The organism is Terrabacter sp. 2RAF25, from assembly GCF_052115265.1.
Taxonomy (GTDB): Bacteria; Actinomycetota; Actinomycetes; order Actinomycetales; family Dermatophilaceae; genus Terrabacter.
Window position 1 is genome coordinate 285993 of sequence record NZ_JBFRGJ010000004.1, and the last position, 57671, is coordinate 343663.

The window sequence follows — 57671 nt, forward strand, 5'->3', positions numbered from 1 at the left end:
GCGAGTGCAGGCTCTCGTCCACCCGCTGCACCGACACGGTCGATCGACCCATCATCCCTCCTGTTCCTGCCCCGAGGTCACCCGGCAGACACTACGACCAACGAGGCCACGGCGGAAGGGTTATGCACGGTCTCGACAGCGAAGGCGGGGCGCCACGACCGATTCATGACGCCCCGCCTTCGGATTCAGTAGGCCACGCTGGCCGGGTGACCTAGACGTCGCCGCCGAGGTATGCCGCCTTGACCGCGGGATCGGCCGCCAGCTCCTTGCCCGTGCCCTCGCGGACGATCTCGCCCGTCTCGAGGATGTAGGCGCGGTGCGAGCGCTTGAGCGCCTGAGCGGCGTTCTGCTCGACGAGCAGCACCGTCGTGCCCTGGCTGTTGATCTCGGTGACGATGTCGAAGATCTGCTGGATCAGCTTCGGCGCGAGGCCCATCGACGGCTCGTCGAGCAGCAACAGCTTCGGCTTGGCCATGAGGGCACGCCCCATGGCCAGCATCTGCTGCTCGCCACCCGACATCGAGCCGGCTGCCTGGTTGCTGCGCTCCTTGAGCCGTGGGAAGAGCTCGAAGACCCGCTCGAGGTCGTCCTTGACGGCCTTCGTCTTGCGGTCGGGTCGGGCGTAGGTGCCCATCTCGAGGTTCTCCATCACGGTCATGCCGACGAAGCAGCCGCGGCCCTCGGGCGACTGAGAGATGCCGAGCACCGGTCGCTCGTGCGACGGCATGTGCGTGATGTCCTTGCCGTTGAACATGACCGAGCCGGCGCGCACCGGTCGCAGGCCCGACACGGTCTTCATCGTCGTCGTCTTGCCCGCCCCGTTGGCGCCGATGAGGGTGACGATCTCACCCTCGTCGACCGTGAAGCTGATGTCGCGGATGGCCTCGATGCGTCCGTAGTTGACGCACAGGCCGTTGACCTCAAGAAGCATCTTCCTCATCAACTCCCAGGTAGGCGGCGATGACCGCCGGGTTGTCGCGGATCTCCGCGGGAGTGCCCTCGGCGATCTTGCGGCCGAACTCGAGCACGACGATCCGGTCGGTGACGCCCATGACGAGCTTCATGTCGTGCTCGATGAGCAGCACGGTGTAGCCCTGGTCGCGAATGGTCCGGATCAGCTCCATGAGCTTGATCTTCTCGGCCGGGTTGAAGCCGGCCGCCGGCTCGTCGAGACAGAGCAGCTGCGGGCTCGTGGCCAGCGCCCGGGCGATCTCGAGCCGGCGCTGGTCGCCGTACGGGAGGTTGCGCGCGAGCTCGTCGGCCTTGCCCTCGAGCCCCATGAACGTGAGCAGCTCCATCGCCCGTGCGTGGCCCTGCGCCTCCTCACGACGGTGCTTCGGCAGCCGGAACATCGCCGAGACGACCCCGGTGCTGTGGTGCGCGTCGACGCCGACGAGAACGTTCTCGAGGGCCGTCATGTTGGCGAAGAGGCGGATGTTCTGGAACGTGCGGGCGATGCCCAGCTTGGTGATCTGGAACTTGTGCCGCTTGCCCAGTGGGTTGCCGAGATAGCGGATGGCACCCGACGTCGGCTGGTAGACGCCGGTCATGACGTTGAAGCACGTCGTCTTGCCGGCGCCGTTCGGGCCGATGAGGCCGAGGATCTCGCCCTTGTTGATGTGGAAGCTCACCTCGTTGAGGGCGACGACACCGCCGAACCGCAGCGTCACGTCGTCGACTTCGAGGAGCTTCTCGCCCTCGGCGACCTCGGGCACGCCGATGTCGTCGGGCGTGATGTCGACGTCTGGGTTGATCTCGGTCACCTCGTCGGCCGGGTCGGCGAGGGGCGCCGTGGAGTCGGGCTCCGGCGTGACGGTCGGTCGGGCCGTGCTGTCGTCGCCCGTGACACCGGGCTCCGCGGAGACGTCGGTTCGGTTGGGCTCAGTCGGCTCAGGCACTGGCTTCTCCTTCCTCGAGGACGGCCTGTCTGGCATCGGCGCGCTTTGCCCTGACGCTGCGGCGTGGTGGCAGCAGCCCCTGCGGGCGGAAGATCGCCAGCAGCATCAGCGCGAGGCCGAAGACGAGCACGCGGAAGTCGGCGAAGTCGCGGAAGCGCTCGGGGAAGTAGGCGACGACGATGGCACCGAGGATGACGCCGACCCGGTTGCCGGCGCCTCCGACCACGACGGCCGCGATGAACAGGATCGACAGCAGCAGCTCGAAGCTCTGCGGGTTGATGAACCCCGACTTCGTCGCGAACAACGCACCGGACAGGCCGCCGATGGCGGCGCCGAGGGCGAACGCCAGCAGCTTGAACCGGAACGTGGGCACGCCCATGAGCTCGGCGGCGTCCTCGTCCTCACGGGTGGCCTCCCACGCGCGGCCCACGCGGCTGCCCTTGACGAGGACGTCGAAGAGGAGCACGAGGCCGATGATGGCGAGGGCCAGCCAGTAGAACGGGACGAAGTCGGTGATGCCGAACTTGAGGAACGTCGAGGTCGTGGAGAGGTCGATGACCGGTGCCCCGCTGCTCCAGTCGAGGCTGGGCACCTCGAAGAGCTCGACGCCGGGTGGCTTCGGGATGTCGGAGATGCCCTGGGCACCGTTGAGCCACTGCGAGTTGACGAGCGTCAGGCGCACGATCTCACCGAAACCGAGCGTCACGATGGCCAGGTAGTCACCACGGACGCGAAGCGTCGGCGCACCCAGGATGACGCCCGACAGCATCGCGACGGCGATCGCGATGGGCACCACGACGACCCACGACAGCTTCGCGTGCTGGGAGGTCAGGACGCCGACCGTGTAGGCGCCGATGGCGTAGAAGCCGACGTAGCCGAGGTCGAGCAGGCCGGCGTAGCCGACGACGATGTTGAGGCCCAACGCGACGAGGACGTAGGTCGCGACGGTGAACAGCACGCCACCGAAGTCCGAGCCCTCCGTCGTGATCAGTGGGATGTTCAGCAGCGGCAGCATGAAGAGGAAGACGGCGAAGAGCACCCAAAGGACGATCTTGACGCCCTTCGGCAGGCCGTTGACCCGCTCCTTGAAGCCGGGCCTGGACGAGGTGCGTGCGCCGGCAGATGTCTTCGGGGTACTCATGCGCGGGCCTTTCCGAGGGACTCACCGAGCAGGCCGGTGGGTCGGAAGAGCAGGATGAGGACGAGCAGGACGAAGGCGACGACGTCCTTCCACTGCGTGCCGACGACGGCGGAGCCGTAGTTCTCGGCGAGGCCGAGGATGAAGCCGCCGAGCAGGGCGCCGCGCAGGTTGCCGATGCCGCCGAGGACCGCCGCGGTGAAGGCCTTGACGCCGAGGATGAAGCCGGCGTCGTAGCGGGTGATGCCGATCTTCAGCATGTAGAGCACCGCGGCCGCACCCGCCATGATGCCGCCGACGAGGAACGTGACCTGGATGACCCGGTCGCGGTTGACGCCCATGAGGGCGGCCGACTCGGGATCCATGGCGACGGCCCGGATGCCTCGCCCGAGTCGCGAACGCTTCACGAACTGGTCGAGCACGACCATGATCGCGATGGCTCCGACGACGACGATGATGTCGACGTTCGTCACGTGGTAGTCACCGATCGCGAACACGCGCACGGGCTGGATGATCGCCGGCATACCCGTGTTGTTGCGAGAGTTGCGCACGTAGTCGCGGAGGTTGTCGTCGAGGCCGACCCACGCGGCGACGCGGCTGCGAAGGCCCATGAGCTCGGACAGCACGAACGAGGCGCCAATGGCCGAGATGAGGGCGATGAGCGGCGGAGCGTTGCGCTTGCGCAGGGGCCGGTAGGCGACACGTTCGAGGAGAACGGCGATGAGACCGGAGAAGGCCATGGCCGCGACGAACATCATCGCGACCCAGAAGATCACCTGGCCGACGCTGCCGCCGGCCTTGCCGCCGAGGAGCATGACCACCCACAAGGCCGCGAAGGTGCCGTACATGAACACCTCGGAGTGGGCGAAGTTGATGAGGCGCAGCACGCCGTAGACGAGCGTGTAGCCGAGGGCGACCAGCGCATAGACCGCCCCGATGGTGAGTCCGGTGATCGTGAAGGAGAAGAAGTTGTCCAACAGGTACTGCATCCAAGACCTCCTGGGCCGGGTGCGGTGAGCGGGGTCAAGGTGGCGAACGTCAACCGAACGAGGGGCGGTCGGAGCCTACTGCCCCGACCGCCCCCCTTCGATGACGTGCGCGTTACTTGATCTCGCCCGCGGAGACGATCTTGCCGCCTTCGACCTTGTAGGCGTAGACCTTGATGTCGGCCGACTCGCCCTTGGCGTCGAACTTCAGCTGCTTCGTGACGCCCTTCTTGTCGTAGGCCTTGACGAAGTCGACCATGCTCTTGCGGTCCTTGCCGGCGGCGATGCCGTCGAGCAGGATCGTGGCGGAGTCGTAGCCCTCACCGGAGTAGGTGTTGGGGTCCTCGTTGAACTTGGCCTTGTACGCGTTGAGGAACGTCGGGTCGACGTCAGCAGGCACGCACGGGCAGGTGATGATCGTGCCCTCGGCGGCAGCGCCGGCGTTCTGCGGGTAGTCGGCGCTCTTGACGCCGTCGGCCACGACGAACGTGCCCTTCCAGCCGGCGTCGCGAAGCTGCTTGATCATCGGCGCGGCCTCGGGCGAGTAGCCGCCGAAGAAGAGCGCGTCGGCGCCGGAGCTCGTCACCTTGGTCACGGAGGCGCTGAAGTCGGTCTGCTTCACCTGGATGGTGTCGTTGCCGACGACCTGCGAGCCGAGCGTGGACCGCACGATGTCGGCGAGGCCCTTGCCGTACTCGGACGCGTCGTCGATGACGAAGGTCTTCGTCGACTTGACGGTGTCCTTGATGTACTTCGCGGCCGCGGGGCCCTGGGTGTTGTCGTTGCCGAGGGCGCGGAAGAAGGTCTTCCAGCCGTTGTCGGCGAGCTTCGGGTTGGTCGCCGACGGCGTGATGGTCACGAGGCCGGCCTCGTTGAACGCCGGGTCGGCAGCCTTGGACTCACCCGAGAACGCGGGGCCGACGATACCGACGACCTTCTTGTCGTCGATGGCCTTCTTCGCGAGGGCCGGAGCCTGCGTGGGGTCACCCTGCGAGTCGTAGTTCTCGAGCGAGACCTTGCAGTCGGCGTGCTTCTTGTTGTAGTCGTCGAGGGCGAGGTTGACGCCGTTCTGGATGTAGATGCCAAGGTTGGCGTTCGGACCGGTGAGGGCACCGAACATGCCGATCTTGAAGTCCTGGCAGGCCGCCGCGCCGCCGCTGCCGGTGCCGCCGGCGGCGGGGGTGTCGCCGCCCTTGGTGCCACATGCACCGAGGGCAAGAGCTGCGACCGCGAGCGGCACAGCGAACTTGAGGGTGGAACGCACGGGTGTCCTCCTGATGTCACACTTCCCTCGGTCGAGGGCTGAGTCGGAGACTAGGCCCAACCGACTGTTGAAATCATCAGGAACTCGCGATCGGTGACCGTGTCGTGACCTAGGCGGCCGTCAGGACGGGACGATTTGCGGCGACTCGACCATCAGGAGGCCGGGAAGCCGTTGATGACGGCCTCGGCGACCTCTTTCATCCCGAGCCGGCGGTCCATGGCCGTCTTCTGAATCCAACGGAACGCGTCGGCCTCGGTGAGCTTCAGCTGACTCATCAGAACCCCCTTGGCGCGGTCGACCAGCTTGCGGGTCTCGAGGCGCTCACCGAGGTCGGCGATCTCGGCCTCGAGGGCCTTGAGCTCGTGCCACCGGGAGGTCGCGATGTCGATCGCGGGACGCAGGTCGTCGGCCGTGAACGGCTTGACGATGTAGGCCATGACGCCGGCGTCACGGGCCCGCTCGACCAGCTCGGTCTGCGAGAAGGCGGTGAGCATGATGACGGGGCAGAGCTTCTCCTCGTGGAGCTGCTCGGCGGCGGAGAGGCCGTCGAGCACCGGCATCTTGACGTCCATGATGACGAGGTCGGGCTTGACCTCCTTGGCCAGCTCGACGGCCTGCTCGCCGTTGCTCGCCTGGCCGACGACGTCATAGCCCTGCTCGCCGAGCATCTCGACGAGGTCCAGCCGGATGAGCGCCTCGTCCTCGGCGACGAGGATGCGGGTGGCACCGCTCGTCGGCGCCGCCGGAGCCGCCGGAGCCGCCGCGGTGGCGTCGTCGGAGGCGGCCTCAGGAGCGGCGGGGGTCGGGGCGGGCTTCGGCGTCGTGCTCTCGTCTGTGCTCACGGGCAAAGCCTAGCCGGGGCCAGGTTTCGGGCGCGTTTCGGGACCGTCAACGCCGACAGGCGCCGACCACACCGTCGGCGCACGGTCGTCAGGTGGTGCCGAGGGCGGGACTCGAACCCGCACGGCCTTGCGGCCAGAGCATTTTGAGTGCCCCGTGTCTGCCATTCCACCACCCCGGCGGTAGTGCCGCGCAAGCATACCCAGTCGAGGGCTCACTCCCTCCACGTCAGGACATGAGCCCTCGACCCGACAACCGCGTCGAGGGCTCACGTTCTCCACGTCGGAAACGAGCACTCGACACGGCGCAGCAACCTGTGTCGGTCAGCCGGTGACTTCCTCGGGCCGGTAGGCCGGTGCGGCACGGTTGACGGCGTCGCCGATGCGGTGCACGCGCAGCGCGTTGGTGGAGCCGGGGATGCCGGGAGGCGAGCCGGCCACGATGAGGACGCGGTCGCCCTCGGTGACGCGGCCCTCGGGGATGAGCTTGAGGTCGACCTGCATCGCGAACTGGTCGGTGTGGTGCATGCGCGGCACGAGGTAGGTCTCGACACCCCACGTGAGCGAGAGCTGCGAGCGGACCCGCGGGTCGGAGGTGAAGGCCAGCATCGGCAGCCGGGGGCGCAGCCGCGCCATGCGGGTGGCCGACCCACCGGTCTCGGTGAACGTGATGAGGAACTTCGCGCCCACGACGTCGCCGATCTCGACCGCGGCCTTGCTCACCGCTCCCCCGACGGTCTTGGGGCTGGTCGTCATCCGGACGATCTTGTCGAAGCCGTGCTCCTCGGTGGACTCGATGATGCGCGCCATGGTGCGCACCGCGTCGATCGGCCAGGCACCGACGGACGTCTCGCCCGAGAGCATGAGGGCGTCGGCGCCGTCGAGGACGGCGTTGGCGGCATCGGAGGCCTCGGCGCGGGTCGGCCGGGGGTTCTCGATCATCGACTCGAGCACCTGGGTCGCCACGATGACGGGCTTGGCCTCGCGGCGAGCGAGCTCGATCGCGCGCTTCTGCACGAGCGGGACGTCCTCGAGCGGCATCTCGACGCCGAGGTCACCGCGGGCCACCATGATGCCGTCGAACGCCGCGACGATGCCCTCGAGGTTGTCGACGGCCTGCGGCTTCTCGATCTTGGCGATGACGGGCACGCGCGTGCCGAACTCGTCCATGATCGCGTGCACGTCGGTGATGTCGTCGGCCGAGCGCACGAACGACAGGGCGATCATGTCGACGCCGAGGCGCATCGCGAAGCGGAGGTCCTCACGGTCCTTGTCGGACAGCGCAGGCACGCTGACGGCGACGCCGGGCAGGTTGATGCCCTTGTTGTTGCTCACCTCGCCGCCGACGACCGTCTCGGTGATCACGTCGGAGTCGTCGACGGCGATCGCGCGGAGCATGACCTTGCCGTCGTCGATGAGCAGGACGTCACCCGGGCTGACGTCACCGGGCAGGCCGGCATACGTCGTGCCGACGATCGTGTCGTCGCCGTCGACCTCGCGGGTCGTGATGGTGAAGCGCTGCCCCTGGCTCAGCGTGACCGGGCCGTCGGCGAAACGGCCGGTGCGGATCTTGGGGCCCTGCAGGTCGACCAGGATGCCGACGGCGCGACCGGAGCTGTCGCTGGCCGCGCGGACGTCGCGGTAGACCTGCTCGTGGACCGAGTGGTCACCGTGCGAGAGGTTGAGTCGGGCCACGTCCATGCCCGCGTCGACGAGGGCACGCAGCTGGGTGGGCGAAGAGGTCTTGGGTCCGATCGTGCAGACGATCTTGGCGCGACGCATGGTTCAACCTTATGGGTGCTGTGACGTGGGTCACCACGGGGGTTCGACCTGTGGGACGAGCCGGCGCGGATTCCGTTGTGGCGGTGGGAGATCGTGAGACGAGCGTGCCCGTATGCCGTGACGTCGGGGTGACGAGACGGCATACGGGCGGGTGCTGCTGACCGATCAGACGGTGAGCGGCCGGTCGGTGGGCGCCACCGGCCGGGGCAGGGCGCTCGAGCCCGTGAGCCAGGCGTCGACGCCGGCGGCGGCGGCCCGGCCCTCGGCGATGGCCCACACGATGAGCGACTGGCCGCGGCCCGCATCGCCGGCGACGAAGACGCCCGGGACGGAGCTCATGAAGTTCTTGTCGCGGCGGACGTTGCTGCGCTCGTCGAGGTCGACGCCGAGCTGTTCGACGACACCCGGCCCCTGTGGGCCGAGGAAGCCCATCGCGAACAGCACCAGCTGCGCGGGGATCTCGCGCTCGGTGCCCGGCTTGGGCGTGAGCTTGCCGTCGATGAACTCGACCTCGGTGAGGCGCAGCGCCGCGACGTTCCCGTCGTCGTCGCCGACGAACTCGGTGGTGCTGACGGCGTAGACGCGCTCGCCGCCCTCCTCGTGGGCGCTCGCGACGCGGTAGAGCATGGGGTAGGTCGGCCACGGCTGCCCCGACGGGCGGTCGTCGCCGGGCTGCGGCATGATCTCGAGGCTCGTCACCGACGCCGCGCCCTGACGGTGCGCCGTGCCGATGCAGTCGGCGCCGGTGTCGCCACCGCCGATGACGACGACGTGCTTGTCGGTGGCCAGGACCTGGCCCTCGACCTGCTCCCCGAGGGCCGCTCGGTTGCCCTGAGGCAGGTAGTCCATCGCCTGGTGGATGCCGCCGAGCTCACGGCCCGGCACGTCGAGGTCGCGCGGCACGGTGGCTCCGAGTGCCAGGACGACTGCGTCGTAGCGGTCGCGCAGCTGGCGGCCGGTGATGTCGACGCCGATGTCCATGCTGTTGCGGAAGCGCGTGCCCTCGGCCTCCATCTGCGCGAGGCGGCGGTCGAGGACCGACTTCTCCATCTTGAACTCGGGGATCCCGTAGCGCAGCAGGCCACCGGGTTTGTCGGCGCGCTCGAACACGGCGACCGTGTGCCCCGCGCGCGTCAGCTGCTGGGCGGCGGCGAGACCGGCAGGGCCGGAGCCGACGACCGCGACCGTCTTGCCGGAGAGCCGCTCGGGCGGCAGCGGCTTGACCAGGCCCTCGTCGAAGGCGCGCTCGATCGTCGTGACCTCGACCTGCTTGATCGTCACGGCGGGCTGGTTGATGCCCAGCACGCAGGCCGTCTCGCACGGCGCCGGGCAGAGCCGGCCGGTGAACTCCGGGAAGTTGTTCGTCGCGTGGAGGCGCTCGATGGCGTCGGACCAGTCACCGCGCCACGCGAAGTTGTTCCACTCCGGGATGAGGTTGCCGAGCGGGCAGCCCGAGTGGCAGAACGGGATGCCGCAGTCCATGCAGCGTCCGGCCTGGCGCTGCAGCTGCCCGAGCTGCTGCTCCTCGTAGACCTCCTTCCAGTCCCGGATGCGGACCGAGACGGGGCGACGGGTCGGGAGCTCACGCTCGCGGGTGGTGAGAAAGCCCTGGGGATCAGCCACGGGAAGCCTCCATGATCCGGTTCCACACGTCGGGTCCGTCGAGGTCGAGGCCCTGGGCCTCGGCCTCGGCACGGACGTCGAGGACACGTTGGTAGTCGCGCGGCAGCACGAGCGTGATGCGCTCGCGCGCCGTCGCCCAGTCGTCGAGCAGGCCGCGGGCGACCGGCGAGTCGGTCCACCGCGCGTGGCCCTCGAGCAGCTCCCTGAGCGGCGCGTCGTCCTCGTCGCGCAGGGGCATCAGGTCGACCATCTCGGGGTTGACGAGCGCGGGGTCGAGGTCGAGGACGTACGCGACGCCCCCCGACATGCCGGCCGCGAAGTTGCGCCCGGTCGGGCCCAGGACGACGGCAGCGCCGCCGGTCATGTACTCGCAGCCGTGGTCGCCGACGCCCTCGACGACGGCGTGCGCGCCGGAGTTGCGCACGCAGAAGCGCTCGCCGACGATGCCGCGCAGGAAGAGCTGGCCGGTCGTGGCACCGTAGGCGATGACGTTGCCGCCGATGACGTTCTGCTCGGCGACCAGCGCCGCGTCGCGGTGGGGGCGCACGACGACACGACCACCGGACAGGCCCTTGCCGACGTAGTCGTTGGCGTCGCCGAAGAGCTGCATCGTCACGCCTGCCGGCAGGAACGCACCGAAGGACTGGCCGCCGGAGCCCGTCATCGTCAGCTCGATGGTGTTGTCGGCCAGACCGTGCGGGTGTGCCTTGGTCACGTGGTGTCCGAGCATCGTGCCGACGGTGCGGTTGACGTTGCGGACCGCGATCTCGGTGCGCACCTGCTCGCCGCTCTCGATGGCGGGCAGGGCCCGGCTCAGCAGCTCGTTGTCGAGCGCCTTGTCGAGGGCGTGGTCCTGGGTGGCGGACTGGTGGAGCGTGCCGCCGCTCGGGTTGTCGGCCACGGCGAGGATCGGGCTGAGGTCGAGGCCGGATGCCTTCCAGTGGGCGATGGCCTTGTCGAGGTCGAGACTGCCGACCTGGCCGACGGCCTCCTCGATGGAGCGGAAGCCGAGGGACGCCAGGTGCTCGCGGACCTCCTCGGCGATGTACTCGAAGAACGTCTCGACGAACTCCGGCTTGCCGGAGAAGCGCTGGCGCAGCTCGGGGTTCTGGGTCGCGATGCCGACGGGACAGGTGTCGAGGTGGCAGACGCGCATCATGATGCAGCCCGACACGACGAGTGGTGCGGTGGCGAAACCGAACTCCTCGGCGCCGAGCAGCGCGGCGATGACGACGTCGCGGCCGGTCTTGAGCTGGCCGTCGACCTGCACGACGATGCGGTCGCGCAGCCCGTTGAGCACCAGCGTCTGCTGGGCCTCGGCGAGACCGAGCTCCCACGGCGCTCCGGCGTGCTTGAGCGAGGTGAGCGGGCTCGCGCCGGTGCCGCCGTCGTGGCCGGAGATCAGCACGACGTCGGCGTGTGCCTTCGACACCCCGGCGGCCACCGTGCCGACGCCGATCTCGGCGACGAGCTTGACGTGGATGCGCGCAGACGGGTTGGCGTTCTTGAGGTCGTGGATCAGCTGCGCCAGGTCCTCGATCGAGTAGATGTCGTGGTGCGGGGGCGGCGAGATGAGGCCGACGCCGGGCGTCGAGTGCCGCGTCTTGGCCACCCACGGGTAGACCTTGTGGCCGGGCAGCTGGCCGCCCTCACCGGGCTTGGCGCCCTGCGCCATCTTGATCTGGATGTCGTCGGAGTGCGTGAGGTAGAGGCTCGTGACGCCGAACCGGCCCGAGGCGACCTGCTTGACGGCCGAGCGGCGCTCGGGGTCGAGCAGGCGGTCGATGTCCTCGCCGCCCTCGCCGGTGTTGGAGCGGCCACCGAGTCGGTTCATGGCGACCGCGAGCGTCTCGTGCGCCTCCTTGGAGATCGAGCCGTAGCTCATCGCCCCGGTGTTGAAGCGCTTGACGATCTCGCTGACCGGCTCGACCTCGTCGATCGGCACGGGCAGCCGGCCCGTGACGCCGGTGGGGCGGAAGCCCATCAGGCCGCGCAGTGTCATCAGACGCGAGGTCTGGTCGTCGATGCGCCCGGTGTACTGCTTGAAGATGTCGTAGCGACGCTGCCGTGTCGAGTGCTGGAGCCGGAAGACCGTCTCGGGGTCGAAGAGGTGCGGCTCGCCCTCCCGGCGCCACTGGTACTCGCCGCCGACCTCGAGCACGCGGTGCGGCTGCTGGACGCCGTCGGTCGGGTACGCGCGAGCGTGGCGCTCGGCCGCCTCACGAGCGATGACGTCGAGCCCGACGCCACCGAGCTGGCTCACCGTGCCGGTGAAGTAGCGGTCGACGAGCGCCTGCGACAGACCGATGGCCTCGAACACCTGGGCGCCGCGGTAGGAGGCGACGGTCGAGATGCCCATCTTCGACATGACCTTGAGCACGCCCTTGCCGAGCGCCTTGATGAGATTCCTGACGGCCTTCTCGGCCGTCACGCCCTCGATCTCGCCGGCGCGGACGAGGTCCTCGACCGTCTCCATCGCGAGGTAGGGGTTGACCGCGGCGGCGCCGTAGCCGATGAGCAGCGCGACGTGGTGCACCTCGCGCACGTCGCCGGCCTCGACGAGCAGGCCCACCTGGGTGCGCGTCTTCTCCCGGATGAGGTGGTGGTGCACGGCCGCCGTGAGCAGGAGCGACGGGATCGGTGCGAGGTCGCGGCCGGAGTCGCGGTCGGAGAGCACGACGAAGCGCGCCCCGCGACGGATCGCCTGCGAGACCTCCGCGAAGATCTCGTCGAGCCGCTCGCGCATGGCGGCCGCACCGCCGGTGACGTCGTAGAGGCCGCGCACGACGTGCGTGGCGTAGCCGGGCAGGTCGCCGTCGGCGTTGATGTGCACGATCTTCGCGAGCTCGTCGTTGTCGATGACCGGGAAGTCGAGCACGAGCTGGCGGGCGTGCGACGGCGAGGCCGACAGGGCGTTGCCCTCGGGCCCCATGTAGGTGCCGAGCGAGGTGACGAGCTCCTCGCGGATCGCGTCGAGCGGCGGGTTGGTGACCTGGGCGAACAGCTGGGTGAAGTAGTCGAAGAGCAGGCGGGGCCGCGACGACAGCACTGCGATGGGCGTGTCGGTGCCCATCGAGCCGAGCGCCTCTCCCCCGGACCTGGCCATCGGGGTCAGCAGGATGCGCAGCTCCTCGGCCGTGTAGCCGAAGGTCTGCTGTCGACGCGCGACGGAGGCGGCCGTGTGGACGATGTGCTCGCGCTCGGGGAGGTCCTCGAGCCGGATGAGTCCGGCGTGCAGCCACTCGGCGTAGGGCTTGGCGGCGGCGAGCTGGCTCTTGATCTCCTCGTCGCTGACGATGCGGCCGTGCTCGGTGTCGACGAGGAACATCTTGCCGGGCTGCAGCCGACCGCGCTGGACGATCGTCTCGGGCGCGAGCTCGAGCACCCCGGACTCGGAGGCCAGGACGACGAGCCCGTCGTTCGTGACCGTGTAGCGCCCGGGCCGCAGGCCGTTGCGGTCGAGCACGGCGCCGACGAGGGTGCCGTCGCTGAAGCAGACGTTGGCCGGGCCGTCCCACGGCTCCACGAAGGTCGAGTGGAACTCGTAGAAGGCCTTGCGGGCGGGGTCCATCGTGGCGTGGTTCTCCCACGCCTCGGGGATCATCATGAGCACGGCGTGCGGCAGCGACCGGCCGCCGAGGTGGAGCAGCTCGAGCGCCTCGTCGAAGCTCGCCGAGTCGGAGGCGTCGGGGGTGCAGATCGGGAAGAGCCGCTCGAGGTCGCCCGGGATGATGTCGGACGTCAGCAGGCTCTCGCGGGCGTGCATCCAGTTGCGGTTGCCCTTGACGGTGTTGATCTCGCCGTTGTGCGCGATCAGGCGGTACGGGTGCGCCAGCGGCCACGACGGGAAGGTGTTGGTCGAGAAGCGCGAGTGCACGAGCGCCAGCTCGGTGGCGAACGTCGGGTCGGACAGGTCGGGGAAGAACGGCTCGAGCTGGCCGGTGGTGAGCATGCCCTTGTAGATGATGGTGCGCGAGCTCAGCGACGCGAAGTAGACGTCGACCTCGTGCTCGGCCCGCTTGCGCAGGCAGAAGGCGAGCCGGTCGAGCCCGAGGGCGACCTGGCGGCCGATGGCGCTGCTGACGAAGAGCTGCTCGAAGGCCGGCATGCAGTCACGGGCGACGGCGCCCACGAGCTCGGCCTCGACCGGCACCTCGCGCCAGCCGAGCACCTTGAGGTTCTCGGCGACCGCGAGCTCCTCGATGCGGGCCTTGACGGCCGCCCGCTCGGCGGCGTCGCGCGGGAGGAACGCGAGCCCGGCGGCATACGCCCCGTTGTTCGGAAGCGTGAAGGGCACGTTGGCCCGGAAGAAGGCGTCGGGGATCTGAGTCAGGATGCCGGCGCCGTCACCCACGGACGGGTCGGCGCCCGTGGCGCCGCGGTGGTCGAGGTTGCGCAGCGCCGTCAGGGCGTGGTCGACGATGTCGTGGCCCGCCGTCCCCCGCATGGTCGCGATGAGGGCGACGCCGCAGGCGTCGTGCTCGAGCTCGCGTCGGTAGAGGCCGGAGCTCTCCGGGTGCGCACTGAAGAGGGCGCGGGTGCGGGTGTGCGGCGACATTTCACCGTCCTTCTGCTGGGACCTGGCCGCGACCGCGACCGGCCACACGACATGACTCAGGGCATGTGGACGGCGCTGGCCACAGGCTTGCTGCACGACGATATCGGAGAGGCCGCGCGTCCTACCTGTTGATACGGCGGATTCCGAATCGTGAGACGCCGTGCTCACCGCCGAGCGTACGTCCGGCGTCTGTCGCCTCAGGACTGGGCCGGACGGTCCGCCTCTGACGCCGCAGGAGCGGTGTCGTTTGACGCGTCGGCGTCGTCGCCGACCGAAGGATCTTCGGCCACCGCGGCAGGGCTCTCCCGGTCAGGCGTGTCGACGGGTGCGATGCCGGCCTCGTCGGCGTGGCCGTCGTCACTCGCGGGGGCCGGCGCAGGCGGCTGCTCCATGCGACCGAAGTGTCGCCACAGGTAGACGCCGAGCACGAAGACGAGGATCGAGACCCAGGTGTTGACCCGCTGGCCGAGGATGAGGTTGGCCGAGTCGGAGCGCATGTTCTCGATGACGATCCGGCCCACGGGGTAGCCCATGACGTAGGCCGCGAAGACCTGGCCGGACCGGGGCGCGTGACGGCGTCCGAGCCAGATCAGGAACGCCGCGAGCAGGAGGCACCAGAGGGACTCGTACAGGAAGGTCGGGTGGAAGAAGCCCTTGACGACGGGGTTGCCCTGCGCGTCGACGACCGCGCGGCCGGCGGAGGTGTCCCACTCGTAGATGCGCAGCTTCCAGGGCAGGTCGGTGGGCGCGCCGTAGATCTCGTTGTTGAACCAGTTGCCGAACCGGCCCATCGCCTGGGCGATCGCGAGCCCCGGGGCGGCAGCGTCGACGAAGTCGCGGAAGGCGACGCCGTTCTTGCGGCAGCCGATCATGGCACCGACGGCCCCGAGCGCGACCGCGCCCCAGATGCCGAGGCCACCCTCGTAGATGGCGAAGGCCTTCCACGGGTCGCCCCCCTCACCGAAGTACGGCTGGGGGGTGGTGATGAGGTGGTAGAGCCGACCGCCGAGGATGCCGAACGGGACGGCCCAGGCCGAGATGTCGATGGCGATGCTCTTGCGGTGCCCGCGAGCCTCGAGGCGGCGCTGCGTCAGCCACACCGCGACGACGATGCCCGCGAGGATGCACATGGCGTAGCCGCGGATCGGCAGCGGCCCGAGGTGCCAGACACCGACGCTGGGTGAGGGGATCTCGGCGGGGAACGCGACTCCCAGTGCCGGCACCGCGCCGAGCAGGCTCACGATCGACCCCTGCGTACGCCGTCGGCGAGCTCGCGGGCCAGGGCACCGAGCGCGTCGAGACCCTTCTCGTCGGAGTCGGCCTCGGTGAGGCAGCGCACGAGGGCCGAGCCGACGATGACGCCGTCGGCGAACCGTCCGACCTGCGCGGCCTGCTCGCCGGTCGAGACCCCGAGGCCCACGCAGACCGGCAGGTCGGTGTGCTCACGGGTGCGCGACACGAGCGCGTCGGCGGCCTCGCCCACGCTGGCCCGGGCGCCAGTGACGCCCATCACGGCCGTGGCGTAGACGAAGCCACGGCTCGCGGCCGTGACGCCGGCGAGACGCTCGGGGGTGGAGCTGGGCGCGACGAGGAACACCTTGTCGAGGTCGTTCGCGTCAGCGGCCGAGATCCACGGACCCGCCTCGTCGGGGATGAGGTCGGGGGTGATCAGGCCCGCGCCGCCGGCAGCCTTGAGGTCACTGGCGAACCGGTCGACCCCGTAGCGCAGCACCGGGTTCCAGTAGGTCATCACGAGTGCACCGGCGCCGGCGTCGGAGACCGCGCGGGCGGCGGTGAAGATGTCGGAGAGGCGCACTCCACCGGCGAGCGCGCGCACCGCGGCGTCCTGGATGACCGGGCCGTCCATGACCGGGTCGCTGTAGGGCACGCCGATCTCGACGATGTCGACACCGGACTCGACGAGGACCCGCATCGCCGCGATGGAGCCCTCCACCGTCGGGAAGCCGACGGGCAGGTAGCCGATGAGGGCCGCGCGCCCCTCCTCGCGGCAGCGTTCGAGGATCGGGCCGACACTCACAGCTGCTCCCCCACGCCCTTGGCGCCCGGATCGTCGGGCAGCCGGGTGCCGCCGTCGTCGTCGATGAGGCCGAACCACTGCGCGGCCGTGTGGACGTCCTTGTCGCCGCGACCGGAGAGGTTGACCAGGATGACCGCCTCGGGGCCGAGTTCGCGGCCGAGCTTCATGGCCCCGGCCAGGGCGTGGGAGCTCTCGATCGCCGGCAGGATGCCCTCGGTGCGCGAGAGGAGCGAGAACGCCTCCATGGCCTCGACGTCGGTGATGGGGCGGTACTCGGCCCGACCCGTCTCGAGCAGGTGCGCGTGCTCGGGCCCGACGCTGGGGTAGTCGAGGCCGGCCGAGACGCTGTGCGACTCGATGGTCTGGCCGTCGTCGTCCTGCAGCACGTAGGTGTAGGCGCCGTGCAGCACCCCGGGGACGCCCGATGCGAACCGCGCCGCGTGCTTGCCCGACTCGATGCCCTCTCCCCCGGCCTCGAAGCCGACGAGGCGCACGGACGCGTCGTCGATGAACCGGTGGAAGATGCCCATCGCGTTGGAGCCGCCGCCGACGCAGGCACAGACCACGTCGGGCAGTCGGCCGACGAGGTCGAGCACCTGCTGCCGGGCCTCGACCCCGATGACGCGGTGGAAGTCGCGGACCATCTCGGGGAAGGGGTGGGGTCCGGTCACCGTGCCGAGGACGTAGTGGGTCGTCGAGACGTTGGCCACCCAGTCGCGGAAGGCCTCGTTGACGGCGTCCTTGAGCGTCTTGCTGCCGTTGTCGACCGGCACGACGGTGGCGCCGAGCAGCCGCATGCGGGCGACGTTGAGCGCCTGGCGCTCGGTGTCCTTGCGGCCCATGTAGACGACGCACTCGAGGCCCAGCAGCGCCGCCGCGGTGGCGGTGGCGACCCCGTGCTGGCCGGCGCCGGTCTCGGCGATGACCCGGGTCTTGCCCATGCGCTTGGTGAGCAGCGCCTGGCCGAGGACGTTGTTGATCTTGTGCGAGCCGGTGTGGTTGAGGTCCTCGCGCTTGAGGATGACCCGGGCGCCACCGCAGTGCTCGGCGAAGCGCGGCACCTCGGTGAGGATGCTGGGACGGCCCGTGTAGGTGCGCTGGAGCCGCTCGAGCTCGCCGACGAACTCGGGGTCGACGACTGCCTTGCGCCATACCTCCTCGAGCTGCTCGAGCGCGGGGATGAGGGCCTCGGGGACGTAGCGCCCACCGAACCCACCGAACCGGCCCTGAGCCGGTGCCTTGGACGTCGTCATGCTCACTCCTGGTCGGCACCGGCGCGCGCGGCGGCCGCTGCCTCGATGAACGCACGCACGGCGTGCTCCGGCGCGCCGTCACGCACGAGTGCCTCGCCGACGAGCACGGCGCCGGCTCCGGCGCGGACGTAGGTCGCGACGTCGTCGGGGCCGGTCACGCCGCTCTCGGCCACGCCGACGACGCCGTCGGGCACGCGAGGCAGCAGGTCGGTGACGGTGCGCGGGTCGACCGCGAGGGTCTTGAGGTTGCGGGCGTTGACCCCGACGAGCGCCGGGTCGAGCGCGAGTGCGCGGTCGAGCTCGGCCGCGTCGTGCACCTCGACGAGCGCGGTCATGCCGAGCTCACGGGCCTGCTGGTGCAGGTCGTGCATGAGCGCGTCGTCGAGCCCGGCCACGATCAGCAGCACGAGGTCGGCGCCGTGCACCCGGGCCTCGGTCACCTGGTAGGGGTCGACCATGAAGTCCTTGCGCAGCAAGGGAGTTCGCACGGCCGCACGCACCTCGTCGAGGTCGGCGAGGCTGCCTGAGAACCGGCGCTGCTCGGTGAGCACGCTGATGGCGCTCGCTCCCCCGGCGGCATACGCCCTCGCGAGACGTCCCGGTTCGGGGATGTCGGCAAGGGCGCCCTTGCTGGGGCTCGAACGCTTGACCTCGGCGATGACCGCGACGCCCTCGGCGGAACGGATGCCGGGCATCGGGTCGAGCGCCGGGGCTACAGTGCCGAGGCGCGCCTCGAGCTCGTGGAGCGGCAGGGTGGCGCGACGACGCCCGAGATCCTCGCGGACGCCGCTGATGATCTCGTCGAGAACGGTCGGCACTGCTCTCAGCTCTTGCCGAGGGTCCCGGCGCCGGCCTCGTCAGGGGCGTCGACGACCGAACCGGCCTGCGCGTGGTGCTTGTCGGCGCCGTAGCCGGCCATCGACAGCACCTTGCCGGCGACGATGCCGCCCACGATGACGACTGCGCCGATGATGCCGAGGACGAGGCTGGGGATGACGACGGCGACCGAGGCGATCGCCGTGCCGAGCAGGATGACCCCGACCCCCGTCCAGGCGGCGGTGCTGTGACCGTGGTCCTCGTGCTGCTCTTCCATGGCGTCCTCTCGGTTGCGGTCGGCTCCACGCCCGTGCGGGCCGACGTTCCTCATTCTGTCAGGTCTCGTCTGGGGCGTCGCGCAGGGTCGGGTCGTGACCCTCACTGAGCTCGTCCCACGTGGTGCGGACCTCCCCGCGGGGCCCGCTGGCCGGCTTGGCACCACGCTCGTAGCGCCCCGAGAGGCCGGCCCAGGAGCGGCTGGAGGCGGCCGTCAGGACGGCGCCGACGGCCAGCAGCAGGGCCGCCACCACCGCGAGCCAGGCCCACACCGTGCTGGTTCCCGTGGCCGCGGGCGCCGTGGTGCGGGCCAGCTCGCGCGCCACCGCGTCGGCGACCGTGGTGACCGGGCGCAGCGCGACGAACAGCGTCATGAGCGCGGCCCCGATCGCGGCCAGCACCATGACGCCGGCCGAGACCGCGCGGATGACGCGACCGCCCGTCATCAGCCCGAGCAGCGCGACGACGCAGACGGCGCAGAGCCCGACGACGCCCGGGGCAGCCGCGCCACCGCTCACCTCGGTGACCGCGCGACTGAGCACGTCACGGGACTCGCCGCTCGCCCACGTGCGCGTCGTCAGGCCGAGCAGCAGCAGGGCAGGGACGAGGACCACGAGCGTGGCCCGCTTCTTGTCGAGAACGAATGCCCTCATGCGCGGTGGCTTCCCAGCGGTCGCAGGCCGCCGGCAGCGGCGACGGCCCGCAGCGCGGCGGCAGCCTTGTTGACCGTCTCCTCGTACTCGAGGTGCGGCACCGAGTCGGCGACGATGCCTGCCCCGGCCTGCACGTGCGCCTGGCCGTCCTTGATGAGCGCCGTGCGGATGGCGATGGCCATGTCGAGGTCGCCGGCGAAGTCGAGGTAGCCGACGACGCCGCCGTAGAGCCCGCGGCGCAGGCCCTCGTAGTCGTCGATGAGCGCCATCGCGCGCGGTTTCGGGGCCCCGCTCAGCGTTCCCGCCGGGAACGTGGCGACGAGGGCGTCGTAGGCGCTCTCGTCGTCGCGCAGGTCACCGACGACGGTCGACTCGATGTGCATGATGTGGGAGTAGCGGCGGATCGACATGAAGTCGACGGTGTCGACGGTGCCGGCCCGGCAGATGCGCTGGAGGTCGTTGCGCGCCAGGTCGACGAGCATGAGGTGCTCGGCGCGCTCTTTGGCGTCGCCGAGCAGCTCCTCGGCGAGGTGCGCGTCGTGGTCGGGGCTCTTGCCGCGCGGACGCGAGCCGGCGATGGGGTGGGTGATCGCCTGTCGGCCGGTGACCTTGATGAGGGCCTCGGGGCTCGAGCCGACGATGTCGTACGACGAGCCGTCGGGGTGGGGCAGGCGCAACAGGTACATGTAGGGGCTGGGGTTGCTGACCCGCAGGGCACGGTAGACGTCGAGCGAGTCCGCGTCGCACGGCACGGTGAAGCGCTGCGACACGACGATCTGGAACGCCTCGCCGGCGCGGATCGCCTCCTTGGCCTCCTCGACCATCTCCTCGAAGCCGGCCTGCGTGTGGCTGCTCGTCGGCTCGCTCATCAGGGGCTCGATGGTCGCCACCGTGCTGGCCGCCGGCGCCGCCAGCTCGTCGGTCATCCGGTCCAGCCTGGCGACCGCGTCAGCCCAGGCGTCCTCGATGCGGTCGTCGGTGGCGTCGTGGTTCACCGCATTGGCGATGAGCAGCAGGGAGCCGTCGCTGTGGTCGAAGACGGCGAGATCGGTCGCGAGCATCATGGCGACCTCGGGCAGACCCAGGTCGTCCCGGCCGTGGTCGGGGACCTTCTCCCAGTGGCGCACGGCGTCGTAGGTGATGGCGCCGACGAGCCCACCCGTCAGTGGAGGAAGCCCGGGCGTACGCGGGGTGGCGAGCGCGGCGACCGTGTCGCGGATCGCTGCCGTGGGGTCTCCGTCGACGGGCAGCCCGACCGGCGGCTCGCCGATCCAGTGGGCGTGGCCCTCGCGCTCGGTCAGCGTGGCGGCACTGCGCGCCCCGACGATCGAGTAGCGGGACCACACGCCGCCGTGCTCGGCCGACTCGAGCAGGAACGTGCCGGGCGCGTCCTTGGCGAGCTTGCGGTAGACGCCCACGGGCGTCTCGGCGTCGGCGAGCACCCGGCGTACGACCGGGATGACGCGACGGTGCTCGAGCGCGAGCTCGGTGAAGACCTCGAGGCTCGGCCACGTGCGACCCCAGGCGAGGTCGGCGTGCGGCGCGGGAGCGGGCGGGGTCGTCGTGTCGGGCACGGGCCCATTCTGGCCCACCCGGGCGCACCCGCCTGCGCCGGTTCCGTCAGCCGGGCGGCGACGACGACCCCGCTGCGGGGCGGTGGGTAACCCACGGTAGCCTCGCGCCGACATCAGTGCAGCGCGAGTCGGGCCCCGTAGGTCTTTGCGGCACAGGCGATTCCATGGCTGTCGCCCGTAGTCTGCCCTCCACGGCGCAGACCGGACCACGAAGGAGACGGCAGTGTCCCCGCAGAGCCGGCGTCACTGGCCCCCCTCGCTCCCCCGGCACCCCTCGCTCCCCCGGCGCGCGACGTGATCGGCCGCACGCACGCGACGTCCGGCGCCGTGGCCGTCCTCGCCGTCGTGCCGCTGCTGCGTCAGCACGGTGTCCCGGTGGACGGCTGGTCGGTGCCCGTCGCGGCCGTCGTCGGCGCCGGCTCGGCCATGCTGCCCGACCTCGACCACCCCTCGGGCACCATCGCCCGCTCGGTGGGACCCCTGACCACGGGACTCGCCCGGGCCGTCGGGTTCTGCCTGGGCGGGCACCGCAACGGGACGCACTCGCTGCTCGGGCTCGCGCTCTTCACCGGCCTCGGGGTGCTCGCGGCCGACACCGGCGGGATCACCCTCGGCCTCTACCTCGCGTTCCTCTTCGCCATCGCGTCGGCCGCCATGCACGTGTCGCTGGTCACGGTGCCGGTGCTGCACACCGTGGCGTGCCTCGTCGTCGGTGCGGCACTGACCCGTGGCGCCCTCTTCGAGTCGTTCTCACCGGCCGTCGTGCCGTGGGCGGTCGGCATCGGCACGACGGCCCACCTCGTCGGCGACATGGCCACCGTGCAGGGCTGTCCGCTGTTCTGGCCGTTCTGGAAGCACCGGTTCAACTACGCGTCGCTGAGCACGAACCACTTCACCGAGCGCTTCGTCGTGGGGCCGGCCCTGACGTTCGTGGCCATCTACCTCGTGGTGGATGAGGTGGGTGGGGTCGACATGCTCGGGCCTGCGTGGAAGGCGGCGGTGGAGGTGGTGCGCTCGGTCGTGCCGGCCTGAGGCTCAGGCCTCGCCGACGACGGCGGGAAGAACGCGGGCGTCGAAGCAGGTGCGGTCACCGGTGTGGCAGGCGGCGCCGACCTGGTCGACGGCGACGAGCAGCGCGTCACCGTCGCAGTCCAGACGAACCCCCTTGACCCACTGCACGTGGCCGCTCGTGTCGCCCTTGCGCCAGTACTCCTGCCGGCTGCGCGACCAGAAGGTGACCCGGCCCTCGGAGAGCGTGCGGCGAAGGGCCTCGTCGTCCATCCAGCCGACCATGAGAACGTCGCCGCTGTCGTGCTGCTGCACGACTGCAGCGACCAGGCCGTACGCGTCACGCTTGAGCAGCGCCGCGATGGTCGGGTCGAGCCGGGTGGGGTCGAGCGCAGAGTCGGTCGTGGTGGGGCCGGTCGTGGTCGGGTCGGTCACCCCGACATTGTGCCGCCGCCCCCACCGAACGCTGCGTTCGGTCTCGAAAGCGCCGGCAGAACGCAGCGTTCGAGACCGAACGCTGCGTTCGGTCTCGAAAGCACCGGCAGAACGCAGCGTTCGAGACCGAACGCTGCGTTCGGTGGGGGAAGCGGGGTGGGTCAGACGGCCTGCTGCTGGGCGACCCACGAGGCGTGCAGCCGGGAGTAGACGCCCCCGAGGCGGACGAGCTCGGTGTGGTGCCCCCGCTCGACGATGCGACCGGCGTCGACGACGATCACCTCGTCGGCGGCCTGGGCCGTAGAGAGCCGGTGGGCGATCGCGATCGACGTGCGCCCGCGAGTCAGCGAGTCGAGGGCCCGCTGGAGGCGGACCTCGGTGCTGGGGTCGACGGCCGAGGTCGCCTCGTCGAGGACGAGGAGGTCGGGGTCTGCGAGGTAGGCGCGGGCGAGCGCGACGAGCTGGCGCTCCCCCGCCGACAAGGACTCGCCGCGCTGGCCGACGTCGGTGGACAGGCCCAACGGCAGGGTCGAGGCCCACGCGTCGAGCCCCAGCTCGGTGAGGGTGAGCCTGACGTCGTCGGCGCTCGCCTGCGGCCGCCCGAACCGGATGTTGTCGAGGAGCGTGCCGTCGAAGAGGAAGCCCTCCTGCGGCACGAGCACGACCCTCGAGCGCAGCGAGGAGAAGCGGACGGTGCGCAGGTCGACCCCGTCGAGCAGCACCTGGCCGCTCGAGGGGTCCATCAGGCGCGTCAGCAGCTTCGCGAGGGTCGACTTGCCCGACCCGGTCTCGCCGACGATCGCAACCCTGCTGCGCGGCGCGATGGTCAGGTCGATGTCGTGGAGCACCGGCTCGCCGCCCGGGTAGGCGAACCCGACGCCGTCGAACTGCACGGTGATCGGCCCGCGCGGGAGCGTCACACCGGACTCGCCGGGGTCGGAGACGTCGGCCGGGGTGTCGATGATGCCGATGACCCGGCGCCAGCCGGCGACGGCGTTCTGCATCTCGTTGAGGATCTCGGTGGCCTGCTGCACCGGCATGGTGAAGAGGTTGACGAGGAAGAGGAACGCGAGCAGCTCGCCGAGCGTGAGGCTGCCGCGCGCGGCGAGGATCGTGCCGACGACGAGAACGACCCCAGTGGTCAGCCCCGAGACGAGCTGGCCCGACGTGAAGGCGATGACGGACCGCGCCTGTGCACCGATGGCGGCCTTGCGGTGCGCCTCGACCGCAGCGTCGATGCGCTCGGCGGTGCGGTCCTCGACGCCGTAGGCACGGATCGCCTGGGCCCCCACGACCGCCTCGGAGATCGCGCCGAGCATGTCGCCGACCCGCTCGCGCACCCGGGTGTAGGCACGCCCGACGATGCCCTGGAACTTGCGGATGATGACGAAGAGCGGCACGAAGCAGAGCCACACGACGAGGCCGAGCAGCGGGCTGTAGACGAGCATGAGCACCGTCGCGAGCGTGATCTGCGCGAGGTTGATCATGAGCATGAGCCCGCCGAACTGCACGAACATCGAGATCGTGTCGACGTCGGACGTCACCCGCGAGACGAGGGACCCCCGCCGCTCGGTGTTCTGGGTGAGCATCGCGAGGTCGTGGATGTGCCGGAAGGCCTTGAGCCGCAACGTTGCCAGCCCACTCTCGGACGAGCGGAAGAGACGCACGTTGACGAAGTACGCGGACAGCGCGGTCACCGCGACACCGACGAGCGCGATGCCGATGTAGACCGCGACAACCGCAGGGTCGGGGCCGGCCTTGGCGAGCAGCCCCTCGTCGGTGATGCGCTGCACGACGAACGGGACGAGCACGCGCCCCAGCGTCGACAGCACGGCCAGCGCGACCGTGACCCAGATGCCCTTGCGCAGCTCGGGTGAGAGCTCGACGCCTCGCTTGAGGGTCTGCCACGTCGACAGGTCCTTGCCGGTCGCCACGCCGTGGTGCTCGACGAGGACCTGGGAACGCATGCTCATCGCGAGACCTCCTCGGCCGGGCCGCGCCCCGGATCGTCGTCGAGGCGGAGGTCGCCGTCGAACTCCTCGTCGGCGGCGATCGCCTCGCGCTCGGCCGCCTCACGAGCGTAGGCGGTGACGAGGCGTTCGTAGCCGGCGCACCGGCCGAGAAGCTGTGCGTGCGAGCCGTGGTCGACGACGCGGCCCTCCTCGACGTAGACGACCTCGTCGGCGAGCAGGATGGTGGCCATGCGGTAGGCGACGACGAGGACCGTGGTGCCCGAGCTCGCCTCGCGCAGCCCACCGAGGATCGCCTGCTCGACGCTGGGGTCGACGGCCGACGTGGCATCGTCGAGGATGAGCAGCTGCGGCCGGCGGATCACCGCACGGGCCAGGGCGATTCGCTGTCGTTGCCCACCGGAGAGGCTGGCCCCGCGCTCGCCGACGTGGGTGTCGAGGCCGTCGGGCAGCCGCTCGACGAAGGTCGCCCCCTGCGCCACGTGGAGCGAGCGCCAGACGCTCTCGTCGTCGTGCGAGGCGCCCAACGTGATGTTGCCGCGGACGCTGTCGTCGAACATGAAGGTCTGCTGCGCCACGAGCGCCGCGACATCGCTGACGCCGCCTCGCCGGACCTCGCGCAGGTCGACCCCGTCGAGCAGCACGGCCCCGCTGTCGGGGTCGACGAGGCGCATCACGAGGTTGGTGAGGGTCGACTTGCCACTGCCCGTGGGGCCGACCACGGCGACCGTCGAGCCGGGCGACACGTCGAGGGTGACGTCGACGATGGCCGGGTTGAGGTCGGCGGAGCCGTCCTCGGTGACGATCTCGTAGGCGTACGCGAGCCGCTCGGCCTGCAGGTGGCTCGCGTTGCCGGTCGGCACCGAGCGGTCGCCGAACTGCATGCTGCCCGTCGCGTCGAGCACGGCGGAGACCCGGTTCCACCCGACGACCGCACGAGGCAGCTCGGCCAGCACCCAGCCGAGGGCGCGCACCGGGAAGGCGAGGATCGAGAAGAGGTAGGCGATCTGCACGACCTCGGCCGCTGTGAGCAGGCCGCTCCGCACCCGCAGCGTGCCGACGAACAGGACGGCCAGCGTGCCGATCGTCGGGATGGCCTCGATGGCGGGGTCGAACCGGCCACGGGTGCGGCCGACCTCGATGTTGGCGTCGCGCAGCTCGTCGGTGACCACGCGGAAACGCTCGGCCTCGTGGTCCTCGCGACCGAGCGACTTGACGATGAGGGCGGCCTCGAAGCTCTCGTGGGCCACCTCGGAGACGTCGGCGCGCAGCTGCTGGGCCCGCGTGACCCGCGGCGACATGGCGCGCTGGAAGGCGACGTTGGCGAGAAAGAGCAGGGGGAACACGGTGAGGCCGACGAGCGCCAGCCACGGGTCGACCACGACCATCTGGATGATGCCGAAGACCAGCATGACGACGACGCCGAGCGCCATCGGCAGCGGCGCGAAGATGTTCCACGTCGCCTCGACGTCGGCGTTCGCGTTCGACAGGAGCTGCCCGGAGGGGTGCTTGTGGTGCCAGCTGAGCGGCAGCCGGAGGTACTGGCGCGTCACCTGCCGGCGGTACATCGCGCCGAGGTTGAACATCGCGACGCCACCGGCGAGGCGTCGCCCGATCACGCCGACGGTGGTCGTCAGGACGACGGCGCCCATGACGCCGCCGATGAACCACAGCTGCGAGACGGTGACGTGGCGGGCCTGGATGGCCGGCGTGACCGCCTGCCGGACGACGTAGCCGATCGCCGCGGCGGTGAGGCTGGTCATCACGCCGTAGACGACGCTGCCGAGGACGGCGAGGGCGAACCACCGGGGCTGTCCCTTGATTCCCCGGCCGATGACGGCGAGACCCTCCCGCAGGGTCGAGGTGGTCGGGACGTTCACGCGATTCTGCTCCCCTGGTGCTGTGCTTTCCGGTCGACCCCTCAGCCTCTCACGCAGTGGCGACAACACCTGCACCGCTTCGCCTCACCCAGAGCCATTCCGGCCCCGCCTCGTCCTCGCGCCGGAACCCGAGCCGGGCGAGGACCCGATGGCTCGGCACGTTGTCGGGCAGCGTGTGCGCCACGACGCGCAGCCCCGCTGACTCGAGGGCCCGGACCATCCCGGAGAGGACGTCGGTCATGAGGCCCGCACCGCGTGCCGCGTCGACGAGGCCGTAGCCGATCTCGACGACACCGTCCACGGGCGGTCCGAAGCAGCCGATGGTGCCGACGGCGAGCCCGTCCGCGCGACGGACGACGTGTCGCGGCGTCCACGGGTCCGGACCCTCCGGTGGCATCGAGCGCACCGCGTCGAGGTCGTCCTCGCGCGGGTAGCCCGGCGCCCAGCCGCGACGCCGCGAGCCGGCCACCATCGCGTGCGCCTCGTCCGAGGTGACCGGGACGAGGCGTGCGAGCCTCGTCTCGATCGGCCCGGGCCCGATGGGCTCGGCGGCCGCCCCGGTGCGCACCCAGTGGCGCAGCACCCCGTCACGTGAGTCCTCCAGCACGCCGCCGCAGGCGGCGATCGTGCGCGCCGACGCCACGTTCGCGAGATCGCACGTGACGAGCACGGGGTCGATCCCCCGCCGTGCGGCGAGCACCAACGCCTGCGCGAGGGCAGCCTTCGCGACGCCCCGACGACGCGCTGCGGGCCGGACGGCATACCCGATGTGACCGCCCTCGGCGACGAGGGAGGGGGTGAGTGCGTGACGGACCGCGATGGTGCCGACCAGGCGGCCGTCCTCGAGGACCCAGCGGTAGGAGGACGCGACGCGCTCGGGCGGAAGCGGAGCTCGGGGGTGCTCCTGCCGACCGAGCCAGTCGACCCACTCGGCGAAGACCGGCGCGTCGGCGAGGACGTCGCGGTCCCTCGGGTGGTAGCCCGACCCGTGGATGGTGGTTCCGCCGAAGTCGTCGACCATCTCCCACCACGCGTCCGAGAGGTCGACGGTGGGGCGCACGAGCTCGATCACCGTCCGACCCTACGGAGGCGACGAGGCCGGGATCCAACGAGTTGTTCGCGGCCTCGTCCGCGGACCCTGACAGGATGAGGACATGACGCGCCACGCCAGGTCCGAACGCCTCCTGCTCTGCGACGAGCTCGACCGTCTCGGACCCGACCGGCCGACCCTCTGCGAGGGCTGGCAGACGCGCGACCTCGCCGCCCACCTGCTGGTCCGCGAGACCCGCCCCGACCTCTCGGTCGGCCGTTTCGTGCCCTTCCTCGAGGGACACCTCGACCGCGAGCAGGGCAAGATCGCGAACGGCGACTACGCCGCCCTCGTCGACCGGGTGCGCCGGGGAGCGCCTGCCTGGAACCCGATGTCCAACGCCCGGGTCGACGAGATCACCAACCTCGTCGAGTACTTCGTGCACCACGAGGACGTCCGTCGGGCGCAGACGGGATGGGAGCCGCGCGAGCTGGCTCCACAGCTCGAGGGCAAGCTGTGGTCGGCCCTGCGTCGCTCGGCGCGCCTGATGTTCCGCAAGGCGCCGACCGGCATCGTGCTCATCGCCGAGGGTCAGGGCCGGTATGCCGCCAGGCTGCCCGACGCCCATGGCACCGTCGTCCTGCGTGGGCCGGTCGGCGAGCTCGTGCTCTACGCGTACGGCCGCAAGAGCGTGGCCCGGGTCGGGTTCGAGGGCGACGCCGACGACATCGCCGCCCTGCAGGGCGCCGAGCTCGGCATCAGCTGAGCGCCGTCCTCGACCTCAGGACGACCCTCAGCGAACGGTGACCCCGGCCGCGCGCAGCGCGTCCTTGACCTCGCCCACCGTGAGCTCTCGGAAGTGGAACACGCTGGCGGCCAGGACGGCGTCGGCGCCGGCCGCGACGGCGGGAGCGAAGTGCTCGACGCGGCCCGCCCCGCCACTTGCGATGACGGGCACCGAGACGGCGGCCCGCACGCGCCGGATCAGCTCGATGTCGAAGCCGTCCTTGGTGCCGTCGGCGTCCATCGAGTTGAGCAGGATCTCGCCGGCGCCGAGCTCGGCGGCCCGGGCGCACCACTGCACCGCGTCGAGGTCGACGGGCGTGCGCCCACCGTGCGTCGTCATCACGAAGTCGTCGGTCGGGCGGCCGTCGTCACCGAGGCGTCGGCGCACGTCGGCCGACAGGACGAGCACCTGCGCCCCGAAGCGGCTCGCGATCTCGGAGATGAGCTCAGGACGCGCGATCGCAGCCGTGTTGACCCCGACCTTGTCGGCTCCGGCGCGGAGCAGCCGGTCGACGTCGTCGACCGTGCGCACCCCGCCGCCGACGGTCAGCGGGATGAACACCTGCTCGGCGGTGCGGCGGACCACGTCGTAGGTCGTCTCGCGGTTGCCGCTGCTCGCCGTGACGTCCAGGAACGTCAGCTCGTCGACACCCTGGTCGTCGTAGACCTTGGCGAGCTCGACGGGGTCACCGGCGTCGCGCAGGTTCTCGAAGTTGACGCCCTTGACGACGCGACCGGCGTCGACGTCGAGGCAGGCGATGACTCTCGTGGCGACGGGCATGCGTCAAGGCTAGGCCAGCGTCGCGACCGGCTAGGGTCGCGCCCATGTGGGACGAGGTGACGAGGCCGCCGACCGAGGAGCACGTCGCCGCCGTCGCTTCTCTCGCGCGGGCCGCCGAGCCGCGTTGCGGTGACGTCGTGGTCGTCGCACTCGACGGTCCCAGCGGGGCGGGCAAGACGACGCTCGCTCGCGGGGTCGAGCTGGCGCTGGCCGCCGACGGTCCGGTCGCCGTGGTCCACATGGACCACCTCTACCCCGGCTGGGACGGCCTCGCCGAGGCCCCGGACCTGCTCACCAGGCAGGTGCTCGAGCCCCTCTCGCGCGGCGAGCACGCGGCCTACCGGCTGTGGAGCTGGGTCCGTGAGCGCTGGGCCGGCACCCAGGACGTGCCTTCGTGCCGCTTCCTCGTCGTCGAGGGATGCGGAGCCAGCGCGGGACCTGCCCGGCCGTATGCCGCCGTGACCGTCTTCGTCGACGCGGACACCCGGCTGCGCCGGCGGCGGGGCATCGCGCGCGACGGCGAGGCCTACCGGCCGCAGTGGCAGCGCTGGGCCGACCAGGAGACGTGCCTTTTCGCGGCCGACTCGACGAGGGCCCGGGCAGACCTCGTCGTCGACACATCTAGTCTCTGAGGGTGCCCCGACGAGACCGCGCGATCCGGCCCCTGCCACCCGTCTGGGTCATGGCGGTGGCTCTCGTTGCCGTGGCCGCGAACCTGCGTGTCGCCATCACCAGCATCCCGCCCCTGCTCGACGCGATCTCGGCCGACCTCGGGCTGAGCCACGCGGCGGCCGGGGCGCTGACGACCCTGCCGGTGCTCTGCATGGGGCTCTTCGCCCCCGTAGCGAGCCGCGTCGCCCACCGGATGGGCGCCGCCGGGGCGGTGCTCGCCGCATCGCTCAGCATCGTCGTCGGCACCGCGAGCCGCTTCAGCGGCGGCAACGTCGTCGTCCTCTACGTCGGCACCTTCCTGTGCGGGGTCGGCATCGCGGTCGCCGGCACGCTGCTGCCGCGCCTGGTCAAGACGTACTTCCCGCCCGAGCGCACCGGCCTGGTGACCGGCCTCTACATGCTGGCGATGATGGGTGGTGCGGCGGTCAGCTCCGCCGTCGCCGTGCCGCTCGCCGACCGCCTCGGCAGCTGGCAGGGCTCGCTCGGCTCGTGGACCGTCGTCGCCGTCGTCGGCGTGCTCGCCTGGGCGCCGTTCACCGTCCGCGCCAACCCCCACCACACACCTGACGAGGAGGGGCCCGGCCGCCTCCCGTGGCGCCACCGCACGGCGTGGCTCGTCGCCGGCTACCTGGCCCTCCAGTCCTGGTGCTTCTACTCCGCCGTCACGTGGCTGGCCCCGACGTACGTCGAGCACGGCTGGTCCCGTGGGTCGGCGGGATACCTCGCGGCGGCCTTCAGCGGCGCCCAGATCGTCTCGGGGCTGCTCGGGCCGGTGCTCAGCGACACGGCTCGCGACATGCGGCGCCTGCTGCTGCCGGCCGCGGCCCTCGGCGTCGTCGGCTGCCTCGGCATCCTGCTCGCGCCGCTGTCGGCACCGTGGGTCTGGGCGGTCGTCGCCGGCCTCGGGCAGGGCGCGGCCTTCTCGCTCGCCCTCGTGCTGCTCGTGCGGTACGCCCGCACCCCCGAGGCGAGCGGGCGCCTGACCGGCATGGCCTTCCTCATCTCCTACGGCATCGCCTCCGTCGGCCCGCTCGCGATGGGCCTGCTGCGCGACGTCAGCGGCAGCCTCTCGCTGGTCTGGCTCGTCCTCGCTGTCTTCGGCAGCGTGCAGGCACTGGTCGTGATCCGGCTGCGCCCGGACCTCCCGCGGGTCGACTGAAACCGGCGCGGCGGGGCCGTTTCGAGGCTCCGCACGGGTGCCTCCAGCACCACATCTGGGGCTGGTGTTGCGGTTGGGGCGCCCCAATTAGGGCGAAACCGCGTACAAGGCGACATATGCCCATGCAGACTGCTCGGCGGACGTGCTGACTGCAAGGAGAACCGACGAATGATGCCACCGAAGACGCCGATCGCCCGACATCGAACCCGCTCCCAGCGTGTCGGAGGGCGGGCCGTGGCAACACTGGTCTCCCTGACCGTGCTCGCGGGCATCCCGGGCCTGGCGACCGCACCGGCCGCCGGCGCAGCTCCGGCCACCCCCGCCGCAGTGGCTTCGCCGGCCGCCGTCACCACCACCGCCACCGTCCCGGCGGCGCCTGCCCTCTCGGTGGTGGCAGGCCCGGCGAGCGGAGGCACCTCGGTCGAGCTCTCGGGAACCGGAGTGGGCGCCGCCACGAAGGTCCTGTTCGGGACCTCCGCCGTCACCGCCGTCACCAAGGTCTCCGAGACGCGGGTCCGCGTCGTCACCCCGGCGCACGCTGCCGGCGTCGTGAGCGTGCAGGTCACCGCCCCGGCCGGAACCTCGCCGCTCTCGACGCGCTCGAGCTTCGCCTTCGACGCGGTTCCCACCCTGACGGCACTCTCGGCGCGTACCGCCACGACTCCCGGCGGCACCACGCTCACCGTGACCGGAACCGGCCTCACCCGCGCGAGCGCCGTCCTCTTCGGCAGCACGCCGGCGTCGGGGCTGACGAGGGTCAGCGCCACCCAGGTCCGCGTCACCGTCCCGGCGCACGCCGCAGGCTCCGTCGACGTACGCGTCGTCACCCCCGGCGGCACCTCACCGGTCGCAGCCGTCGGCAGGTTCACCTACACGACCCCACCCGTCGTCCTGCCGCCCACGGTCACCGGGCTCTCGGCCGCGGCGGGCCCGACGCGTGGAGGGACGGTCCTCACCGTGACCGGAACGCACTTCTCCGGCACCACCAGGGTGACCTTCGGCACCTACCCGGGGACGCAGCTCTCGGTCCTGTCGAGCACCCAGCTGCGTGTCACCACGCCGGCTCGCCCGGCCGGCGCGGTCTACGTGCGCGTCACGACCGCTGCAGGCACGTCCGGCAGCAGCCCGACGTTCACCTACGACGCCGTGCCGACGCTCACGCGGGTGTCCCCCGCCTCGGGCGGGACCGGAGGCGGGGCGACGGTCACCCTGACCGGCACCGGTCTGGCCCGGGCGTCGGCCGTCCGGTTCGGCACCACGCCTGCGGCGTCGCTCACCCGGGTCTCGGCCACGACCGTGCGCGTGACGACGCCGGTCCACGCCGTCGGCGCCGTCGACGTCCAGGTGACGACACCGGGCGGCAGCACCGCCCTCACGTCCGCGACGCGCTACACGTTCTACCTGCCGCCGGCCATCTCGACGCTGTCGGTGCCGTCCGGCCCGATCCGGGGCGGCACCGTCGTCTCGATCACCGGCGCGCGGTTCGCGGGTTCGACCCGCCTGCTGTTCGGCGACACCGTCGCCAGCTTCACGGTCGTCTCGCCGACCTCCATCCGCGCCACGGCGCCGCCCCACGCGGCGGGCGTCGTGAGCGTGCGCGTCACGAACCCCAACGGCACCTCGGCCACGACGGCAGCCACCAGCTACGAGTACGAAGCGGTCCCGACGGTCACCGGTCTCACGCCGGTGACCGGGCCACCGGCCGGTGGCACCGTCGTCACCCTGACCGGCACCGGCTTCGGCCGGGCGACCGCCGTCAGCTTCGGCACCACCACGACGACGAAGATCGTGCGGGTGTCGGGGACGACGCTGCGGGTCACGACCCCGCCGCACGCCTCCGGTCCGGTCGACGTCCGCGTCACGACGCCGGGCGGCCTCTCCCCCGTGGGCGCCGGCGCCCGGTACGCGTACGGCTCCCCCCCGGTGCTCAGCACCCTCTCCGTGTCGGCCGGTCCCCTCCGGGGCGGCACGGTGGTGACCCTGACCGGTGCCCACCTCGCAGAGGTGGGTGAGGTCCGCTTCGGCACCACGCTCGGCACCGGTCTCGTGCGCGTCTCCGACACCAGCCTGCGCGTGACCGCGCCGGCTCACGCCGAGGGCGTCGTCGCCGTGCGTGCCACCAACGCCAACGGGACCAGCCCGGAGACCGCACGCACGAACTTCGAGTACGTCGGCATCCCGGGCGTGAGCTCGTTGTCCGTGCCCGCCGGTCCGCTGACCGGGGCCGGCGTCATGACGATCACCGGCACCCGCCTGTCCCTCGTCTCTGCAGTCGACTTCGGCGGCCGCCCGGCGACCGGGCTCGTCCGGGTCTCGGCCACCACGATCCGGGTCACCGTCCCGAGCCACGTCGTCGGCACGGTCGACGTCCGGGTCACCACTCCGGGCGGCGTCTCCGCGGTCGGCCCGGCGGGCAGGTTCACCTACCAGCCCGTGCCGACCGTCAGCGCCCTGTCCCCGGCTCTCGCGCCGACGAAGGGCGGCAGCGTCGTCACCCTGACCGGCTCCGGCTACGACCGCGTGGACCGCGTCACCTTCGGAGGCGTGCCGGCCACGGCGGTCACGCGGCTCTCCGCGTCGCAGCTGCGGGTCACGATCCCGGCCCACGCCGAGGCCGACGTCGACGTGCGGGTCACGACCCCCGGCGGCACCTCGCTCGTCGTGCCCGCCGGACGCTTCGCCTACCAGGACGTCCCGGTCATCACGTCCGTGTCCCCGGCCTCCGGCCTGCTCGACGGCGGGAACGTCGTGACCCTGCGCGGCACGTCGTTCACCGTGGTCACCGGCGTCTGGATCAACGGCACCCCGGCGACGAGCGTGACCCGCGTCTCCGCCACGCAGCTGACCGCCGTCGTGCCGATGCGCATCGCGACGGGCTCCGTCCCGGTGAAGGTGACGACGCGCGCCGGCACGGTCACCAAGGCCAACGGGTACACCTACATCGCGGGCTCGACGCTGGAGCCCGGGCAGGTGCTCCTCGGTGGATCGGCGCTCGTGTCCCCCAACGGCACCTACAAGGCCGGGATGCAGACCGACGGCAACCTCGTCATCGTCTCTGGCGGTGTGGCGCGGTGGAACAGCGGGACGAGCGGAGTCGGCAACCGCCTCTTCGTGCGCTCCGATGGCCAGCTGGCGATCATGAGGGCCGACGGCAGCCTGGCCTGGACGGCCGGGACGAACGGCTGGACCGGTGCCGTCGTGACGATCACCGACGACGGCCTGCTCCAGCTCCGTCAGGGCGGCACGCCCGTCTGGGACCACCGCGGCGTCAGGTACGACCGCCTCCTGCCCAACCAGGTGCTGCGCTCCGGTGAGTCCATCACCGCGACGAGCAAGGCCTGGTCGATGACCATGCGCACGGACGGCAACCTCGTGCTCGCCTCGGCGGGGGGCACCCGCAAGTGGGCCTCCTTCACGGCCGGCTCGGGCAGCTACGCCGCGATGCAGACGGACGGGAACTTCGTGGTGCGGAACAGCCAGGGCACCGTGCTCTGGTCGACGAAGACGTCCGGCGCCGGCTCGGTCATGCGGGTGCTCGGCACCGGCAACGCGGCCGTCTACCGCTCGACGACGGTGACGTGGGCCGTCGTGGGCGGACCGGCGCCGTCGGACTGGTCGTGCTACTCACGAGCGACCCAGAACTGCATCACCCGCTTCGGCTACTACGGGCAGCGAGCCTGGAACTACCCCGTCGACGCCTGGGGGAACAACTGCACGAACTTCTCGGCGTACCGGCTCTCGCTCGACGGCGTCAGGAACCCGGGCAACCTCGGCAACGCGGAGAGCTGGGACAACAACGCGCGGGCCAAGGGTTTCGCGGTCGACCAGGCGCCGCGAGTCGGTGACATCGCCCAGTGGAACTCGAACCACGTCGCGTACGTGGACTGGGTGAGCGCCGACGGCAACCAGATCGCGATCTCCGAGAGCGGCTACGGGGGCACCATCCTCGGCAGGACGTACACCTCGATGAGCGGGCGTCGCATCATCGCCCGCACGAGCTCGTCCTGGCCGTCGAACTTCATCCACTTCCGCTGACGGTGGGCCCGGGACCGAGCGCGCGATGCCGGTCCCGGGTCCTTGTCGCACCACGCTCCGAGTGGGAACCTGCGTCGGTGGCCACCTCGATCTACGAAACCGTCGGCGGCATGCCGGCCCTGACCGCGCTCGCGCACGCCTGGCACGAGCGTTGCCTGACGGATCCCGTTGTCTCGCATGCCTTCTCGCACGGCTACCACCCTGACCACACCGCTCGTCTGGCGGCATACTGGGCCGAGGCGCTGGGTGGTCCGCCGACCTACACCGCGGGGCTCGGGAGCGAGAGCGAGGTGGTGCGGATGCACTCGGGCAACGGTCCCCACGTCGAGATGGACCAGAGGGCGGTGGCCTGCTTCGCCGACGCCGTCGACGACGCGGGGCTGGGCGGCGACCCGGCCGTACGCGACACGCTCGTCGCGTACTTCACGTGGGCGACGGCATACATGAGCACCTACCACGACTCGGCAGGCGACGTCCCGGACGGCCTGTCCGTGCCGAAGTGGTCGTGGGACGGGCTCGTCGACGGCACCGACTCTCGTTCCACCCGGCCCACCGACTAGCCCCCCGCCGCGCCTGACCCTGCAGGTCACGGCGACGAACAGGCCCGTTCGAGACGGCCAGCACGACCTCTCAGTACGCGACGCTCATGTGCGCGCGGTGGCGGGTGGGGTTCTCGATCTCGTCGACGATCGCCGCGGCGAAGTCCCCTCCGGAGATGGTGGAGCCGCCCTCCTCGTCGACGAGCGCCACGTCCTCGCCGACCCTGTATCGGCCAGTACGCTCACCGGCCGCCCACGCCCCGTACGCCGCCGCCGGGCTGACGAAGACCCAGTCCAAGGCCTCGGGGCCCTCTTCGGCGAGCAGGACGCGGGTCGCCTCCCCCTCGAGTGCCTCGTCGCGGAACTGCTCCGGGATGTCGCCTTCCACGAAGCGCGGCGCTCCGGGCGCGGGGCGCAGCGAGCTGTACCCGCCGACCTGGAGGTAGCGCGCGCCGGCAGCGGCCGACTGTCGGGCGAGGTCACGGTAGGTGTCCACGAGGCGCCCCGCCATGTCGCCACGCGGCGACAGCGCCGCCACGACCGCGTCGGCCCCGGGGATCACCCGCCCTGCCACCTGCTCGACGGTGCCGGTCTCGTATAGCACTCCGGCGACCGGGTCCTGCGGCTCGGACCGGCTCACCGAGACGACCCGGTGACCCCGGGCAGTCGCCTCGCGGACGACGTTGCCCCCGGTGTACCCCGTGCCCCCGAAAACGACGACCGTGGCCATCTGGACCTCCTGGCGCTCACGATGGTTGGTTGAGTTGTCAACTTACTCGCTGATCCGCCGGACGGCCAGAGCCGCATCGGTCCCTGGAGGCCCGTTGCGACAGCGAGTCCTCCGGCCCCCGCCCTGCGCTGAGCGGGCGGGCGGGGTCAGCCCCAGTAGTCGTCCATCGGGGACGGCGCCTCCTCGGCGCCCGAGGACGTACGCCGTTCGGTGACGGTGAAACGCCCACGGTAGAAGAGCATCGGGCGGCCGGACTCGCCGTCCTCGAGCTCGAGGACGCGTCCGACGACGACGTCGTGGTCGCCGGCGACGTGCACCTGCTCGACGGCGCAGTGGACGCGCATCAGCACACCGGGCAGGCTCGGGCCGCCTCGCTCGGACGGCTCCCAGTCCAGCCCCTCGAAGCGGTCGCCCGCCGTCGAGCCGAAGCGCCCGATGAGCTCACGCTGCTCGTGGCGCAGGACGTTGACCGTGAAGCGCCCCTGGTCGCGCATGCGGGGCCAGGACCGGCCCCGGTGGTCGGCGCAGAAGAGGACGAGCGGAGGGTGCAGCGACACCGACGCGAAGGACTGGCAGGCGAACCCGACCGGCTCGCCGTCAGCAGCGATCCCGGTCACGACCGTCACGCCGGTCGCGAAGTGACCGAGGGCGTGCCGCATGCGCTCCGGGGTCGGCTCGCCGGTCACGAGTCGTCCTCGGAGTGGTCCGGGTCGGCCGGGCCGGCGGGGTCGGCGGGGTCGTGGCGACCACCCTGGCCACCGGGGCCGCCCGGTTCGGGCGTCTCGCCGAAGGCCTGGACGAGAGCGGCGAGCCGTGAGGCCTCACGCCCCGACACGTCACCGTCGGCCTTCTGGATCGCCATGACCGCGACCGTGTCGCCGTCCTCGAGGTCGAGGCTCACCCACGGTTCACCGCCGCCGAACTGCACGCGCACCACCTCGGCCCAGTCCAGGGTGCGGGTCAGCACGAGGTTGCGCACCACCAGGCCGTCGCGGCTGGGCACTGCGACGATCGAGGCGTAGCGCCAGGCCACGAAGGCGAGAGCCGCACCGAGCGCGAAGAACATGACCCGGTCGCCGACGCCCCAGCGACCGTCGGCCTGCGTGGGCATGACGACGGCGATGGCACCGAAGACGACGAGCGAGGTGCACGCGACGCCGAGGGCGACCGCGCGCCCCCGCCGCGGGCGGAAGGGCGCGAGCGGGTCGGCCGCGGCCGTGGGCTCGCGGGAGGCCGCCGGCTGGTCGGTCATCGCGTCGTCACCGTCATCGTCATCGGTCGTCACCGTCGCCGCGGGTCACAGCCGGCAGGCCGCGATGTCGGTGACGAGGATCGCGCGGGCGCCGAGGTCGTAGAGCTCGTCCATGAGCCGGTTGCGCCCGAGCCTCGGCACCATCGCGCGGACGGCAACCCAGGCCTCGTCCTGCAGCGACGAGACGGTGGGCGACTCGAGGCCCGGAGTGACCTCGCACGCCCGGTCGACGAGATCCTTGGGGCAGTCGTAGTCGAGCATCACGTAGGTGCGGGCTGTGATCACGCCCGCGATGCGGCGCTGCAGCACCTCGATGGCCTGCGCCTCACCGGGACGGTCGCCGCGGATGAGCACGGCCTCCGAGCGCAGGATCGGCTCGCCGAACACCTCGAGCCCCTGCTGCCGCAACGTGGTTCCGGTCTCGACGACGTCGGCGATGCAGTCGGCGACCCCGAGGGTGATGGCCGTCTCGACGGCCCCGTCGAGCCGCACGACGTCGGCCGTGAGCCCACGCGCCGCGAGGTCAGCACGCACGAGGCCGGCGTACGACGTCGCTACGCGCTTGCCCGCGATGTCGGCGACGGTGCCCACGTGGCCCGGTTTGCCGGCATACCGGAAGGTCGACGCACCGAAGCCGAGCGCCATGACCTCGACGGCGGACGAGCCGGAGTCGAGCAGCAGGTCGCGCCCGGTGACGCCGGCGTCGACGGTGCCCGAGCCCACGTAGACGGCGATGTCACGGGGACGCAGGTAGAAGAACTCGACGTCGTTCTCGACGTCGGTCACCACGAGCTCCTTGGTGTCACGACGCGTGCGGTAGCCCGCCTCGCGCAGCAGCTCCACGGTGGCGTCGGACAGGGAGCCCTTGTTGGGCACGGCGATTCGCAGCATGGCGTAGACAGTCCTCAGAGGTGGGAGTAGACGTCGTCGAGCGAGATGCCCTTGGCGAGCATGAGGACCTGCAGGTGGTAGAGGAGCTGGCTGATCTCCTCGGCGGCCTCGTCGTTCGACTGGTACTCGGCCGCCATCCACACCTCGGCCGCCTCCTCGACGATCTTCTTGCCGATCGCGTGGACGCCGGCGTCGAGCTGCGCGACGGTGCCCGAGCCCTCGGGTCGCGTCTGCGCCTTCTCGGCCAGCTCGGCATACAGCTGCTCAAAGCTCTTCACGGTCGCCCAGCCTACGGGCCACCGCCCGGCGACCTGACCAGTGCTCACGTCGTGGCGGTGCCGGCCTGCGAGACCGCCCTGAGCGCGACCACGGTCGCGACGGCCGCGGTCGCGGCCTCGTGGCCCTTGTCCTCGGCCGAGCCCGGCAGCCCGGCGCGGTCGAGCGCCTGCTGCTCGTCGTCGCACGTGAGCACCCCGAAGCCGATCGGTGTGGCCGTGCGCACCGAGACCTCCGTGATGCCCGACGTCGCCGCGTGACACACGTAGTCGAAGTGAGGCGTGCCGCCGCGGATCACGACGCCGAGCGCGACGAGCGCGTCGAAGCGCCCGGCGAGGGCGGCGCACGCCACCGAGAGCTCGAAGGTGCCGGGCACCCGGACGACGTCGACCTCTGTCACGCCGGCGTCGGCCAGCCCGCGACGGGCGCCGTCGAGCAGGCCGTCCATCACCTGCTCGTGCCAGCTCGCCGCGACGACCGCGACGCGCAGCCCGCTGCCGTCGGTGCTGAGGGTGGGGGCGCCGTCCTTCATGCCGTCTCCTTGCCGCCGTGCCGCTCGCCCGCGGCCGGGATGTCGTGACCCATCCGGTCCCTCTTGGTGACCAGGTAACGCTCGTTGTCGTCGCCGATCGGGCCGTGCAGCCGTTCGACCGCGACGACATCGAGGCCGAGGTGGCGCAGGGCCGAGGTCTTCTTCGGGTTGTTCGTCAGCAGCACGACCTCGGTTGCACCGAGGTCGTGCAGGATCGCGGCCCCGGCGGCATACTCGCGGGCGTCGACCGGGAGCCCCAGGGCCGTCTGCGCGTCGACGGTGTCGGCGCCGCGGTCCTGTTGGGCGTACGCGCGCAGCTTGTCCACGAGACCGACGCCGCGTCCTTCGTGGCCGCCGAGGTAGACGACGACGCCGCCCTCGCGGCCGACGCGGGCCAGGGCGGTCTGCAGCTGGGGCCCGCAGTCGCAGCGCAGCGAGCCGAAGGCGTCGCCGGTGAGGCACTCCGAGTGCAGTCGGGTCAGCACGGGGCCGGAGCCGCTCAGGCCCTGCAGGCCCCGCGGGCTGACGAGCGCGACGTGCTCGTCACCCGTCAGGGTGTCGCGATAGCCGTAGGCGGTGAACGTGCCGTGGACAGTGGGGATGCGCGTCGTCGCGAGTCGCTCGACCCGGTCGAGCCGCTGCCGGTGGTCGATGAGCTGCTCGATGGTGATGACCGGGAGGCCGAACTCGCGACCCAGGTCGACGACCGCGTCGAAGCGCATCATCGTGCCGTCGTCGTGCACGAGCTCGCCGATGACGCCGACAGGCGGCAGTCCGGCGAGACGCGCCAGGTCCACCGCGGCCTCGGTGTGGCCCGGCCGAGTGAGCACGCCCCCGTGGCGTGCGCGCAGCGGCAGGATGTGGCCTGGGCGGATGAGGTCGGACGGGGTCGAGGCGGGGTCGGCGAGCACCTGCACGGTGCGCAACCGGTCGGCCGCGCTGATGCCGGTCGTCACGCCCGTGGCGGCGTCCACCGAGACGGTGTACGCCGTGCGCAGCGGGTCGCGGTTCTCGGCCACCATGAGCGGGAGCTCGAGGTGGTCGGCGACCTCGTCGGGCATCGGCGCGCAGAGGTAGCCGGAGGAATGCCGGATCGTCCATGCCATCCAGTCCTCGGTGGCCGTCGCGGCGGCGAGGACGAGGTCGCCCTCGTTCTCGCGGTCCTCGCTGTCCAGGACGAGCACCGGGCGGCCTGCCTGCAGGGCCTCCAGCGCAGCCTCCACGGTCGAGAGCGTGGTCATGACGCGACCTCCTGGCGGTGGGTGAGCAGTCGCTCGACGTACTTGGCGATGACGTCGACCTCGAGGTTGACGACGTCGCCGACTCCCTTGTGCCCCAAGGTGGTCAAGCCGAGTGTGGTCGGAATGAGCGAGACGCCGAAGGCGTCGTCGCCGACGTGGGCGACGGTGAGAGAGACACCGTCGACGGTGATCGAGCCCTTCTCGACGACGTATGCCGCGAGGCCCGCCGGGAGCGTGAAGTCGACCGTCTCCCAACGGTCCCCGGGCGTTCGCGCCGTGATCGTCGCAGTGCCGTCGACGTGGCCCTGGACGACGTGGCCGCCGAACCGGCCGTCGGCGGGCATCGCGCGCTCGAGGTTCACCCGGTCACCCTCGCGCAGCGCACCGAGGCTGCTGCGGTCGAGCGTCTCGGCCATGACGTCGACGGTGAAGCCGGTGCCGTCGTGCTCGGTGACGGTGAGGCAGACGCCGTTCACCGCGATCGATGCGCCGTGGGTGGCGTCGCTGACGACGAGCGGGCCCTCGATGCGAAGGACCGCGGACTCTGCGCCGAGCTGGATCCCGGCAACGGTGCCGAGCTCCTCGACGATTCCGGTGAACATTCCTGTCTCCTCAGGTTCTCTGCGCAGCTGCGCTCAGTGGTTGGGAGCCGCGGGGGCGAGCAGCTCGGGGCTGTCGGTCGTGTCGGCGGTGCCGGACGCCGGCGCCACGCGATCCGGCCCCTCGACGTGCGGCACGGCGTGGATGCGTACGTCGCCCCCGACGACGACGACCTCGTCGAGGTCGAGACGCCGCATGCCACCGATCGAGTCGACGCCGAGGTCGGCAACGGCGGTGCGGCCGCCGCCGAGCAGGGCCGGGGCGACGTAGGCGTAGACGTCGTCGACGAGACCGGCTCGCAGGAACGCAGCGGCGAGCGTCGGGCCGCCCTCCAACCAGACGTCACGAACTCCCCGGTGCCACAGTGACTCGAGTGCCTGGCGCGGGTCGCGAGTCTCCAGGTGGACGACCGCCCCCGGTGCCGCCCACACGCGCGCGTCGGGGGGCACCGGCCGCAGCCCCATCACGACGCGGAGGGGTTGGTCGGGCGCGAGCCCGCCGTCCGGCATACGCACCGTGAGCCGTGGGTCGTCGGCGAGCACGGTTCCGGTGCCCACGAGGACTGCGTCGCGGGTGCCGCGCAGCACGTGCACGTCGGCGCGAGCCTGCTCACCGGTGATCCACTGGCTGGTGCCGTCGGCGGCGGCGCTGCGGCCGTCCAGCGTCGTCGCCAGCTTCCACGTCACGAGTGGCCGGCCCAGCACCACGGTGCGGGCCCACCGGGCGTTGAGCGCCTCGGCCGCCTCGGCCAGCACCCCTCCCATGACGTGGACGCCGGCCGCATGCAACCGTTCGGCGCCGCCGGCGGCGTCCGGGTTCGGGTCCGACTGGGCGAAGACGACGCGCGACACGCCTGCGTCGATGAGCGCCTCGGTGCAGGGGCCGGTGCGGCCGGTGTGCGAGCAGGGCTCGAGCGTGACGTATGCGGTGGCTCCCCGCGCGGCGACGCCGGCCGCCTCCAACGCCTCGATCTCGGCGTGGGGCGACCCGGCCCCGTGGTGGTGGCCCTCGCCGACGACCCTCCCGTCGGGTCCGACGAGAACGCAGCCGACGCGCGGGTTCGGGTCGGGCCACGGCCCGGACGCGGCGAGCTGCAGCGCCCGTCGCATCCAGGCCGGTGCCGTGGAGTCGCCCATCGTCAGGCCGTCGTCGATCCGGCCAGCTGGGGCTCGACGTCCTTGGTGTCGACCCGGGACGCCTTGACCCACTGCGTGAAGCCGTAGACGACGAAGAGGCCGTAGAACGTGTAGAGCACCGCGGTGGGCACGTAGTTCGTGGCGAAGCCGAAGGGCACGCCGACGAGGTCGACGCCGATCCAGGCGAGCCAGAACTCGTTCCAGCCGCGCGCCATGGCGTAGGTGGCGACGATCGAGCCGACGAAGATCCAGGCGTCGCACCAGTAGAACCACCACTCGGGCGTGAAGAAGGGGTTCGGCGAGAGGTTCCAGAGCCAGACGAAGGCCTGGTGCACCACGACGGTGCCGACGAGCCAGAAGACGACGACGGCGACCCGCTCGCGCTGTGTGGCCCAACGGGGCGTGATGGCGACGCCACTCCCGTCGTGGGCGTGGTTGAGGCGGCGCACCTGCGACCAGCGCCACCAGCCGTAGATGCTCGTGATGATGAAGAAGACCTGGCGACCGGCCTGCCCGAAGAGCGGGATGCGCTCGTCGGCGCCGAACACGGCCCCGAGGTACACGAAGAAGAGCATGACGTTGGCGATGATGCCGACGGGCCACGCCCAGACCCACCGGCGCATCCCGAGGTAGGCGGAGGCGAGGCCGATGAGCACGCCGATCAGCTCCAGCCAGTGCAGCTGGTAGGGCCCGATCGGGATCGCGGCGTCGATGGCCTGCTGGAAGACGTTCTTCGTCTGGTCGGCCAGAGCAAGAGCCTGCATGTGGTGTTCGTCCTTGGTCGTTCGTCGGTGCACGGACGAACTCCGGGGTACTCCACACGCCCCACGTGGACCGGGACCGACAACACAGGCCGGAAACCCCAGACCACGACGGCCTGTCTCGCGCTGCCTCCCATCCGGACTTTCACCGTCGGTCCCGGAATTTCACCAGGTCAACCGGCCGCTGGATGCGGTCGGGTCGCGGACTTTAACCGCCGGCTCGGAATTACACCGACCCCGGAGCACGTACGGCCAGTATGCACCTGCGGGGGTCAGGTGCACACACCGTGACCACGTGACGGCCACCACGACCGCCGTCGACCTGAGCCGGCCGAGGCAGACGAGCGCGCCCGCGCGTCAGTGCCGGTGGGCGCCGGCGAGCACGCGCAGCTCGTCGACGGCCTTGGCGGCGTCATCGGCGCCGTAGACGGCCGACCCGGCGACGAACACGTCTGCGCCGGCCTCGGCGCACTGCTCGATCGTGTCGGCGCTGACTCCGCCGTCCACCTGGATCCAGATCTCCCCGCCGTGCCGGCGCACGGCCTCACGCACCTGTGCGACCTTCGGCATCTGGTCGGCCATGAACGACTGGCCGCCGAATCCGGGCTCGACGGTCATGACGAGCACCATGTCGAGCTCGGGCAGCAGGTCCGCGTACGGCGCGAAGTCGGTGCCCGGCTTGAGCGCCATCGACGCGCGGGCCCCCGCCGAGCGCAGCGCTCGGGCCAGCGCACGGGGGTCACGGGCGGCCTCGATGTGGAAGGTGACCGACTGGCAACCGGCCTCGGCGTACTGCGGCGCCCACCGGTCGGGGTCCTCGATCATCAGGTGCGCGTCGATCGGGATGGGGCTCACCTCGAGCAGCGCCTCGACCACGGGAAGCCCGAGCGTCAGGTTGGGCACGAAGTGGGCGTCCATGACGTCGACGTGAGCCCAGTCTGCGTTGGCGATGCGGCCCAGCTCGGCCTCGAGGTTCGCGAAGTCGGCGGACAGGATGCTCGGTGAGATCTGCACCCGCACAGCCTAGGGGCGCAGCCGATCCCTCAGTCGGTGCCCTTGACCCACACCGACACGTGGGACTCCGACTCGGCGGTGAACGGCGCCCTCGTCCAGTCGGCCCACCGGGCGTTCAGCGTCAGACCGGCGAGACGCGCCATGAGGTCGAGCTCGGACGGCCACACGTAGCGGTGCGCCGACGTGCCGCACGTCGCGAGCCGCCGCCCACGGGAGTCGAGCCCAGCCTGCGTGAAGTGGTGCGACACCAGGTGCTGAGTCACGACGTCGACGGTGTCCAGACCGACATGCCGCTCCCCCACGTGGAAGGGGACGGCATACTGCCCCGGCGGCATGCGCCGCAGCTGCGGGACGAACACCTCGATGACGAACGCACCCCCGGGAGCGAGCTGCTCGGCGGCGGTGCGGAAGCACTCGACCTGCTCGTCCTGCGTGAGCAGGTTGGTGATGGTGTTGTAGACGAGATAGACCAGCCGGTAGCCGGTTCCGACCCGCGTGGACGCCATGTCGCCGATCGTCACGGGCATGCGGTCGCCACCCGGCTTGCGCCGCAGCTCGGCGACCATGGCCTCGGAGAAGTCGATGCCGTGCACCTCCACCCCGCGCTCCTGCAGTGGCAGGGCGACCCGCCCGGTCCCCACGGCCAGCTCGAGCGCCGGCCCGTCACCGGCGAGCTCGTGCAGCACGTCGACCGTGGGGCCGAGGATCGCCGGATCGAACATGTACGCCGACCCCGCGTCGTAGGTCGGGGCCACGCGCTCGTCGAAGGGGCTGGGGGCGAGGTCGTCCATCGCGTATGCCGTCACTCCCCCACCCTGCCCAGCCACGCGGGGCGGGTCGAGGGAGTTTTCGACGCGCCGACCTGCATGCGCCCCGCTGGAAACTGCGCACTCGGGCATCGAGTGCGCAGTTCCCGACACGACACGCCGTCGGGAACTGGGCACTCGACGTGAAGCTGGGCGCGCGGGTGGTGAGGCCTGGGGGCAGGTCAGTGCTTGCGCAGCAGGGCGAAGAACATGGCATCGGTACCGTGGAGGTGGGGCCACAGCTGGACGTACGGCCCGTCGCCGAGATCCTCCAGCGGTCGTCCGGAGGCGTCGACGAACAGGCTTCGGGCGTCGAGGACCTCGATGTCGCCCCGCCCCTTGACCGCGTCGGCCACGACGAAGCGGGTCTCGTTGAGGTGCGGGCTGCACGTCGCGTAGCCGACGAGGCCGCCGGGGGCCGTGGCGTCGATGCCGGAGGTGAGCAGCTCGCGCTGGAGGCCGGCCAGGGCGGCGACGTCGTCGGGCGTGCGGCGCCAGCGTGCCTCCGGGCGTCGGCGCAGGGCACCGAGCCCGGTGCAGGGCGCGTCGATGAGCACGCGGCTGAAGCCTTCGTGCTCGACCTCGCCGAGGTCGCGCCCGTCGCCCTCGCGCACCTTGAGACTCACGTCCGCGTCGCGTGCGGCGGCTCTTGCAGCCGACAGCGTCTGCCACACCAGGTCTGCACGGTGCTCGCTGATCTCGTTCGCCACGAACGGAACTCGTCGCTCGATGGCGAGCGCCGCAAGCAGTCCGGCCTTTCCGCCGGGTCCGGCGCACAGGTCGAGCCAGCGCTCGTGCGTCGCTGCCTCACCCTTCACCTCGGCGCCCGCGAGGGCGAGGACGAGCAGCTGGGAGCCTTCGTCCTGAACCGCCGCGCGCCCGTCGCGAACGGCTGCGATCGCGCCCGGGTCGCCCTCTGGCAGGGTCGCGCCGACGGGGCTGAGACCTGAGCGCCGAGCGCCGTCGTGTTCGAGCTCGTCGAGCGAGGCCAGGCCCGGTCGAGCGACCAGTGAGACCTTGGCCGGGTCGTTGTCGCTCTCGAGCAGCGCCCTCAGCGACTCGTCGACCGTCGGTGCCGAGGCCGCCCCGTGCCCGATCAGCGCCGCGCGCAGGGCCTTGGCGACCCAGACCGGGTGGGAGGTGCGCAGGGCCAGGCGTTCGACGGGGTCGTCGATCCCTTCGGTCACGAGCGAGACCCACTCGTCGGGCGCGCGCTCGCTGATGCGCCGCATGACCGCGTTGACGAAGCCGGAGGCCCCGGCCCCGTTGACCTGGCGTGCGAGGGCCACGGTCTCGTCGACCGCCGCGTGGGTGGGGACGCGCATGCCGAGCAGCTGGTGGGCACCTAGCCTCAAGGTGTCGAGCACGTTGCCGTCGATCTTGTCCACCGGGCGGCCTGCGGCCGAGGCGATGATCGCTTCGTAGAGCCCGGAGAGTCGTGTGGCTCCGTAGACGAGCTCGGTGGCGAAGCCGGCGTCACGACCGCGGATCTGCTTGTCGCGCAACAGTTTAGGGAGAACGAGGTTGGCGTAGCCGCCGTCGGCCACGTCGCGCATCGCTGTGTAGGCGACCAGTCGGGCCGGGTCGGTGCGGCGGGCTCGCTCGGACGGCCGCAGCTCGGATCGGTGGCCGGCGGAGCGCTCTCGCGCCTGCGGTCGCTGACGGTCGCCACGACGGCCGTCGCCTCGACCGGAGCCGGGACCCCCGCCACGTGCGTTGCGAGCGCCGGGTCGGCCATCGTCGCGGTGTTCGTCACTCATCGCCGACTCGCTCCCCCGCGTCGATGCGCGTGCCACGGGCCCAGTCAGCGGCAGCCATCAGCTTCTTGCCGTGGGCCTGGACCTGACCCAACCGCACGGGCACCGTGCCGGTTCCGACGAACACGGCCTGCTTCGTCACGAGGAGCACCCCGGGCGCGAGGGGCTCGCGCGTCGGCAGGTCGTCGACAGCCGCCACGCTCAGCGCAGAGACCTTGAGACGCTCGCCGCGGAAGGTCGTCCAGGCCCCCGGTGCGGGCGTGCAGCCACGAACCAGCCGGTCGATCGCCAGGGCAGGGCGCTGCCAGGCGATGCGGGCGTCGTCGACCTCGATCTTCGGGGCGAGCGACACCCCGTCGGACGGCTGGGGCTGCGCGACGAGCTCGCCCGCCTCGAGACCGTCGAGGGTGGCGACGAGCAGGCCGGCGCCGGCGACCGACAGCCGCCCGAGCAGGTCGCCCGCGGTGTCCGTGGGTCGGATCGTCTCGGTCATCACCCCGAGCACCGGGCCGGTGTCGAGGCCTCGCTCGATCACGAACGTCGTGGCACCCGTCACCTCGTCGCCCGCCATGAGCGCGCGCTGAACGGGTGCGGCGCCACGCCAGGCGGGCAGCAGGGAGAAGTGCAGGTTCACCCAGCCGAGGCGAGGGATCGTGAGCGCGTCGGCGGGGATCAGGTTCCCGTAGGCCACGACCGGGCAGGCGTCGGGGGCCAGCCCTCGCAGCGTGGCGAGGAAGTCGGGGTCCTTCACCCTGGCCGGCGTCAGCACCGGGACCCCGAGCTCCTCGGCCCGACGCCGCACCGGGGAGGGCTCGAGACGTCGGCCGCGACCTGACGGCGCATCGGGCCGGGTCACCACGGCGACGATCTCGTGGCTCGAGGCCGCGACCGCATCGAGGCTCGGCACCGCCGCTTCGGGGGTGCCTGCGAAGACCACTCTCATGTCACATCGCCCGGCCGAACGTGGAGTGGGGGCTGATGCGCACCTCGGGCGGGTTGTCGGCGAACCACTCGGCCTCGCGGATCGCCCGCATCGCCTCGCGACGGGCCGCCGGGTCGAGCCGGTCGACGAAGAGAATGCCGTCGAGGTGGTCCGTCTCGTGCTGGACGCAGCGCGCGAGCAGCTCGGTGCCCTCGACGACGACGGGCTCGCCGTGCATGTTCTGCCCCTTGGCCACGACCGTGAGGGCCCGCTTCGTGTCGAACGCGAGACCGGGGATGGACAGACACCCTTCGGGCCCGTCCTGCTCCTCGTCCGAGAGGTCGAGCACGGGGTTCACGAGGTGACCGAGCACGCCGTCGACCCAGTAGGTGAAGACCCGGAGCCCGACGCCGATCTGTGGTGCCGCGAGCCCCGCTCCGGGTGCATCGAGCATGGTGTCCTCGAGGTCCTTGACCAGCACCCGCAGCTGCTTGTCGAAGTCGACGACCTCGGCGGCCGCGGTGCGCAGCACCGGGTCACCGAAGAGGCGGATGTCCTTGATCGACACGAAGACGGGTCCTTCGGACGGGGTCGGGCGGGCAGCGCCGATTCTAGGCCCGCAGTGCCTCGTGCGGCCCACCACCCGGCGGGCCGCCCGTCGCCACCGACCAGGTGATGGACGTTCGCCGCCCGCTCGCTGGGACATACACGGTCGAATGGGGCACAACCCCTGCACAAAACACCCGAACGGGTGCACTCTGGGTGGCGCTGCACAGCGGTGCGTCCGCGGCGGCCTCCACCCCCCAGCCCACGGAGAACCCCCATGCTCGATCCCCGCACGAAACTGCCCCGCCTCTTCTTCCACGCTCCCCGCACCAGTCTGGTGCGCCGGGTCCTGCTCGCTCTGGTCGCGACCGCGCTGCTCGTCCCTCTCGGTGCGCCCTCGAGCGGGCAGGCGGTCTCTCGCACGACCAGACACTTCATCAGCAACCTGCACGGGGCCACCGCCCCCAAGGCGCTCGGCTACGACATCTTCGACACCGGCGCCTCCGGGGTCGCCACCCTCCCGGCCGGGGTGCAGGGCCTGGTGTGGCTCGGCCAGAAGTGCCCGACACCGGCCGACGCGGCGTTCCGAGCGACCGTCGACCGGCTCGCCACGAACACCAAGGTGTTCGGCTACTACCTCTCCGACGAGCCGCACGTCGCCGACTGCCCGCGCGCCGCGGCCGCCCTCGCCAGCAGGGCGGACTACATCCGGGCCAAGAGTCGTGGGGCCCAGAAGTCCTTCATCGTGCTGTCCCGCGTGGTCGACTACAGCGCCTTCCGGCCGGCCGCGACCCACGTCGACCTCGTCGGGATCGATCCCTACCCCTGCTCGGTGGCGTCGCCGGCCTGCCCGGTGACGAAGATCCGCGACAAGGTCACCGCCGCCCGCAAGGCGGGAATCCCGCTCGCCGCGATCGTCCCCGTTCACCAGGCGTTCGGACAGCAGAACATCGGTGGTGGTTACTACCGGCTGCCCACAGCCGCGCAGATGCGGGCGATGCTCGCCGAGTGGGACCGTCTCGTCCCGTCGCCGGTGATGGACTACGCGTACGGCTGGTCGCACCAGTCCTCCTCCAACCCCACGCTGGTCGACTCTCGCCCGCTCCAGACGGTGCTCGCCGCCCACAACGGGGTGGTCGTGCGATAGGTCCACGTCTTGACGGTCAGGCCTTCACGTCGAGGGCCTGACCGTCGGCGCCCGCCACGGGCGTGACGCCGGTGCCACCGGTCGCGCCCGGACCACCCGTCGTGCCTGGACCACTGGGCGCGTCGGCCTCCGCGACGTGGGCGAGGTCGCGGACCGACCTGGACAGGAGCGCCGCGAGGGAGATCGCCACGTAGACGACGGCGCTGACGATCATCAGCTTCTCGACGTCGACGGCCGTCGCCAGCCACCCGTAGAGGAACGTGCCGATCGGGATGGCGACGAACGACCCGAGCGCGTCGTAGCTCGAGACCCGCGACAGCACCGAGACCGGCACGTGCTCGTGCAGCGCGGTGCTCCAGCCCACTCCGAAGACCTCCGTCGCGGCACCGGCGAGGAAGAAGCCGACGGCGACGGGCACCAGCGCCGGGGCCACCCCCAGGAGCACCATCGGGACGGCGAGCACGCAGATCGCGATCATGCCGGCCCGGAGCGGGTGGCGCAGCCGCAGGCGCAGCATGACGATCGTCATGAGCACCGTGCCGACCGCCTCCGCGCTGAGGACGAGACCCCAACCGGCCTCGCCGATCGCCTCGGTGGACGTGGCGATGAGCGGCCCGAGCACCCCGATGACACCGACGTGGATGGCGTTGGTCAGGCCGAAGGCCAGCACGACGACCCAGAGCCACTCGCGACTGGTGAACTCGCCCCAGCCCTCGCGCAGCTCGCGGACCATGGAGTGCCGGCGGGCGCGCCCCTCCTCCGAACGCCGCGGGAGACCGACACGGGCCAGGCAGACGATGGCGACGGCATACGTGACGGCGTCAGCCGCGAGAGCCCAGCCCGGACCGACGCCGACGACGAGCAGGCCGGCGACCGCAGGTCCGATGATCGACAGCCCGCTCCGGCTAAACGAGAGCAGGGCGTTCGCCTGCTGTAGCCGCGAGCGGTCGACCACGAGCGGGACGACACCCATCATGGCCGGCATCGTGAACGCCGACACGGCGCCGTTGACGCCTTCGATGACCGTCAGCTGGGTCAGCGTCGCGTGCCCGCTGATGATGAGGGTCGCAGCGAGCGCCTGGGTGAGGCAGGTGAGCACGTGGGACACCTGGAGGACGACGATGCGCGAGAAGCGGTCGGCGACGACGCCGCCGACCAGCAGGAAAACGACGAGGGCGAGGGTGCGCACACCGAGCACCTGCGCGAGCGCGCCGGCCGACTGGTCGATGTGCAGCACCGCGAACGCGAGCGCGACCGGCACCATGACCGAGCCTGCCGTCGAGACGGTGCGGGCGGTGAAGTACCACGCGAACCGTCGGTCGCCCAGGACACCGACCGAGGCCTGCACCTTCATCGCGACCCCACTCGCCTCTTGGGCTCCGACTCCCCCGTGAGCCGGAAGGCGGCGATGGACAGGGCTGCCCTCACGGTCCCCTCGGTGCGCGGTGGCCGTGCCGAGGCGTGCAGCAGCGCGCTCGCCTCGTCGACGAGGGCGGTGACGCGCTCCCAGACGTCCGGCTCGACCCAGAGGTCGGCGTCGGTGAACCGGCTCGTCGTGCCCGGCTCACGTTCGGCGAAGCGACGCGGGATCATGTCGGCGAGCACCCGCACGTAGGCGAGTCGGTCGTCGTCGTGCCCGGCCTGTGGGCGGGCGACGGGGGCGTCCCACGGATGGCGGTACTTCTTGGCCCGTCCACCGCGCACCGTCTCCTCGCCGGCGATCTCGAGGAGGCCGGCCGACTCGAGCAGGCGCAGGTGGTAGCTCGCGTTGGCCTGCGTGACGTCGAGCTCTCGGGCGACCTCGGCCGCGCTCAGCTCTGCGCCCGTGAGCAGCGAGAGCATCTGCAGACGCAGCGGGTGGGCGGTGGCGCGGAGCTCGGTGATGCGCTCTTCCTCCAAAGACATGTTTGGGAGTATGCCGTCTCAGCGGACCGACCGTCAAGCATCTCTTTGGGGGTAGTCCCCGTCACGTCTGGGAGTACGCGAGGTGCACCACGCCGCTGTCGTACGCCTCCGACCCGGCGAGCGTCAGGCGTACGGGCTCGTCGTCGGTGAAGAGCCGCTCCCCCACCCCGAGCACCACGGGGAAGACGAAGAGGTGCAGGCCGTCGACGAGGCCGTCGCGCAGCATGGCCCGGACGAGCGTGCCGCTCCCACTGACGTAGAGCGACCCCTCGACCTCGTCGCGCAGCGAGCGGATCGCGTCGGCGTCGTAGCCGCCCATGACCCGCGAGTTGTTCCAGTCGGGGTCGCGCAGGGTCGTCGAGACGACGTTCTTGCGGGCACCGTTGAAGAAGGAGGCGCCCGGGTCGTCGGCATCGCTGCGTGCCGACCACGCCGGAGCGAACATCTCATACGTCCGACGCCCCAGCAGCAACTCCGACCCGGGTCCGGTCAGGCGGCCGATGGCCTCACCCATCCTGGGGTCGAAGGGGTACTCCGCCGTCCAGCCCGGGTTCTCGTAGACCCCGTCGAGCGAGATGAACTCGTGGACCTCGATGCGTCCCATCTCATGACCTCTCTCGGACGAGCCCACTCCCGCGCGGGTCGGTGCCGCTGCCGGAGTCGTCGCGTGCCACCTCGAAGGTGAAACCTTGGGCGCGCAACCGGTCGGTGAGGCCGTCACCGAGGGCGGTCGCCGGCGTGCCGACGCCCGTGCGACGTGGGATGCCGTCGTCGGTGGCCAGGGCCAGGGCGGTCTCGCCGAACATGATCGCCGTGCCGCCGTAGCCCGGGTCGTAGTCGGCACCGACCGTGGTGCGGTAGCGCGCGCCGGTCGTCGTCGTGGCGCGGATGTCCATCCGGAAGCGACCGGCCGCGCGCGCCTCGGGGCCCGGTCCCTCACCGGGCTTGGGCAGGAACCGGTCGAGGACGGCACGGGTCGGCGTGAACGACAGGCCCGCGACGACACCGCCCAGACCCACGGCCATGCCGCCGGCCATGAGCGGCGACATCGGGCCCGAGCCGAAGTCGGTCACCTCGCGGTAGCGCAGCTCCCGACCGTAGGCCCAGTCACTGAGCGTGTTCGACAGGCGGACGATGCGGGTGTTGAACGACGCCATGACGAAGGGACCGGTCCACCGGCCCGTGCCGGGGTCGCGGTCGATCGGAACCACGCGGCGCAGCCTGCCGAGCACCCCTGCCGGCGCCCGTCGGCCGGACGTCGGCTCCTCGGAGCGGCGCGGGCTCAAGGCGTACGCGTCAGCGAGCACCCGCCGCGCCGAGGCGTCGGACCGGGCCGTGATGGCCTGCTGTCGCATCGAGTCGACGGTTCCGCCCGAGAAGCCGCCCTTCATCGACCGGACGAGAAGCGTCGTCGCGGCGAGGGTGCCCTCGCCGTCGGCCGCCACCTGCTCCGCGGTCGTGAGCACGCCGAGGTCCGACGGGATCGAGTCGAAGCCGCACGCGTGCACGATGGCCGCCCCGGTCTCACGTGCCCGGGCGTCCACCTCGTCGAGCGACCACCGCACGAAGAGCACCTCGCCCGTGAGGTCGGCGTAGTGGGTGCCCTGCTCGGCGCAGGCGCGGACGACCTCGGTGCCGTAGGTGAGGTAGGGGCCCACGGTGCTGGCGAGCACACGGGTACGCGCCGCGAGGGCACGCAGCCCCGGCGCGTCGGTGGCGTCGACCGCCACGACGTCCCACGACGCGGCGCGTTCACCGAGCTCACCGCGCAGGGCCTCGAGCCTCGGCCGCGACCGACCGGCGAGGGCCACCCGGATCTCGGGACCGGCTCGGCGGGCCAGGTGCTCCGCGGTGAGCGCGCCGACGAAGCCGGTGGCGCCGTACAGGACGATGTCGAGCTCGCGTGCTGCCATGCGGTCACTCTCCCACGCCCGGTTCGCGTCGAGTGCTCACGTCCCGACGTGAGGAAGTGAGCACCCGACCGCTTTGCGGGTCAGAAGGTGTCGAGCGGGTCGACGCGCACGGAGACGACGTCGGCCTCCTTGCGGGCCGAACGGAACGCCTTGAGCGCGAGCATCGCCCGGGTGAGGGCCGCCGTCTCGGCCGCGGGCACCCGCACGAGCACGTGGTGGTCGGCCGGAGCGCGGTCGGCCTCTCCGTCACCCGATCCGCGGCGGGCCCCGGCGCCCACGAGAGGCACCGGCCCGAGGACCTGGGCGCTGCTCGGCAGGTCGGCCTGGTCGAGGGCCTCCTCGAGGGCCCGACGCCCACCGGTCAGCTGCGCGACGCGGGCGGCCGGTGGCAGACCGAGCTCGCGGCGCTCGGCGAGCTCGCGGGAGGCCAGCCAGGCGGGGTCCCAGCGCACGAGAGCCTCGACGGCGGGGAGGGCGACCGCCTCGGGCGCCCCGCACAGCACCACGGCCCGGCCTTCGCGGGCCAGCGCCGCGGCCGCCATCCAGCGACGCAGCGCCTCGAGTGGCGCGTCGAGCACCGGCAGGTCCAGGCTCGCCCAGGCATCGAGGAGCAGGACAGCTGTGTAGCCGCCCTCGGCCACGGGCTCGGCCCCCGGAGTCGCGATGACGAGCGCCGACTCGCGAGTGACCGCCGAGAGGACCTCGCCTGACCCCGAGGTGTGCACCGGGAAGCCGGGGAACGCACGACCGATCTCCTCGGCCGTGCGCCGGGCACCCGTGATCGACGACCGCAGGCGACGCGAGCCGCAGTGCCCGCAGGAGAAGCCCTGGGCCGGGACGGCGAGCCCGCACCAGCGACACGCGGGGGCCGCCCTCGCTGCCCCGACCGCCACCGGACCCTGGCACCGGGTGCAGCGCACCGGCGTACGGCACTCGGCGCAGCTCAGCGACGGCTGGTAGCCGCGGCGCGGCACCTGGACGAGGACGGGTCCGTCGACGAGGGCGTCCTTCGCCACCCGCCACGCACGCGACGGGATGTGGGCCCGGGCCGACGGGCCGTCGCGTTCCTCGTCGGCGCCCTCACCGGCGATCGTCACCCGCGGCGCGGCCGACCGCAGCGTCGCCGCATCGGCCTCGACAGGCACCAGGGCGCCGTCCTCGACGTCGACCTGGACACGCAGGCTCCGTCCGAAGCCGGCGGTCAGCAGCGCCGCGCCGGTGGCCCGGGCCCGCAGCGCGAGCACGACACCGACGTGGTGGTACGGCGCGCGCGGCTCGGCGAGCAGGTCGTCGCCGTCGTCCCAGCAGGCGACGAGGCCGAGGTCGTGCACCGGCGCGAACGCCGCGGCCCGGGTGCCGATGACGACCTTGACGTGGCCGCGGAGCACCTTGAGCCACGCGGTGTAGCGCGCCTGCGGCCCCTGGTCGGCCGTGAGCCGGACATGGCAGCCCTTGCCGAGCAGCGACGTGAGCGCGGCGTCGAGCCGGTCGACGTCGCGGTGGTCAGGGACGACGAGCAGGGCACCTCGCCCGCTCGAGAGCGCCGTGGCGGCGGCGACCGCGAGCGCGGCCGGCCAGTCGGCATCGCCGGACCGTCCGGGCAGGGCGCTCCAGGCGGCGGCGGGGCCCTCACCGGCCGCGAGACGACGCAGCCAGGCCGGGCCTGCGGGATAGCCGGACCACGCGCCGGGGTCGGGCGCGGGAATCGGCTCCTGCGCCGGACACTCGAGCGCGAGCGCCTTCTCGGCCGTGGCGTGGCGCTTCGGGACGGCCAGGCGCAGCACGTCGCTCAGCGTGCCGGCATACCGGTCGGCGACCGCGCGCGAGAGCGCCAGCACCTCGGGGGTCAGCACCGGCTCGGGGCTGACGACACGGCGCAGCGGCGTGAGGCGCCCGTCGTGCTGCGGCGCGTCACGGCGCTCGACGACGAAACCGTCGAGCTCGCGACCGGAGAAGCGCACGCGTACCCGCGCACCCGGCACGGCCTCGGCATCGAGCTCGGCGGGCACGGAGTACTCGAAGACGCGGTCGAGGTGGGCGAGCGGGGTCTCCACCACGACCGCAGCGACCGGCCCCGGGGCCGATCGCTGCGTCGTCTCGTCGTCGTCCCCCACGGGGGCGACCCTAGCCTCAGCCGGCGACGGCGGCCCGCAGGGCCTCGACGCGGTCGGTGCGCTCCCACGTGAAGGGGTTCTCGACGCCGTCGGCCTTGGTGCGGCCGAAGTGGCCGTAGGCGGCCGTCGGCCTGTAGATCGGGCGCAGCAGGTCGAGCGCGTCGACGATGGCGGCCGGGCGCAGGTCGAAGACCGACGTGATCGCGGCCTGGATCGAGTCGACCGGCACGGTCTCGGTGCCGAACGTCTCGACGTAGAGGCCGACGGGCTGCGCCTTGCCGATGGCGTACGCGACCTGCACCTCGCACCGGCGGGCGAGGCCCGCGGCCACGATGTTCTTCGCGACCCAGCGCATGGCATACGCGCCCGAACGGTCGACCTTGCTGGGGTCCTTGCCCGAGAAGGCGCCACCACCGTGGCGGGCCATGCCGCCGTAGGTGTCGACGATGATCTTGCGGCCCGTGAGGCCGGCGTCGCCCATCGGGCCACCGATCTCGAAACGGCCGGTGGGGTTGATCAGCGCGCGGTAGGCGCTGACGTCGAGGTCGGTGCCGCTCTCGCGCAGCTCGGCCAGCACGGGGTCGATGACGTGCGCCTTGATGTCGGGCTCGAGCATGCCGTCGAGCGACACGTCGGGCGCGTGCTGCGTGGACAGCACGACCGTGTCGAGCTTGACGGCGCGGTCGCCCTCGTAGGCGATCGTCACCTGGGTCTTGCCGTCGGGACGCAGGTAGGCGAGCTCCTCGCTCTTGCGCACCTGCGTCAGGCGCTCCGACAGGCGGTGCGCGAGGTGGATCGGCAGCGGCATGAGCTCGGCGGTGTCGTCGCACGCGTAGCCGAACATGAGGCCCTGGTCGCCGGCACCCTGCTTGTCGAGCTGGTCCTCGTCGGCCCCGGTGCGGTGCTCGTGGGCCGTGTCGACGCCCTGCGCGATGTCGGGCGACTGCGCGCCGATGGAGATCGAGACCCCGCACGTACGCCCGTCGAAGCCCTTCTGCGAGCCGTCGTAGCCCACGTCGAGGATCGTCTGGCGCACCAGCTTGGGGATCTCGACGTAGCCCGTCGTCGACACCTCGCCCGCGACGTGCACCAGGCCGGTCGTCACGAGCGTCTCCACGGCGACGCGCGCGTGGCTGTCCTCCGTCAGCAGGGCATCGAGGATCGAGTCGCTGATCTGGTCACAGATCTTGTCGGGGTGACCCTCGGTGACGGACTCGGACGTGAACAGACGTGCGGACACTTGCTCTCCCTGGCTCGGGTGCGTGGGTGGTTGGCGTCGTGCGCTGCTGGCGCAGCCGCATTGGGGTGAGAGTCTAGTGCTCAGCCCAGCGACGTGGAGATGGCGTCCCAGAGGGCTTCGGCGACGGCGTCCTTGGTGGCCGGGCCAACCGTCGTGACCTCGTCACTGCCACGGCGCAGCAGGTGGACGGTGGTGTCGTCCTTGCCGAAGGTCAGGTCGGGTCCGACCTCGTTGACGACCTGCAGGTCGCTGCCCTTGCGCGCGAACTTGGCACGCGCGTGGTCCATGACGGAGCCGTCGGCGTCGCCCGTCTCGGCCGCGAAGGAGACGATGAACGGCCGCTGCCTGCCGCTCTCCGCGCGGGCGGCGACGAGCCCCCTGACGATGTCGGGGTTCTCGACGAGCTCGACACGCAGGCCGGCAGCAGGGTCGGAGGACTTCTTGATCTTGCTGCCGCTGACGGTGGCGGGCCGGAAGTCGGCCGGCGCGGCCGCCATGACCACGACGTCGGCGCTGTCGGCCGCTGCCTCGACCGCGCGCTGCAGCTCGAGCGTGGTCTCGACCGGCACCACGTCGATGCCGTCGGGCACCGCGAGCGAGACGTTGGCGGCCACGAGCGTCACCTTGGCGCCGCGGTCTGCGGCGGCGCGCGCGATGGCGATGCCCTGCTTGCCGGACGAGCGGTTGCCGAGGTAACGGACGGGGTCGAGCGGCTCGCGGGTGCCGCCCGCGGAGACGACGACGCGAAGGCCGTCGAGGTCACGGGCGGGCTCGGCCCCAGCCTCGGCCGCAGCGTCGGCGGGCGCAGTCCCCAGGCCCTCGACGATGGCGAGGCAGGCGGCATACAGCTGCTCGGGCTCGGGCAGGCGGCCCGAGCCGGTGTCCTTGCCGGTCAGCCGGCCCACAGCCGGGTCGATGACGTGGGCGCCACGGGCCCGGAGGGTGGCGACGTTGGCCTGGGTGGCGGGGTGCTCCCACATCTCGGTGTGCATGGCCGGCGCGAAGGCGACGGGACACCGGGCGGTGAGCAGGGTGTTCGTGAGCAGGTCGTCGGCCAGGCCGTGCGCGGCCTTCGCCAGCAGGTCGGCCGTCGCGGGGGCCACGACGACGAGGTCGGCGGTCTGGCCGATGCGCACGTGCGGGACCTCGTGCACCGAGGTCCAGACCTCCGTGCTGACGGGCTTGCCCGACAGGGCGGACCACGTCGGCGCCCCGACGAACCGGAGCGCCGCCTCGGTGGGCACCACGGTGACGTCGTGGCCGTTCTCGGTGAACAGGCGCAGCAGGGAGGCCGCCTTGTAGGCAGCGATCCCGCCGCTCACACCGAGGACGACACGCATCTGCGGCACCGGATGGCCCGGAGGGCGCTCAGGCCTCGGTGGGCGTCGAGGTCAGGAGGCCTTCGTTGATCTCGCGCAGGGCGATCGACATCGGCTTCTCGTGGACCTCGGTCTCGACGAGCGGGCCGACGTAGTCGAGCAGGCCCTCCTGCAGCTGCGAGTAGTACGCGTTGATCTGGCGGGCACGCTTCGCGGAGTAGATCACGAGGGCGTACTTCGAGTCGGCGGCGGTCAGGAGGTCGTCGATCGGCGGGTTGGTGATGCCGATGGGAGCAGCCTGGGTACCGGACACAGTGATCTCGTTTCGTTGGTTTCAGCGGTCTCTGGTGCGTGCTGGACGCCGGTCGGGGCACGGTGGCACCCCGTCACACGGCACACATCACGTCGGGACTCACCTCTCGGCGCGTCCCGATCTCATCAATGATACGAGTTCTTCGCTGGCACGACGAACATCGTCGTTCACGACGACCTCGTCGAACTCGCTCTGGGCGGCCATCTCGGCCGTCGCGGTCGTGAGCCGCCGCTCCCGCTCGGCCTCGTCCTCGGTGCCTCGGC

At 71.6% G+C, this 57671-nt stretch carries 53 protein-coding genes, 1 tRNA gene and 1 riboswitch (2 of these 55 cut by a window edge); of the genes, 7 read left to right on the plus strand and 47 right to left on the minus strand.

The genetic code is table 11. From position 1 onward, the window contains the following. The 18 genes from AB4091_RS13160 to AB4091_RS13245 form a co-directional block, all read right to left on the minus strand. Window positions 1-52, minus strand: the 5' portion of a protein-coding gene (locus AB4091_RS13160) for a GNAT family N-acetyltransferase (RefSeq protein WP_442292191.1). 542 nt of this gene lie to the left of the window's left edge; 52 of the gene's 594 nt are visible here — the first part of the coding sequence; the start codon lies at window positions 50-52; its stop codon lies off the left edge, out of view. Window positions 53-211: 159 nt separating this feature from the next. Next, the gene (locus tag AB4091_RS13165; protein ID WP_442292308.1) at window positions 212-931 is read right to left on the minus strand and encodes an ABC transporter ATP-binding protein; all 720 of its coding nucleotides are present in this window, start codon (window positions 929-931) and stop codon (window positions 212-214) included. Beyond that, the gene (locus tag AB4091_RS13170) at window positions 921-1898 is read right to left on the minus strand and encodes an ABC transporter ATP-binding protein (RefSeq protein WP_442292192.1); all 978 of its coding nucleotides are present in this window, start codon (window positions 1896-1898) and stop codon (window positions 921-923) included. Before AB4091_RS13170 ends, AB4091_RS13165 begins: the two co-directional genes overlap by 11 nt. Next, a complete protein-coding gene (locus tag AB4091_RS13175; RefSeq protein ID WP_442292193.1) occupies window positions 1891-3039 on the minus strand; it encodes a branched-chain amino acid ABC transporter permease in 1149 nt (382 codons plus the stop codon). Before AB4091_RS13175 ends, AB4091_RS13170 begins: the two co-directional genes overlap by 8 nt. Then, window positions 3036-4025: a branched-chain amino acid ABC transporter permease gene (locus tag AB4091_RS13180; RefSeq protein WP_442292194.1), complete on the minus strand. Its 990-nt coding sequence runs from the start codon at window positions 4023-4025 to the stop codon at window positions 3036-3038. The genes AB4091_RS13175 and AB4091_RS13180 overlap by 4 nt, the downstream gene beginning before the upstream one ends. A gap of 112 nt (window positions 4026-4137) precedes the next feature. Next, window positions 4138-5286, minus strand: coding sequence for a branched-chain amino acid ABC transporter substrate-binding protein (locus AB4091_RS13185; RefSeq protein WP_442292195.1), 1149 nt, complete (start codon window positions 5284-5286; stop codon window positions 4138-4140). A gap of 152 nt (window positions 5287-5438) precedes the next feature. Further along, window positions 5439-6128, minus strand: a complete 690-nt coding sequence (locus AB4091_RS13190) for an ANTAR domain-containing response regulator (protein ID WP_442292196.1) — start codon at window positions 6126-6128, stop codon at window positions 5439-5441. A gap of 93 nt (window positions 6129-6221) precedes the next feature. Then, window positions 6222-6307 (minus strand) — tRNA-Leu (locus tag AB4091_RS13195). Between the two features lie 142 nt (window positions 6308-6449). Beyond that, window positions 6450-7907, minus strand: a complete 1458-nt coding sequence (pyk, locus tag AB4091_RS13200) for a pyruvate kinase (RefSeq protein WP_442292197.1) — start codon at window positions 7905-7907, stop codon at window positions 6450-6452. Between the two features lie 165 nt (window positions 7908-8072). Continuing rightward, complete coding sequence (locus tag AB4091_RS13205) at window positions 8073-9530, minus strand: glutamate synthase subunit beta (RefSeq protein WP_442292198.1); 1458 nt, start codon at window positions 9528-9530, stop codon at window positions 8073-8075. Next, a complete protein-coding gene (gene gltB / locus AB4091_RS13210) occupies window positions 9523-14088 on the minus strand; it encodes a glutamate synthase large subunit (protein WP_442292199.1) in 4566 nt (1521 codons plus the stop codon). The genes AB4091_RS13205 and gltB overlap by 8 nt, the downstream gene beginning before the upstream one ends. A gap of 197 nt (window positions 14089-14285) precedes the next feature. Continuing rightward, window positions 14286-15329, minus strand: a complete 1044-nt coding sequence (lgt, locus tag AB4091_RS13215; RefSeq protein WP_442292200.1) for a prolipoprotein diacylglyceryl transferase — start codon at window positions 15327-15329, stop codon at window positions 14286-14288. Next, window positions 15326-16126: a tryptophan synthase subunit alpha gene (trpA, locus tag AB4091_RS13220; RefSeq protein ID WP_442292201.1), complete on the minus strand. Its 801-nt coding sequence runs from the start codon at window positions 16124-16126 to the stop codon at window positions 15326-15328. Before trpA ends, lgt begins: the two co-directional genes overlap by 4 nt. Next, window positions 16123-17379 carry a tryptophan synthase subunit beta gene (trpB, locus tag AB4091_RS13225; RefSeq protein ID WP_442292202.1) on the minus strand — a complete coding sequence of 419 codons (1257 nt, stop codon included), beginning with the start codon at window positions 17377-17379 and terminating at the stop codon, window positions 16123-16125. The genes trpA and trpB overlap by 4 nt, the downstream gene beginning before the upstream one ends. Before the next feature lie 2 nt (window positions 17380-17381). Continuing rightward, window positions 17382-18197, minus strand: a complete 816-nt coding sequence (gene trpC, locus AB4091_RS13230) for an indole-3-glycerol phosphate synthase TrpC (protein WP_442292203.1) — start codon at window positions 18195-18197, stop codon at window positions 17382-17384. 5 nt (window positions 18198-18202) lie between these two features. Next, entirely contained in the window at window positions 18203-18472 is a 270-nt protein-coding gene (locus tag AB4091_RS13235) for an HGxxPAAW family protein (RefSeq protein WP_442292204.1), read from the minus strand. A 58-nt stretch (window positions 18473-18530) separates the two neighbouring features. Next, on the minus strand, window positions 18531-19124 hold the full coding sequence (locus AB4091_RS13240; RefSeq protein WP_442292205.1) for a Trp biosynthesis-associated membrane protein: 594 nt from the start codon (window positions 19122-19124) through the stop codon (window positions 18531-18533). Further along, window positions 19121-20698, minus strand: a complete 1578-nt coding sequence (locus AB4091_RS13245; RefSeq protein ID WP_442292206.1) for an anthranilate synthase component I — start codon at window positions 20696-20698, stop codon at window positions 19121-19123. Before AB4091_RS13245 ends, AB4091_RS13240 begins: the two co-directional genes overlap by 4 nt. Before the next feature lie 294 nt (window positions 20699-20992). On the opposite strand from AB4091_RS13245, the gene AB4091_RS13250 reads away from it, so the two are divergent. Then, window positions 20993-21730, plus strand: a complete 738-nt coding sequence (locus AB4091_RS13250; protein WP_442292207.1) for a metal-dependent hydrolase — start codon at window positions 20993-20995, stop codon at window positions 21728-21730. Between the two features lie 3 nt (window positions 21731-21733). Here the strand turns inward: AB4091_RS13250 and hisI are convergent, their stop codons facing one another. The 4 genes from hisI to AB4091_RS13270 all read right to left on the minus strand — a co-directional run bounded on the left by hisI (window position 21734) and on the right by AB4091_RS13270 (window position 27063). After that, complete coding sequence (gene hisI, locus AB4091_RS13255; RefSeq protein WP_442292208.1) at window positions 21734-22141, minus strand: phosphoribosyl-AMP cyclohydrolase; 408 nt, start codon at window positions 22139-22141, stop codon at window positions 21734-21736. A 161-nt stretch (window positions 22142-22302) separates the two neighbouring features. Continuing rightward, window positions 22303-24114: an ABC transporter ATP-binding protein gene (locus AB4091_RS13260; protein ID WP_442292209.1), complete on the minus strand. Its 1812-nt coding sequence runs from the start codon at window positions 24112-24114 to the stop codon at window positions 22303-22305. After that, window positions 24111-25991, minus strand: a complete 1881-nt coding sequence (locus AB4091_RS13265; RefSeq protein ID WP_442292210.1) for an ABC transporter ATP-binding protein — start codon at window positions 25989-25991, stop codon at window positions 24111-24113. Before AB4091_RS13265 ends, AB4091_RS13260 begins: the two co-directional genes overlap by 4 nt. Window positions 25992-26040: 49 nt before the next feature. Then, window positions 26041-27063 (minus strand): GNAT family N-acetyltransferase, encoded by a 1023-nt coding sequence (locus AB4091_RS13270; protein WP_442292211.1) that lies wholly within the window; start codon window positions 27061-27063, stop codon window positions 26041-26043. 82 nt (window positions 27064-27145) lie between these two features. Here AB4091_RS13270 and AB4091_RS13275 point away from each other — a divergent pair, with 82 nt between their 5' ends. After that, window positions 27146-27787: a TIGR03085 family metal-binding protein gene (locus AB4091_RS13275; RefSeq protein ID WP_442292212.1), complete on the plus strand. Its 642-nt coding sequence runs from the start codon at window positions 27146-27148 to the stop codon at window positions 27785-27787. Between the two features lie 27 nt (window positions 27788-27814). Here AB4091_RS13275 and hisF read toward each other — a convergent pair whose 3' ends face one another. Next, window positions 27815-28588 (minus strand): imidazole glycerol phosphate synthase subunit HisF, encoded by a 774-nt coding sequence (gene hisF / locus AB4091_RS13280; protein ID WP_442292213.1) that lies wholly within the window; start codon window positions 28586-28588, stop codon window positions 27815-27817. A 44-nt stretch (window positions 28589-28632) separates the two neighbouring features. Between hisF and AB4091_RS13285 the strand changes: the two genes are divergently transcribed. The 4 genes from AB4091_RS13285 (at window position 28633) to AB4091_RS13300 (ending at window position 35014) form a co-directional block, all read left to right on the plus strand. Further along, window positions 28633-29220, plus strand: coding sequence for a hypothetical protein (locus AB4091_RS13285; protein WP_442292214.1), 588 nt, complete (start codon window positions 28633-28635; stop codon window positions 29218-29220). Window positions 29221-29222: 2 nt separating this feature from the next. Further along, a complete protein-coding gene (locus tag AB4091_RS13290; RefSeq protein ID WP_442292215.1) occupies window positions 29223-30419 on the plus strand; it encodes an MFS transporter in 1197 nt (398 codons plus the stop codon). Window positions 30420-30653: 234 nt separating this feature from the next. Further along, complete coding sequence (locus tag AB4091_RS13295) at window positions 30654-34454, plus strand: IPT/TIG domain-containing protein (protein WP_442292216.1); 3801 nt, start codon at window positions 30654-30656, stop codon at window positions 34452-34454. Window positions 34455-34531: 77 nt separating this feature from the next. Further along, a complete protein-coding gene (locus tag AB4091_RS13300; protein ID WP_442292217.1) occupies window positions 34532-35014 on the plus strand; it encodes a group II truncated hemoglobin in 483 nt (160 codons plus the stop codon). Window positions 35015-35084: 70 nt separating this feature from the next. Here AB4091_RS13300 and AB4091_RS13305 read toward each other — a convergent pair whose 3' ends face one another. The 15 genes from AB4091_RS13305 to def all read right to left on the minus strand — a co-directional run bounded on the left by AB4091_RS13305 (window position 35085) and on the right by def (window position 47479). Next, the gene (locus AB4091_RS13305; RefSeq protein ID WP_442292218.1) at window positions 35085-35723 is read right to left on the minus strand and encodes an NAD(P)-dependent oxidoreductase; all 639 of its coding nucleotides are present in this window, start codon (window positions 35721-35723) and stop codon (window positions 35085-35087) included. 146 nt (window positions 35724-35869) lie between these two features. Beyond that, on the minus strand, window positions 35870-36409 hold the full coding sequence (locus AB4091_RS13310) for a flavin reductase family protein (protein WP_442292219.1): 540 nt from the start codon (window positions 36407-36409) through the stop codon (window positions 35870-35872). Continuing rightward, window positions 36406-36975, minus strand: coding sequence for a PH domain-containing protein (locus AB4091_RS13315; protein WP_442292220.1), 570 nt, complete (start codon window positions 36973-36975; stop codon window positions 36406-36408). Before AB4091_RS13315 ends, AB4091_RS13310 begins: the two co-directional genes overlap by 4 nt. A 45-nt stretch (window positions 36976-37020) precedes the next feature. Beyond that, entirely contained in the window at window positions 37021-37866 is an 846-nt protein-coding gene (hisG, locus tag AB4091_RS13320; RefSeq protein WP_442292221.1) for an ATP phosphoribosyltransferase, read from the minus strand. 14 nt (window positions 37867-37880) lie between these two features. Beyond that, the gene (locus AB4091_RS13325; protein ID WP_028785574.1) at window positions 37881-38144 is read right to left on the minus strand and encodes a phosphoribosyl-ATP diphosphatase; all 264 of its coding nucleotides are present in this window, start codon (window positions 38142-38144) and stop codon (window positions 37881-37883) included. A 44-nt stretch (window positions 38145-38188) separates the two neighbouring features. Beyond that, window positions 38189-38674, minus strand: coding sequence for a 6,7-dimethyl-8-ribityllumazine synthase (gene ribH, locus AB4091_RS13330; RefSeq protein ID WP_442292222.1), 486 nt, complete (start codon window positions 38672-38674; stop codon window positions 38189-38191). Further along, window positions 38671-39915 carry a 3,4-dihydroxy-2-butanone-4-phosphate synthase gene (gene ribB, locus AB4091_RS13335; protein WP_442292223.1) on the minus strand — a complete coding sequence of 415 codons (1245 nt, stop codon included), beginning with the start codon at window positions 39913-39915 and terminating at the stop codon, window positions 38671-38673. Before ribB ends, ribH begins: the two co-directional genes overlap by 4 nt. Continuing rightward, the gene (locus tag AB4091_RS13340; RefSeq protein ID WP_442292224.1) at window positions 39912-40517 is read right to left on the minus strand and encodes a riboflavin synthase; all 606 of its coding nucleotides are present in this window, start codon (window positions 40515-40517) and stop codon (window positions 39912-39914) included. Before AB4091_RS13340 ends, ribB begins: the two co-directional genes overlap by 4 nt. A 33-nt stretch (window positions 40518-40550) precedes the next feature. Beyond that, complete coding sequence (ribD, locus tag AB4091_RS13345; protein WP_442292225.1) at window positions 40551-41651, minus strand: bifunctional diaminohydroxyphosphoribosylaminopyrimidine deaminase/5-amino-6-(5-phosphoribosylamino)uracil reductase RibD; 1101 nt, start codon at window positions 41649-41651, stop codon at window positions 40551-40553. A 2-nt stretch (window positions 41652-41653) separates the two neighbouring features. After that, the gene (gene pnuC / locus AB4091_RS13350; RefSeq protein ID WP_442292226.1) at window positions 41654-42415 is read right to left on the minus strand and encodes a nicotinamide riboside transporter PnuC; all 762 of its coding nucleotides are present in this window, start codon (window positions 42413-42415) and stop codon (window positions 41654-41656) included. A gap of 117 nt (window positions 42416-42532) precedes the next feature. Next, window positions 42533-42661, minus strand: a riboswitch (FMN riboswitch). Between the two features lie 108 nt (window positions 42662-42769). After that, window positions 42770-43426: a ribulose-phosphate 3-epimerase gene (rpe, locus tag AB4091_RS13355; protein WP_442292227.1), complete on the minus strand. Its 657-nt coding sequence runs from the start codon at window positions 43424-43426 to the stop codon at window positions 42770-42772. Window positions 43427-43455: 29 nt separating this feature from the next. Then, on the minus strand, window positions 43456-44232 hold the full coding sequence (locus AB4091_RS13360) for a class I SAM-dependent DNA methyltransferase (protein ID WP_442292228.1): 777 nt from the start codon (window positions 44230-44232) through the stop codon (window positions 43456-43458). Window positions 44233-44414: 182 nt separating this feature from the next. Then, window positions 44415-45992: an RsmB/NOP family class I SAM-dependent RNA methyltransferase gene (locus tag AB4091_RS13365; protein ID WP_442292229.1), complete on the minus strand. Its 1578-nt coding sequence runs from the start codon at window positions 45990-45992 to the stop codon at window positions 44415-44417. After that, window positions 45985-46932 carry a methionyl-tRNA formyltransferase gene (gene fmt / locus AB4091_RS13370; RefSeq protein ID WP_442292230.1) on the minus strand — a complete coding sequence of 316 codons (948 nt, stop codon included), beginning with the start codon at window positions 46930-46932 and terminating at the stop codon, window positions 45985-45987. The genes AB4091_RS13365 and fmt overlap by 8 nt, the downstream gene beginning before the upstream one ends. Before the next feature lies 1 nt (window position 46933). Next, window positions 46934-47479, minus strand: coding sequence for a peptide deformylase (gene def / locus AB4091_RS13375; protein ID WP_442292231.1), 546 nt, complete (start codon window positions 47477-47479; stop codon window positions 46934-46936). 255 nt (window positions 47480-47734) lie between these two features. Between def and AB4091_RS13380 the strand changes: the two genes are divergently transcribed. Next, window positions 47735-48604, plus strand: coding sequence for a hypothetical protein (locus AB4091_RS13380; RefSeq protein WP_442292232.1), 870 nt, complete (start codon window positions 47735-47737; stop codon window positions 48602-48604). Between the two features lie 16 nt (window positions 48605-48620). Here AB4091_RS13380 and AB4091_RS13385 read toward each other — a convergent pair whose 3' ends face one another. From AB4091_RS13385 to gmk, 9 genes are all read right to left on the minus strand, one after another. Further along, window positions 48621-49958, minus strand: a complete 1338-nt coding sequence (locus tag AB4091_RS13385; protein WP_442292233.1) for an MFS transporter — start codon at window positions 49956-49958, stop codon at window positions 48621-48623. Then, on the minus strand, window positions 49955-50509 hold the full coding sequence (locus AB4091_RS13390) for an ArsR/SmtB family transcription factor (protein ID WP_442292234.1): 555 nt from the start codon (window positions 50507-50509) through the stop codon (window positions 49955-49957). The genes AB4091_RS13385 and AB4091_RS13390 overlap by 4 nt, the downstream gene beginning before the upstream one ends. Window positions 50510-50570: 61 nt before the next feature. Next, window positions 50571-51113 (minus strand): dihydrofolate reductase family protein, encoded by a 543-nt coding sequence (locus tag AB4091_RS13395; RefSeq protein WP_442292235.1) that lies wholly within the window; start codon window positions 51111-51113, stop codon window positions 50571-50573. Window position 51114: 1 nt separating this feature from the next. After that, the gene (locus tag AB4091_RS13400) at window positions 51115-52422 is read right to left on the minus strand and encodes a saccharopine dehydrogenase family protein (RefSeq protein WP_442292236.1); all 1308 of its coding nucleotides are present in this window, start codon (window positions 52420-52422) and stop codon (window positions 51115-51117) included. An 80-nt stretch (window positions 52423-52502) separates the two neighbouring features. Next, window positions 52503-54536, minus strand: coding sequence for a primosomal protein N' (locus tag AB4091_RS13405; RefSeq protein ID WP_442292237.1), 2034 nt, complete (start codon window positions 54534-54536; stop codon window positions 52503-52505). Window positions 54537-54552: 16 nt separating this feature from the next. Then, entirely contained in the window at window positions 54553-55776 is a 1224-nt protein-coding gene (gene metK, locus AB4091_RS13410; RefSeq protein ID WP_442292238.1) for a methionine adenosyltransferase, read from the minus strand. 80 nt (window positions 55777-55856) lie between these two features. Next, window positions 55857-57116: a bifunctional phosphopantothenoylcysteine decarboxylase/phosphopantothenate--cysteine ligase CoaBC gene (coaBC, locus tag AB4091_RS13415; RefSeq protein ID WP_442292239.1), complete on the minus strand. Its 1260-nt coding sequence runs from the start codon at window positions 57114-57116 to the stop codon at window positions 55857-55859. 28 nt (window positions 57117-57144) lie between these two features. Continuing rightward, window positions 57145-57408 (minus strand): DNA-directed RNA polymerase subunit omega, encoded by a 264-nt coding sequence (gene rpoZ / locus AB4091_RS13420; protein ID WP_045192274.1) that lies wholly within the window; start codon window positions 57406-57408, stop codon window positions 57145-57147. A 99-nt stretch (window positions 57409-57507) separates the two neighbouring features. Then, window positions 57508-57671, minus strand: partial view of a guanylate kinase gene (gmk, locus tag AB4091_RS13425; RefSeq protein WP_442292240.1) — the 3' portion only. It continues 493 nt past the right edge of the window; the window shows 164 of its 657 coding nt (coding positions 494-657); the start codon falls outside the window, past its right edge; its stop codon occupies window positions 57508-57510.

What these genes read in the sequence shown, in the direction of transcription:
- AB4091_RS13260 (WP_442292209.1), bottom strand. Translation starts at nt 24,114, where the DNA reads ATGAGCATGCGTTCCCAGGTCCTCGTCGAGCACCACGGCGTGGCGACC.
- AB4091_RS13340 (WP_442292224.1), bottom strand. Translation starts at nt 40,517, where the DNA reads ATGTTCACCGGAATCGTCGAGGAGCTCGGCACCGTTGCCGGGATCCAG.
- AB4091_RS13165 (WP_442292308.1), bottom strand. Translation starts at nt 931, where the DNA reads ATGCTTCTTGAGGTCAACGGCCTGTGCGTCAACTACGGACGCATCGAG.
- pnuC (WP_442292226.1), bottom strand. Translation starts at nt 42,415, where the DNA reads ATGCAGGCTCTTGCTCTGGCCGACCAGACGAAGAACGTCTTCCAGCAG.
- pyk (WP_442292197.1), bottom strand. Translation starts at nt 7,907, where the DNA reads ATGCGTCGCGCCAAGATCGTCTGCACGATCGGACCCAAGACCTCTTCG.
- AB4091_RS13305 (WP_442292218.1), bottom strand. Translation starts at nt 35,723, where the DNA reads ATGGCCACGGTCGTCGTTTTCGGGGGCACGGGGTACACCGGGGGCAAC.
- ribH (WP_442292222.1), bottom strand. Translation starts at nt 38,674, where the DNA reads ATGAAGGACGGCGCCCCCACCCTCAGCACCGACGGCAGCGGGCTGCGC.
- AB4091_RS13380 (WP_442292232.1), top strand. Translation starts at nt 47,735, where the DNA reads ATGCTCGATCCCCGCACGAAACTGCCCCGCCTCTTCTTCCACGCTCCC.
- coaBC (WP_442292239.1), bottom strand. Translation starts at nt 57,116, where the DNA reads ATGCGTGTCGTCCTCGGTGTGAGCGGCGGGATCGCTGCCTACAAGGCG.
- AB4091_RS13315 (WP_442292220.1), bottom strand. Translation starts at nt 36,975, where the DNA reads ATGACCGACCAGCCGGCGGCCTCCCGCGAGCCCACGGCCGCGGCCGAC.
- AB4091_RS13385 (WP_442292233.1), bottom strand. Translation starts at nt 49,958, where the DNA reads ATGAAGGTGCAGGCCTCGGTCGGTGTCCTGGGCGACCGACGGTTCGCG.
- AB4091_RS13365 (WP_442292229.1), bottom strand. Translation starts at nt 45,992, where the DNA reads ATGAGTGACGAACACCGCGACGATGGCCGACCCGGCGCTCGCAACGCA.
- ribD (WP_442292225.1), bottom strand. Translation starts at nt 41,651, where the DNA reads ATGGGCGACTCCACGGCACCGGCCTGGATGCGACGGGCGCTGCAGCTC.
- AB4091_RS13240 (WP_442292205.1), bottom strand. Translation starts at nt 19,124, where the DNA reads ATGAGGGCATTCGTTCTCGACAAGAAGCGGGCCACGCTCGTGGTCCTC.
- fmt (WP_442292230.1), bottom strand. Translation starts at nt 46,932, where the DNA reads ATGAGAGTGGTCTTCGCAGGCACCCCCGAAGCGGCGGTGCCGAGCCTC.
- AB4091_RS13180 (WP_442292194.1), bottom strand. Translation starts at nt 4,025, where the DNA reads ATGCAGTACCTGTTGGACAACTTCTTCTCCTTCACGATCACCGGACTC.
- AB4091_RS13285 (WP_442292214.1), top strand. Translation starts at nt 28,633, where the DNA reads ATGTGGGACGAGGTGACGAGGCCGCCGACCGAGGAGCACGTCGCCGCC.
- gltB (WP_442292199.1), bottom strand. Translation starts at nt 14,088, where the DNA reads ATGTCGCCGCACACCCGCACCCGCGCCCTCTTCAGTGCGCACCCGGAG.
- AB4091_RS13175 (WP_442292193.1), bottom strand. Translation starts at nt 3,039, where the DNA reads ATGAGTACCCCGAAGACATCTGCCGGCGCACGCACCTCGTCCAGGCCC.
- hisG (WP_442292221.1), bottom strand. Translation starts at nt 37,866, where the DNA reads ATGCTGCGAATCGCCGTGCCCAACAAGGGCTCCCTGTCCGACGCCACC.
- AB4091_RS13235 (WP_442292204.1), bottom strand. Translation starts at nt 18,472, where the DNA reads ATGGAAGAGCAGCACGAGGACCACGGTCACAGCACCGCCGCCTGGACG.
- AB4091_RS13390 (WP_442292234.1), bottom strand. Translation starts at nt 50,509, where the DNA reads ATGTCTTTGGAGGAAGAGCGCATCACCGAGCTCCGCGCCACCGCCCAC.
- hisF (WP_442292213.1), bottom strand. Translation starts at nt 28,588, where the DNA reads ATGCCCGTCGCCACGAGAGTCATCGCCTGCCTCGACGTCGACGCCGGT.
- AB4091_RS13395 (WP_442292235.1), bottom strand. Translation starts at nt 51,113, where the DNA reads ATGGGACGCATCGAGGTCCACGAGTTCATCTCGCTCGACGGGGTCTAC.
- ribB (WP_442292223.1), bottom strand. Translation starts at nt 39,915, where the DNA reads ATGACCACGCTCTCGACCGTGGAGGCTGCGCTGGAGGCCCTGCAGGCA.
- AB4091_RS13275 (WP_442292212.1), top strand. Translation starts at nt 27,146, where the DNA reads ATGACGCGCCACGCCAGGTCCGAACGCCTCCTGCTCTGCGACGAGCTC.
- trpB (WP_442292202.1), bottom strand. Translation starts at nt 17,379, where the DNA reads ATGACGACGTCCAAGGCACCGGCTCAGGGCCGGTTCGGTGGGTTCGGT.
- AB4091_RS13400 (WP_442292236.1), bottom strand. Translation starts at nt 52,422, where the DNA reads ATGGCAGCACGCGAGCTCGACATCGTCCTGTACGGCGCCACCGGCTTC.